45 protein-coding genes and 2 pseudogenes (2 of these 47 only partly in view) are annotated in these 57671 nt (G+C 41.5%); 18 read left to right on the forward strand and 29 right to left on the reverse strand.

Annotated features, from left to right (window positions below):
* The 13 genes and pseudogenes from yegQ to purM form a co-directional block, all read right to left on the reverse strand.
* Positions 1-1098 carry the 5' portion of a tRNA 5-hydroxyuridine modification protein YegQ gene (yegQ, locus tag FVA69_RS09655; protein ID WP_109912427.1) on the reverse strand. 288 nt of this gene lie to the left of the window's left edge, so the window shows 1098 of its 1386 coding nt (coding positions 1-1098); the start codon lies at positions 1096-1098; its stop codon lies beyond the left edge, outside the window.
* Positions 1099-1226: 128 nt separating this feature from the next.
* Positions 1227-1922, reverse strand: a complete 696-nt coding sequence (baeR, locus tag FVA69_RS09660; RefSeq protein WP_004911408.1) for a two-component system response regulator BaeR — start codon at positions 1920-1922, stop codon at positions 1227-1229.
* On the reverse strand, positions 1919-3307 hold the full coding sequence (gene baeS, locus FVA69_RS09665) for a two-component system sensor histidine kinase BaeS (protein WP_164528758.1): 1389 nt from the start codon (positions 3305-3307) through the stop codon (positions 1919-1921). The genes baeR and baeS overlap by 4 nt, the downstream gene beginning before the upstream one ends.
* Positions 3297-6398 (reverse strand): multidrug efflux RND transporter permease subunit MdtC, encoded by a 3102-nt coding sequence (gene mdtC / locus FVA69_RS09670; RefSeq protein ID WP_004911404.1) that lies wholly within the window; start codon positions 6396-6398, stop codon positions 3297-3299. The genes baeS and mdtC overlap by 11 nt, the downstream gene beginning before the upstream one ends.
* Positions 6398-9520: an MdtB/MuxB family multidrug efflux RND transporter permease subunit gene (locus tag FVA69_RS09675; protein WP_117162292.1), complete on the reverse strand. Its 3123-nt coding sequence runs from the start codon at positions 9518-9520 to the stop codon at positions 6398-6400. Before FVA69_RS09675 ends, mdtC begins: the two co-directional genes overlap by 1 nt.
* On the reverse strand, positions 9520-10764 hold the full coding sequence (locus FVA69_RS09680; protein WP_164528759.1) for an MdtA/MuxA family multidrug efflux RND transporter periplasmic adaptor subunit: 1245 nt from the start codon (positions 10762-10764) through the stop codon (positions 9520-9522). The genes FVA69_RS09675 and FVA69_RS09680 overlap by 1 nt, the downstream gene beginning before the upstream one ends.
* A 246-nt stretch (positions 10765-11010) precedes the next feature.
* Complete coding sequence (locus FVA69_RS09685; protein WP_004911396.1) at positions 11011-12363, reverse strand: MFS transporter; 1353 nt, start codon at positions 12361-12363, stop codon at positions 11011-11013.
* 584 nt (positions 12364-12947) lie between these two features.
* A pseudogene (mgtE, locus tag FVA69_RS09690) lies at positions 12948-14219 on the reverse strand (magnesium transporter); the annotation flags it as partial.
* A gap of 375 nt (positions 14220-14594) precedes the next feature.
* Positions 14595-16124, reverse strand: coding sequence for an exopolyphosphatase (locus FVA69_RS09695; RefSeq protein WP_109912433.1), 1530 nt, complete (start codon positions 16122-16124; stop codon positions 14595-14597).
* A 4-nt stretch (positions 16125-16128) separates the two neighbouring features.
* Positions 16129-18198 (reverse strand): polyphosphate kinase 1, encoded by a 2070-nt coding sequence (gene ppk1 / locus FVA69_RS09700; RefSeq protein WP_123381894.1) that lies wholly within the window; start codon positions 18196-18198, stop codon positions 16129-16131.
* 54 nt (positions 18199-18252) lie between these two features.
* A complete protein-coding gene (gene speG / locus FVA69_RS09705) occupies positions 18253-18840 on the reverse strand; it encodes a spermidine N1-acetyltransferase (protein ID WP_004911388.1) in 588 nt (195 codons plus the stop codon).
* A gap of 233 nt (positions 18841-19073) precedes the next feature.
* On the reverse strand, positions 19074-19712 hold the full coding sequence (gene purN / locus FVA69_RS09710) for a phosphoribosylglycinamide formyltransferase (RefSeq protein ID WP_004911384.1): 639 nt from the start codon (positions 19710-19712) through the stop codon (positions 19074-19076).
* Positions 19712-20752 carry a phosphoribosylformylglycinamidine cyclo-ligase gene (purM, locus tag FVA69_RS09715; RefSeq protein ID WP_004911381.1) on the reverse strand — a complete coding sequence of 347 codons (1041 nt, stop codon included), beginning with the start codon at positions 20750-20752 and terminating at the stop codon, positions 19712-19714. Before purM ends, purN begins: the two co-directional genes overlap by 1 nt.
* A 355-nt stretch (positions 20753-21107) precedes the next feature.
* On the opposite strand from purM, the gene upp reads away from it, so the two are divergent.
* The 3 genes from upp (at position 21108) to hda (ending at position 23957) form a co-directional block, all read left to right on the forward strand.
* Positions 21108-21734: a uracil phosphoribosyltransferase gene (gene upp, locus FVA69_RS09720; protein WP_004253541.1), complete on the forward strand. Its 627-nt coding sequence runs from the start codon at positions 21108-21110 to the stop codon at positions 21732-21734.
* A gap of 98 nt (positions 21735-21832) precedes the next feature.
* Complete coding sequence (uraA, locus tag FVA69_RS09725) at positions 21833-23128, forward strand: uracil permease (RefSeq protein WP_004253542.1); 1296 nt, start codon at positions 21833-21835, stop codon at positions 23126-23128.
* Positions 23129-23255: 127 nt separating this feature from the next.
* The gene (gene hda / locus FVA69_RS09730) at positions 23256-23957 is read left to right on the forward strand and encodes a DnaA inactivator Hda (protein WP_036957653.1); all 702 of its coding nucleotides are present in this window, start codon (positions 23256-23258) and stop codon (positions 23955-23957) included.
* A gap of 43 nt (positions 23958-24000) precedes the next feature.
* Here the strand turns inward: hda and arsC are convergent, their stop codons facing one another.
* The gene (gene arsC / locus FVA69_RS09735; protein ID WP_109912437.1) at positions 24001-24357 is read right to left on the reverse strand and encodes an arsenate reductase (glutaredoxin); all 357 of its coding nucleotides are present in this window, start codon (positions 24355-24357) and stop codon (positions 24001-24003) included.
* 12 nt (positions 24358-24369) lie between these two features.
* Positions 24370-25833 (reverse strand): beta-barrel assembly-enhancing protease, encoded by a 1464-nt coding sequence (locus tag FVA69_RS09740; protein ID WP_004911374.1) that lies wholly within the window; start codon positions 25831-25833, stop codon positions 24370-24372.
* 195 nt (positions 25834-26028) lie between these two features.
* On the opposite strand from FVA69_RS09740, the gene FVA69_RS09745 reads away from it, so the two are divergent.
* Entirely contained in the window at positions 26029-27093 is a 1065-nt protein-coding gene (locus tag FVA69_RS09745) for an AI-2E family transporter (RefSeq protein ID WP_004911372.1), read from the forward strand.
* Positions 27094-27140: 47 nt separating this feature from the next.
* Here the strand turns inward: FVA69_RS09745 and bcp are convergent, their stop codons facing one another.
* Entirely contained in the window at positions 27141-27611 is a 471-nt protein-coding gene (gene bcp, locus FVA69_RS09750) for a thioredoxin-dependent thiol peroxidase (RefSeq protein WP_004911370.1), read from the reverse strand.
* Between the two features lie 14 nt (positions 27612-27625).
* Positions 27626-28183, reverse strand: a complete 558-nt coding sequence (locus FVA69_RS09755) for a glycine cleavage system transcriptional repressor (RefSeq protein ID WP_004253549.1) — start codon at positions 28181-28183, stop codon at positions 27626-27628.
* Positions 28184-28470: 287 nt separating this feature from the next.
* Here FVA69_RS09755 and dapA point away from each other — a divergent pair, with 287 nt between their 5' ends.
* The 3 genes from dapA (at position 28471) to purC (ending at position 31687) form a co-directional block, all read left to right on the forward strand.
* Positions 28471-29379: a 4-hydroxy-tetrahydrodipicolinate synthase gene (gene dapA / locus FVA69_RS09760; RefSeq protein ID WP_004911368.1), complete on the forward strand. Its 909-nt coding sequence runs from the start codon at positions 28471-28473 to the stop codon at positions 29377-29379.
* A 16-nt stretch (positions 29380-29395) separates the two neighbouring features.
* The gene (gene bamC, locus FVA69_RS09765; protein WP_004911365.1) at positions 29396-30448 is read left to right on the forward strand and encodes an outer membrane protein assembly factor BamC; all 1053 of its coding nucleotides are present in this window, start codon (positions 29396-29398) and stop codon (positions 30446-30448) included.
* A 525-nt stretch (positions 30449-30973) separates the two neighbouring features.
* A complete protein-coding gene (gene purC / locus FVA69_RS09770) occupies positions 30974-31687 on the forward strand; it encodes a phosphoribosylaminoimidazolesuccinocarboxamide synthase (RefSeq protein WP_004911363.1) in 714 nt (237 codons plus the stop codon).
* A gap of 232 nt (positions 31688-31919) precedes the next feature.
* Here purC and FVA69_RS09775 read toward each other — a convergent pair.
* The 5 genes and pseudogenes from FVA69_RS09775 to FVA69_RS09795 all read right to left on the reverse strand — a co-directional run.
* Positions 31920-32561, reverse strand: a pseudogene (locus tag FVA69_RS09775) (energy-coupling factor ABC transporter ATP-binding protein); the annotation flags it as partial.
* Positions 32548-33411 carry an energy-coupling factor ABC transporter ATP-binding protein gene (locus FVA69_RS09780; protein WP_164528760.1) on the reverse strand — a complete coding sequence of 288 codons (864 nt, stop codon included), beginning with the start codon at positions 33409-33411 and terminating at the stop codon, positions 32548-32550. The gene FVA69_RS09780 and the pseudogene FVA69_RS09775, both read right to left, overlap by 14 nt.
* On the reverse strand, positions 33402-34106 hold the full coding sequence (locus FVA69_RS09785) for an energy-coupling factor transporter transmembrane component T (protein ID WP_164528761.1): 705 nt from the start codon (positions 34104-34106) through the stop codon (positions 33402-33404). Before FVA69_RS09785 ends, FVA69_RS09780 begins: the two co-directional genes overlap by 10 nt.
* On the reverse strand, positions 34107-34688 hold the full coding sequence (locus FVA69_RS09790; RefSeq protein WP_004911353.1) for a hypothetical protein: 582 nt from the start codon (positions 34686-34688) through the stop codon (positions 34107-34109). It abuts the gene before it with no gap.
* Positions 34689-34724: 36 nt separating this feature from the next.
* A complete protein-coding gene (locus FVA69_RS09795) occupies positions 34725-35150 on the reverse strand; it encodes a PPC domain-containing DNA-binding protein (protein ID WP_109912441.1) in 426 nt (141 codons plus the stop codon).
* A 582-nt stretch (positions 35151-35732) separates the two neighbouring features.
* On the opposite strand from FVA69_RS09795, the gene FVA69_RS09800 reads away from it, so the two are divergent.
* Both FVA69_RS09800 and FVA69_RS09805 read left to right on the forward strand, forming a co-directional pair.
* Positions 35733-36185 carry a DUF441 domain-containing protein gene (locus FVA69_RS09800; RefSeq protein WP_004911348.1) on the forward strand — a complete coding sequence of 151 codons (453 nt, stop codon included), beginning with the start codon at positions 35733-35735 and terminating at the stop codon, positions 36183-36185.
* A 7-nt stretch (positions 36186-36192) separates the two neighbouring features.
* Entirely contained in the window at positions 36193-38214 is a 2022-nt protein-coding gene (locus tag FVA69_RS09805) for a tRNA(Met) cytidine acetyltransferase TmcA (RefSeq protein ID WP_164528762.1), read from the forward strand.
* Here the strand turns inward: FVA69_RS09805 and FVA69_RS09810 are convergent.
* A complete protein-coding gene (locus FVA69_RS09810; protein ID WP_109912443.1) occupies positions 38195-38386 on the reverse strand; it encodes a YpfN family protein in 192 nt (63 codons plus the stop codon). The genes FVA69_RS09805 and FVA69_RS09810 overlap by 20 nt on opposite strands.
* 147 nt (positions 38387-38533) lie before the next feature.
* Positions 38534-38785 (reverse strand): hypothetical protein, encoded by a 252-nt coding sequence (locus FVA69_RS09815; protein ID WP_004911337.1) that lies wholly within the window; start codon positions 38783-38785, stop codon positions 38534-38536.
* 244 nt (positions 38786-39029) lie between these two features.
* Between FVA69_RS09815 and FVA69_RS09820 the strand changes: the two genes are divergently transcribed.
* Complete coding sequence (locus tag FVA69_RS09820) at positions 39030-39422, forward strand: DUF454 family protein (protein ID WP_004911334.1); 393 nt, start codon at positions 39030-39032, stop codon at positions 39420-39422.
* A 60-nt stretch (positions 39423-39482) separates the two neighbouring features.
* Here FVA69_RS09820 and FVA69_RS09825 read toward each other — a convergent pair whose 3' ends face one another.
* From FVA69_RS09825 to FVA69_RS09840, 4 genes are all read right to left on the reverse strand, one after another.
* Complete coding sequence (locus FVA69_RS09825) at positions 39483-40151, reverse strand: M15 family metallopeptidase (RefSeq protein WP_123381900.1); 669 nt, start codon at positions 40149-40151, stop codon at positions 39483-39485.
* Positions 40148-41278, reverse strand: coding sequence for a succinyl-diaminopimelate desuccinylase (gene dapE / locus FVA69_RS09830; protein ID WP_123381901.1), 1131 nt, complete (start codon positions 41276-41278; stop codon positions 40148-40150). The genes FVA69_RS09825 and dapE overlap by 4 nt, the downstream gene beginning before the upstream one ends.
* Positions 41279-41291: 13 nt before the next feature.
* Positions 41292-41663 (reverse strand): ArsC family reductase, encoded by a 372-nt coding sequence (locus FVA69_RS09835; protein ID WP_164528763.1) that lies wholly within the window; start codon positions 41661-41663, stop codon positions 41292-41294.
* A gap of 146 nt (positions 41664-41809) precedes the next feature.
* Positions 41810-42430, reverse strand: a complete 621-nt coding sequence (locus FVA69_RS09840; RefSeq protein WP_004911325.1) for a LuxR C-terminal-related transcriptional regulator — start codon at positions 42428-42430, stop codon at positions 41810-41812.
* 544 nt (positions 42431-42974) lie between these two features.
* Between FVA69_RS09840 and maeB the strand changes: the two genes are divergently transcribed.
* From maeB to FVA69_RS09865, 5 genes are all read left to right on the forward strand, one after another.
* Positions 42975-45254 carry an NADP-dependent oxaloacetate-decarboxylating malate dehydrogenase gene (gene maeB, locus FVA69_RS09845; protein WP_109912445.1) on the forward strand — a complete coding sequence of 760 codons (2280 nt, stop codon included), beginning with the start codon at positions 42975-42977 and terminating at the stop codon, positions 45252-45254.
* A 118-nt stretch (positions 45255-45372) separates the two neighbouring features.
* Positions 45373-46242, forward strand: coding sequence for a ChaN family lipoprotein (locus FVA69_RS09850; protein ID WP_004911323.1), 870 nt, complete (start codon positions 45373-45375; stop codon positions 46240-46242).
* 142 nt (positions 46243-46384) lie between these two features.
* Entirely contained in the window at positions 46385-47188 is an 804-nt protein-coding gene (locus FVA69_RS09855) for a cell envelope integrity protein TolA (RefSeq protein WP_109912446.1), read from the forward strand.
* A gap of 12 nt (positions 47189-47200) precedes the next feature.
* Positions 47201-49333, forward strand: coding sequence for a S9 family peptidase (locus tag FVA69_RS09860; protein WP_110731975.1), 2133 nt, complete (start codon positions 47201-47203; stop codon positions 49331-49333).
* Between the two features lie 140 nt (positions 49334-49473).
* Complete coding sequence (locus tag FVA69_RS09865) at positions 49474-51732, forward strand: TonB-dependent receptor domain-containing protein (RefSeq protein WP_109912448.1); 2259 nt, start codon at positions 49474-49476, stop codon at positions 51730-51732.
* A gap of 62 nt (positions 51733-51794) precedes the next feature.
* Here the strand turns inward: FVA69_RS09865 and xseA are convergent, their stop codons facing one another.
* On the reverse strand, positions 51795-53162 hold the full coding sequence (gene xseA / locus FVA69_RS09870) for an exodeoxyribonuclease VII large subunit (RefSeq protein ID WP_123381902.1): 1368 nt from the start codon (positions 53160-53162) through the stop codon (positions 51795-51797).
* 171 nt (positions 53163-53333) lie between these two features.
* On the opposite strand from xseA, the gene guaB reads away from it, so the two are divergent.
* From guaB to FVA69_RS09890, 3 genes are all read left to right on the forward strand, one after another.
* Positions 53334-54800, forward strand: coding sequence for an IMP dehydrogenase (guaB, locus tag FVA69_RS09880; RefSeq protein WP_004253607.1), 1467 nt, complete (start codon positions 53334-53336; stop codon positions 54798-54800).
* 85 nt (positions 54801-54885) lie between these two features.
* Positions 54886-56463 carry a glutamine-hydrolyzing GMP synthase gene (gene guaA / locus FVA69_RS09885; protein WP_109912450.1) on the forward strand — a complete coding sequence of 526 codons (1578 nt, stop codon included), beginning with the start codon at positions 54886-54888 and terminating at the stop codon, positions 56461-56463.
* 218 nt (positions 56464-56681) lie between these two features.
* Positions 56682-57671: the 5' portion of a tyrosine-type recombinase/integrase gene (locus FVA69_RS09890; protein ID WP_164528764.1), read on the forward strand. The gene runs 216 nt beyond the window's last position; the window shows 990 of its 1206 coding nt (coding positions 1-990); its start codon is at positions 56682-56684; its stop codon lies off the right edge, out of view.

A 57671-nucleotide genomic window follows, 5' to 3' on the forward strand; every position in this document is an offset into this window, starting at 1 on the left:
AAATTCACCCACAAATTGCTGAGTTTCAGAAACAGAGTAGCCATATTCATAGGTTTGATAGGCATCGTGGGTGTGGCGACGTAAGAAGCCTTCAGTATAACCACGGTGCGCTAATCCTTCTAAAGTGGAGAGTAACGTTGGGTCAAAGGGTTTTCCAGCGACAGCATCGTCAATTGCACGTCTATAGACTTGTGCTGTTCGAGCGCAGTAATAAAACGATTTTGTACGGCCTTCAATTTTTAATGAGTGAACACCCATTTTTGTTAAATTTTCTACGTGCTCGATTGCGCGTAAATCCTTTGAGTTCATGATATAAGTGCCATGTTCATCTTCAAAGGCGGTCATATACTCGCCAGGTCGTTTGGCTTCTTCTATCATAAAGACTTTATCTGTTGGCGCACCCGCACCTAAGGTTGGCGTCACATTTTGTACTGGGATGGGCTCATGAATATGGACAATGTTACCCACATCGTCTTCTTTACCTTCTTGTACGTTGTATTCCCAGCGGCAAGCATTGGTGCAAGTCCCTTGATTAGGGTCGCGCTTATTAATATAACCGGAAAGTAAACAACGGCCGGAGTAGGCCATACAAAGGGCACCATGGACAAAAACTTCAAGCTCAATTTCCGGTACCTGTTGGCGAATTTCAGCAATTTCGTCGAGGGATAATTCGCGCGATAAGATCACGCGTGTTAAGCCCATTTGTTTCCAGAACTTCACCGATGCCCAGTTAACCGCATTGGCCTGCACAGATAAATGAATATCCATCTCAGGAAACGCTTCACGAACCATCATAATAAGGCCAGGATCAGACATAATCAGTGCATCTGGGCCCATTTCAATGACGGGGGTTAAATCACGAATAAAGGTTTTTAATTTCGCATTATGAGGGGCAATATTCACGACCACATAAAACTTTTTACCCAGCTCATGGGCTTCTTGAATGCCTTTGGCTAAGTTTTCGTGATTAAATTCGTTATTTCGTACGCGTAAGCTGTAACGAGGCTGGCCTGCATAAACGGCGTCTGCGCCATACGCAAAAGCGTAGCGCATATTTTTTAACGAACCGGCGGGGGATAAAAGCTCTGGTGTAAACATGGTTATTCTCTATCTGATGTCAAGTCAGCACTCACTCATACGAGAGAGTGTTTTTAAGGGATGGGGATTTTACTCCTATTTGCTAAAAAAACCAAATATCCCACAAGAATAGTATGTCTATTGGTTACTTAACATTCATCCCAACGGTAGCCAAGGCCATAGATTGACCGAATAAAAGTTTTTTCGTTATCGAGGGACTCTAATTTACGGCGTAAATTTTTGACGTGGCTATCAATTGTACGGTCTGTTACCACGCGGTGGTCGTCATACAAGATATCCAGTAACTGGTCGCGAGAAAATACCATACCTGCATTATCAGACATAAATTTAAGCAACCGAAACTCAGCAGGTGTGAGTTCAAGTAACTGTGAGCCATAGCGTACTTGGAAGGCATTTTCATCGATAATAAGTTTGGTTTGATTATTGCTAGTCATTATGTTTGGTTGGCAACGACGTAAAATCGTTTTGACTCGAGCCACAACTTCTCGTGGGCTAAATGGTTTACAAATATAGTCGTCAGCGCCGATTTCTAACCCTAATAAGCGATCAATCTCTTCAGTTTTTGCCGTCACCATAATAATGGGAACATCACTGAATTTTCGCAGTTCACGACACACTGAAATACCGTCCAGACCCGGTAACATTAAATCTAATAAAATGAGCGCAGGTTGGTGTTGTTTCACATACTCAATGACTTCGTCGCCACGTGCAATTAACGCAGGTTGGTAGTTTGCAGCTTGTAAGTAATCAAACAGCAGTTGGCCTAGTTTGGGTTCATCCTCCACAACCAAAATAGGGGTATTGCTCTGTTCAGCCATGATCATAACCCTTTATCTTTTAATTGAATCGGCAAATTGATGGTAATTTTGACACCTCCTAATGATGACGGTGCTGCAGAAATTGTACCATGATGAGCCTCAACAATATTATAGCAAATGGCCAGTCCTAAACCGGAACCACCACTGGCGCGATTACGTGAGCCTTCAGCGCGATAAAAACGCTCAAATAAATGTTGGCATTGCTCAGCTGTAAGCCCCGGGGCGCTATCTTGCCAAATTATACAGAGCTGGTCTTGGTCTTGTGTGATTTGGATGGCAATTTTACCTTGTGGATCCGTATAGCGTAAGCTGTTTTCCATTAAATTATAGAACAACTGGGTGATGCGATCTGGGTCTGCAAACACGTAGCCTTCTGCAATAAATTTCCGTTCAACTGAAAGTTGTTGGTCTTCTAACCGCCAGCGGGTTTGGCCTATTGCCATTTCAATTAAAGGGATAATATCGGTAAGTTGCATACGGTAGACCAATGAACCTCTATCCGATAATGAGAGCTGGTGGAGGTCATTAACTAGCTTAATTAAAGTTTGGGTTTCATTGAGTAGAGAATTGATTGTTTCGGGAGTGGCTTGCCGGACGCCATCTTGCACTGCTTCTAATTCGCCTCGCAGAACTGATAATGGTGTGCGGAGTTCATGGGAAATATCCGCCATATAGTCACGACGCATTTGTTCGTTTTTTTCGAGAGTCGAGGCCAGATGGTTAAAATCTTTAGCCAGTTGCCCTAGTTCATCGCGGCCAGATTCAGGAACTCGTGTGGCAAAGTCACCATTGGCGAGCCGGTTAGTGCCCTCGAGTAACCGCTTAATCGGTTTTAAAAAGCTACGAGCAAGGAACAATGTGGCAATCAGAGCCACAAACAAAGATAGCCCAGCGATGATCCAACTGGTATACATTTGCTTGGTATCAAAACGGCGGTCAAGGGCGCTGCTAATTCCTGTTTCATAACTGGCAACGAGCCAGCCGACGGTATCGCCATTGCTAGTAACAATAGGTTCACGAAGAACTTTACTCGGCAAGGGCGTGTCTTGCCCGAAAATGAGTCGGTCTTGTGTATCATAAACCCAAAAAAAGGTTCGCCAGCGTTGGCGCATCGGGCCACGATGTTGTTGATGTTCTACAGAACGCAAAATGCGAAAGAAAATGCGATCATTACCAATCAAAAACCGCCAATTGCCCATTTCTTCATATTGTTCGGCAAGGGCAGAAGAAACCAGCTCAACGCGTTGTTGATCATTTTCTTTAATATAATCAATAAAGCCGTGCTGGAAACTCATGCGTACGCCTTGGTGCATAATCAGCACTAACAACAAGCATGTCGCAAAAATAGCCAGAAAAAGCCGAGTACTCACGCTATTCAACCTAAGCTTCATGGGTATCCTCCGCAATTTGCTGCGTTACTGATTTCTTGCGCTGCCAACGTTGTCTCAAGCTATCAAAACTTAAATACACAACAGGGGTGGTAAATAACGTTAGCAATTGGCTCATTATTAAGCCACCGACAATGGTGATCCCGAGAGGTTGACGGAGTTCTGCGCCATCACCACTACCCAACATTAACGGTAATGCACCAAAAATAGCTGCGAGTGTTGTCATCAAAATAGGGCGAAAACGTAATAAACTGGCACGAAAGATGGCTTCTCGGGCGGTTAAACCCGCCGTTCTCTGGGCTTGAATGGCAAAATCCACCATAATAATCGCGTTCTTCTTGACGATCCCAATTAATAGCATGATGCCAATTAAGGCGATTAAACTAAATGGCGTATCAAATAATTCAAGAGCTAATAATGCCCCGACACCTGCAGAGGGTAGGGTTGATAAAATAGTCAGTGGGTGAATATAACTTTCATATAATATACCCAGAACCAAATAAACGGTCACAATGGCGGCTAAAATTAAAAACAATTGTGACTGTAAGGTTTCTTGGAATATTTGTGCCGTTCCTGCAAAAGTGCCTCTTACCGTCGATGGTACGCCAAGTGCAGTCATGGTTTTTTCAATTTCGACAATGGCATCATTTAAGGTATAGCCGTCCGCAACATTAAACGCGATAGTGGATGAAGCAGATAGCCCTTGGTGATTCACACTTAGCGGTGCATTTGCGGGTTGCCAACGTGCAAAATAAGACAGTGGGATAGCGTCTCCATCTTTGTTGATGACAAACATTTTGTCGAGAGCACTGACATCTTGCGTATATTCAGGAGCAACTTCCATCACGACTTTATATTGGTTCATCGCCTCATAAATAGTGGAAACTTGGCGTTGGCCAAATGCGTTGTTAAGCAGACTGTTAGCTTCACGGACATCGATACCTAGCTGGGCCATTAAGTCCCTATCGTAGGTGATCGCCATTTCCGCGCCTTTGTCTTCCTTATCCGAGTTCACATCTGTTAGCTGTGGCAATTCACCGAGTGCTTTACGAATAGCGGGTTCCCAGTCACGCAATGCTGAAAGTTCATCTGCAAGCAGGGTAAACTGGTAACTGGCATTGGCCTGTCGACCTCCCACACGAATATCTTGTACTGGCATCATAAACAGGTTAGCCCCAGGCTCATTGGCTAATTTCATGCGTAACCGATTAATAACTTCAGCTGAACTTTCAGTACGTTCACCCAGTGGTTTTAATGAGATATACATAAAACCGCTGTTTACTCGGCTACCGCCAGTAAAACCGGTGACATTATCCGTCGCTGGGTCGGCTTTAACTTGCTGCATAAAACGGGTCATTTTTTCTTTCATTGACTGAAATGAAATGCTTTGGTCTGCGCGCACAAAGCCCAGCACTCGGCCAGTATCTTGTTCAGGAAAGAAAGTCTTCGGAACGGTGATATATAGGTAAACATTTAAGCCGATTGTGGCAAATAGCACCGCGAGAACACTCCGGCGATGTCCGAGCACCCAATTTAAAGCGACACCATAGCTTTCTTGCAAACGCAGTAACACACGTCCAAACCCACGATGTTTGGCTTTGACGTTGCGAGGACGTTTCTTCAGTAAATAAGCACACATCATGGGGGTGAGCGTTAGCGAAATCACCAATGAAATACCGATAGCGGTTGCAAGGGTAATAGCAAATTCGCGAAATAAGCGCCCGACTAGCCCATCCATTAGCAATAGGGGAATAAAAACAGCCACCAAAGAAATGCTCATGGAAACGACAGTAAAGCCGACTTCATGCACGCCTTTAACCGCGGCAATAAACGGTTTTGTGCCATTTTCGATATGACGTGAGATATTTTCTAATACCACAATCGCATCATCGACCACAAAGCCAGTCGCAACCGTTAGTGCCATCAATGACAAGTTATTTAAACTAAAGCCACATAAATACATGGCCGTAAAAGTTCCAATCAATGAGACGGGGACGGCAACAGCAGGGATCAAAGTAGCGCGACCTGAACGTAAGAATAGCAACACAACGAGGATCACCAAGGCAACGGCAATCAGTAGGGCGCGCTCGACTTCCGCTAAAGACGCGCGGATGGTCGGTGTCCTATCTTGTGCTACTTTTAACTCAATGGCGGCGGGGATCATATCATTGAATTCGGGTAATTCATCACGAATACGGTTAACCGTTTCAATGATATTGGCACCCGCTTCACGACGAATGACAATCAAAATAGCCGGTTTACCGTCTGCCATACCTGCCGCACGCACGTTTTCAATGGAATCTTTAACATTGGCGACATCGCTGAGTTTAACGGCATTACCTTGGCTATAATGAACAATAATGGGTCGATAATCTGCGGCTTTTTTTAGTTCATCATTGGTCTGTACCTGATAACGTTTTTCGTCATCATTGATATAGCCTTGCGGTTGGCGAACGTTAGCACTGCTGATGGCTGAGCGCACGGCATCAAGGGAAACCCCTTGGTTAAATAGGGCGGTTGGGTTGAGTTCAACGCGTACGGCAGGGAGCGAGCCTCCCCCCACAGAAACTTCACTAACCCCTTCAATTTGGGCAATTCGTTGGGCTAAACGCGTCGAAGCAATATCATAAATTTCGCCAGTATTTAGGGTGTCTGAGGTCATGGTCAAAATCATAATTGGCGCATCAGACGGGTTTGACTTGTAATAACGTGGACGGCTTGGCATACCGCTGGGTAGCAGGTTCTGTGCGGCATTAATTGCGGCTTGAACTTCGCGTGCAGCGTTATTAATGTCTTTGTCGAGATTGAACTCTAGTGTAATGGTGGTTCGCCCAAGCGCACTGCTTGAGGTCATTTCACTGATCCCAGCAATACTGCCTAAAGAGCGTTCAAGTGGCGTCGCAACGGAGGACGCCATAGTTTCGGGTGATGCCCCTGGAAGTGACGCTGTCACGTTAATCACAGGGTAATCCACTTGTGGCAACGGAGAAACGGGTAAAAACAGAAAGCTCAGGGCACCACACAAAGTAATCGCAACGCTGATAAGCGTCGTTGCTACCGGTCGGCTAATAAACAGAGCAAAAAAGCGCTTCATTATGACACCTGTGCCTTCTTCGCTTGGCGACGGTCTTTAAAGTAATGAGAAAGACGGTCGAACAATAAGTAAATAACCGGTGTGGTAAATAAAGTGAGGATTTGGCTCATAATTAAGCCACCAACCATACAAATCCCTAATGGTTGACGTAATTCTGCACCTACACCAGTACTCAGCATCAATGGTAAGGCACCCAGCAAGGCCGCCATGGTGGTCATTAGAATTGGGCGAAACCGCAGCAAGCAAGCTTGATAGATGGCATCATAAGGGGACATTCCCTGTTCACGCTCCGCGGCAAGGGCAAAGTCAATCATCATAATGGCATTCTTTTTCACAATGCCAATTAGTAAGATGATGCCGATGACCGCGATGACATCAAGGTCTTTCCCTGCCATCATTAAAGCAAGTAATGCACCAACCCCGGCTGTCGGTAGGGTAGATAAAATCGTAATCGGGTGGATAAAACTCTCATATAAAATGCCCAATACGATATACATCGCCACAATGGCAGCTGCAATTAACCAAATAGTACTGCTCAGTGCCGCTTCAAAGGCTAAAGTCGCTCCTTGGAATTGCGTTGTAATAGATTTTGGCATCGCAATTTGAGATTCGGCCAATTTCACTGCATTGACAGCTGACTCTAGAGAAGCGCCATCCGCTACATTAAACGAAAAAGTCACCGCGGGAAATTGGTCTAGGTGATTAATGGCTAATGGCCCATTACCTTCTTGAATGTTCACTAAAGTACTCAGTGGTACAATGGCACCATCAGTCCCTTTTAGACGGATATCATTCAGCGCATCCATACCATCACGGGTTTGTGTGTCATGTTCTAATATCACACGATATTGATTTGACTGCGTATAGATAGTCGAAATCATTCGCTGCCCAAACGCATTATATAAGGCGTTATCAATAGCCGACATCGTGATACCAAAACGGCTTGCCGTATCACGATTAACATTCACATAGGCAACTAACCCTTTATTTTGCCAATCACTACTGACATCGGTGAGTTCAGGTTGTTGTTCTAGGGCATCTAACAAGCGTGGAACCCAAGTGGTTAATTCTTCTAATGAACCAGCCTGTAAAGTAAATTGATACTGTGTGCGCGCTACTTGCGTATCGATGGTGAGATCTTGCATGGGTTGCAGATAGAGATTCACTCCAGCAATGTTATCAACGGATTGCTGGAGACGATCAATAATCGCCATCACTCTGTCTTCACGCTCATCAAGAGACTTTAATGTAATTTGGAGACGCGCATTGTTTAATGTCGGGTTGCTGCCATCAACACCCACATAGGTGGTGACATTGTCGACTGCAGGATCTGCTAATAATTTTGACGCGACTTCTTGCTGCTTTTGCGCCATGGCTGCAAATGAAATAGATTGGCGGCTTTCAATTGAGCCCTGAATAATTCCACTGTCTTGCAAAGGGAAAAAACCTTTTGGGATCCACAGATACAGTAAAACAGTCAGCACCATGGTACCTAGCGCCACAGAAAGGGTTAACCATTGGTGATTAAGAATACGTTTTAACCAAATTGCGTATCCAGCAACCATACGGTCAAAGAAGCGCTCACACGCTAGTTCAAAACGGTTATGTTTATGCTGCGACTCCGGTTTTAATAAACGCGCACACATCATTGGCGTTAGCGTCAATGAGACGACAGCAGAGATCAAAATAGCCACGGCTAGGGTAATGGCAAACTCGCGGAATAACCGGCCGACAATATCCCCCATAAATAACAGTGGGATTAATACTGCAACCAAGGAAAAGGTGAGGGAAATAATGGTAAATCCGATTTCACCAGCCCCTTTGAGTGCGGCGACCAGCGGTTTATCGCCTTGCTCTAAGTAGCGAGAAATATTTTCAATCACCACTATCGCATCATCGACCACAAAACCGGTGGCGATGGTTAAAGCCATTAGGGTGAGGTTATTGACAGAAAAACCACAGAAATACATCACTGCAAAGGTGCCAACAAGTGACAACGGTACGGCAATACCCGGTATTAAGGTGGCAATTCCATTGCGTAAAAACAAGTAAATCACCATCACTACGAGGGCGATGGCTAGCATTAATTCAAATTGGACATCATTAACGGATGCACGAATGGTACTGGTTCTATCGGTTAAAATTTCGACATTAACCGATTTAGGTAAGCTTTCAATCAATTCGGGCAATAGCGTACGAATGGTATCTGTGGTTTCAATCACGTTAGCGCCGGGCTGTCGCTGAACATTGATCACAATCGCTTGCTCATTATTCGCCCATGCACCTAAATAGGCATTTTCAGCACCTTGTGCAATGGTTGCAATATCACCTAAACGTACCGGCGCACCATTTTGGAAGGCCACAATAAGTTGACGATAGTCGTCAAGTGACTTCATTTGGTCGTTAGCAGACAGCGTTACCGCGCGCGTAGGGCCATCGAAACTCCCTTTTGCGGAGTTGACGTTCGCATTATTAATGGCAAGGCGAATTGTTTCGCTATCTAGCCCTTTAGCAGCCATGGCTTGTGGGTTGATATTCACACGAACAGCAGGACGTTGGCCGCCGGCTAACGTCACTAAGCCCACTCCATTTACTTGGGATATCTTCTGGGCAATTCGCGTTTCAATAATATCCTGTACTTGCGTTAACGGCATTGCATCAGAGGTGACCGCTAAGGTGAGTACAGGTGGATCAGCAGGGTTTACCTTATTATAAATTGGAGGATAGGGTAAATCCGAAGGTAGTAAGCTACTGGCAGAATTAATCGCTGCTTGAACTTCTTGTTCAGCAACTTCTAGAGGCAAGGTTAATTGGAACATCAGCGTGATAACGGATGCCCCTCCTGAACTTTGCGATGACATCTGTTTAAGCCCTGACATTTGGCCGAACTGGGTTTCCAGTGGTGCTGTCACTGCCGAGGTCATCACATCAGGGCTGGCGCCTGGGTAAAGGGTAACAACTTGAATCGTTGGGTAATCGACTTCAGGCAGGGCAGAAACAGGTAAGAAGCGATAACCGATGATCCCTGCGAGTAATATAGCCACCATGAATAATGTGGTTGCTACAGGGCGCAAAATAAATAAACGAGAAGGCCCACCGCCTTTTAACATTTCAGGCCGCATTACGCTTTCTCCGCGCTATTAGGTTTACCTTTGCGGGGCTCTTTTTTAGTGATGCCTTCAGGGGTAACAACTTCGACCGTTGTGCCATCGGTGAGTTTATCAACACCATCCGTGATGACTTTGGTATTTGCCGCGAGCCCACTTTCAATAACCACTTGTTGGCTATCTTGCATACCCACGGTTACATTGTGTTTACTGACTTTATTATCATCACTCAGTATCCAAACATAATGGCCTTCATTGCCCATTTGCAGTGCAGCGGTTGGGATCACCACGGCATTTTGCAGCGTTTCAACTTGCATTTTTACGTTAACAAATTGATTAGGAAAAAGTTTTTCTTCTTCATTGGTAAAGCGCGCTTTTATTTTCAGCGTGCCGGTCGCAGCATCAATTTGGTTATCAGTACTGAGTAGCTCACCACTTGCGATTAGCGCGATATTGTTTCTGTCCCAAGCTTCAATCAATACTTTCTCACCAGAGGATTGTGCCTGCTGGATCGCGGGAATATCGCCCTCAGGTAACGCAAAAAGGACATCTGCAGGTTGAGTTTGCGTGATGACGACAAGAGGAGTTGAGGTTCCGGAAGAGATAAAGTTTCCAACATCTACTTGTTTTAACCCCACGCGTCCTGAGATAGGCGCAGTAATTTTACTGTAGGTTAATTGCAGTTTGGCATTATCAACAGCCGCTTGGTCGACTTTAATACTGCCTTGCGCCTGTAATACCGCCGCTTTTTGGTTATCTAACTCTTGTTGCGAAATCACTTTAGTACCAGCAAGCTTTTGATAACGAGCTAAATCTAATTGTGCATTTGCTAATGTTGCTTTGTCTTTTGCCAATTGCCCCTCTGCTTGTGATAGCTGAACTTCAAATGGGCGAGGGTCAATCTGTGCCAATAAATCTCCCTTATTGACGTATTGCCCTTCGGTAAAATACAGCTGCATTAACTGGCCTTCAACACGGCTGGTTACAGTGACAACATTCGCGGCTTGGACTGTGCCTAAACCCGATAAAAAGCGCGGAACGACTTTTTGTTCTGCGACGGCAAATTGTACAGGGGCTAAAACACGTGGTGGGCGGCCCATTGCACTTCGCTGTGAGTTTGGTTTTGCTACGGCGTCAGTAGATTGTGTATCTGATTGTTTTTCTTGATGATAAAAATACCAAGAAGCGCCAGCTGCCGCAATAATGGCAATAAAAATGGCAGAGCGAATAAAAGGTTTACGTTGTTTTTGTTTATTCATTTTGGGTAATTCGCTTAACTCAAAAAAGTGGATGAGATCCGTCAGGCTGTATACTAAAAAACTAACAAAAAAGAGTCAGTTAGACATATTAGTAGTTTAACGTGATAGGTACAAAGAAAAATGGAGGAAATATGAATAAGTGTCAATTTCTGTACTTGTATGCTGCGGTGTGTGTAAAGGAGGGCGTGGGGGAAATTAATTTTTCTCAATAAGAATTGCACCCTAATAAATAGGGTGCAAGAAATGTTATAAGCTAGAAGCGTTTAGAACCGCAGATTTTTCGTTTGAGGATTCAGAATTGACTGTCCAACCCTTCCAAGATAGAGGAATAAAGGCTACAGCAACCGCTAATAATGAGACGCCAGCAACATAATAGGCAGGTGCCATGTGAGACTGCTGCAACCAAGCACCAGTTAATATTGGTGTTAAACCACCAAAAATTGCATAAGCCACATTGTAAGCGAATGACAGACCAGAATAGCGAATTTCAGGTGGAAATGCGCGTGTACTGATAATTGGTGTCGTTGCAATCGCGCCAACAAAGAAGCCCATCAAGCCATAGTTAAAAATCAACGTACTCGCCGCAATATCACTGGATAATGACGAATAGAAGTAAATTGCCGTTACGGCCAATCCACCCCAGGATAAAGTCATTGAGGTACGTGTTCCTGTTTTATCGCCTAACCAACCCCAGAAGATACAGCCTAATGTTAAGGTTAATGTTGCGGCACAGTTGGCTTGCAATGCAATATTTCGGTCAATGTTATAGATCCCTTTTAACACCACATCTGGCGTCATCAAAATAGTGACAACGATAGCGGTTGATAATGACCACGTCAGTGCCGCCGTGATCATACAGGCTTGCTTATGAGATTTAATCACAGTTTTGACGGGTAATTCTTGTGACAAAGCCTTTTTAGCGGCCAGTTCTTTGAATATCGGAGTTTCTTGTAAAAAACGGCGTAAATACACAGAAATAAACCCAAAAATACCACCAAGAATAAATGGAATACGCCATGCGAAATCATGAATTTCAGTTGTGGTATAAGAGCGTTCAATAATAATAGCGACGATAGAGCCTAATAAAATACCGCCAGTGATCCCAGAAGTCAGTGTACCAACACCTAAGCCATAGCGTTGCTTTGGTGTATGCTCTGCAATAAATACCCATGCTCCTGGCATTTCACCACCAATCGCGGCACCTTGCATAATACGCATTAACAGCAGCAGTAATGGGGCTGCAGCACCAATGGTTTCAAAAGTCGGTAAAAAACCAATGACAAATGTTGGGAATGCCATTAAGAAAATACTTAAGGTAAACATTTTCTTGCGGCCAATTTTATCTCCAAAGTGAGCCATAATAATGCCACCAAGAGGACGAGCAAGATAACCTGCTGCAAATAGGCCCAGTGTTGCCATTAGCGCGAGAAATTCGTTATCCCCTGGAAAAAATAGTTGGGAAATAATTTTTGCGTAAAAAACAAAGATAACGAAATCGTAAAACTCAAGGGTACCCCCTAAAGAGGATAAGCCTAATGTTTTATAGTCTTCTTTGCCCAAAGGCCTCGCAGAGGGCTGGCTGGCTGTTTGCGGTGTCATTATAGTTTCCTTCTAACTACCTGAAATACTAAATTGCATAAATTCAAAATAATAAGCATTGGCTCATAATAATGAGCTAATCATTTTTATTGGTGCAGATAAGAGGTATAAAACGTTGGATGGGTATAACTTAGTTTAATACACAGTATCTTTTTTGCATGTGTATATTTATAGCAGGAAATTCTATATTCTGTAAACCTCAACCCTAAAAACAAGAATAACATTCCAATTAGTTTTGTTTGTCTGGATTATTGATTTGGTGCGATGATAAATAACCTTATATGATGTTAATAATATGAATTTTGCAGAATATCGTATATTTAAATTAGTCAGTTACAGTGTTAATTATATTTAATTTAATAAATTCTTACTGAAATATAGTAAACAAATATTACCTAATTATTTTTTGTTATAATTAACTTTATTCATCTCGATGAACTAAATAACTATAAAAGCATTTAATTAATAGATAAATAACAAGCCTACTTGCGAAACTTTGGGTTTTTAACGGGATTTTGTTAGTACAGGGAGTGTTTTGTAAACTGCACGCGCCCGCCAAGAAACAGGACGCGTGCAAAGTAAATTTAAACGAGGAATAGTGTGGCTAAGCCAAGGAAAATAAAGAACCCGCCAGTGTCTGTGATAGCGGTGATCATCACGCTAGAGCCGATAGCAGGGTCTTTGCCCATTTTCAGCATAATGAGCGGAATAAGCACCCCCATAATCGCTGCCATCAGTAGGTTCAAAATCATCGCTAATGTCATGACAGCGCCCATAGCGATATCGCCATATAGGAAATAGGTAACGACACCCATAATTCCGCCCCAAACAACGCCATTAATAAAGGCGACGCCAAGCTCTCTTAACATTAAGAAAGAGAAACTATTATTTTGTATCTGGTGCAGGGCAATGGCGCGAACAATCATGGTGATGGTTTGGTTTCCCGTATTTCCCCCAATTCCTGCCACAATTGGCATTAATGTGGCTAACGCGACTAATTGGGAAATGGTATCTTCAAAGACGCCAATAACACGAGAAGCGACAAAAGCGGTACATAGGTTAATGGCTAACCATGTCCAACGGGTTTTAACGGCTTGGCCAACCGGGGCGAAAACGTCTTCTTCAGGGCTTAACCCCCCCATACGACGAATACTGTTATCGTTTTCTTCACTGATGTTATCAACGATATCTTCAACCGTCAGGCGGCCCATCAGTAGGCCGCTATTATCAACAACAGCAGCAGAAATTAAGTCATAACGTTCGAACGCACTAGCGGCATCTTCGCCTTTTTCATCGGGCAAGAAGGTCACAGTGTCAGTTTTCATGACATCGGCTACTATTTTTTCAGGGGATTGCGTCAAAATAGTGGTTAGTGGTAATTCACCTTGCAGATAATTATTGTTATCGACAACAAAAATTTTATCGGTGGCTTCTGGGATCTTGCCTCGTTGGCGTAAATAACGTTGAACCGTTTTTAGTGTCACATTTGGGCGTACGGTGACGAATTCAAAATCCATCATTTGCCCGACGCTATCTTTCGCATATTGTAAAACTTCGCGAATGCGGCTACGTAGGCTAGGCTCTAAATAGGTGAGGAGCCGGCGCATGGTGTCACGAGGTAAATGCTCAGCAATATAAGCTTGTTCGTCAACATGCAAATTAGCAACGGCGCGAAGCAGTTCTCTGTCAGACATATCCTTAATTAGGCTATCCCAAACAGATACGGAGGCCTCAACTAAGACTTCACCACGTTCGTTATTATCAACAAGACGCCATAACGCGAGACGCTCATCATAAGGGAGCATTTCTAAGATATCGGCGATATCCGCAGTGTGTAAATCAAGTAACAATTCTTTTACAAGACTAATTTTTTCACTAATTGCTTTGTCATCAATACTGACGTGTTGATCATTTTCAACAAGCGCATGGACGAACTCTTCGTCATCTAAAAATAGCGTCAGGATTTGCTGGCGAATATGTGCCAGTTTTTGAGAGTGCGGGTTGACTGTTGGCACCGCATCGATTGAAAAAGCAGGTTGTGACATTTTAATCCTTAAAGCAATAGCAGCGCAAAAGCGCTTTTTATGAATTCGTCTGCGAGCGGACGAAATTTATTATCATTATTGTCGCCTATTTAAATAATATATCAAATAGTTGAGTCAAATAAGCGGTGATTTCAAAGTCATCAGTGATGAAGAATAAGCATAAATCACTACAATAATGGCCGCAAATCACTCATTTTCTGCACAAATAGTTAACGACCAACCGGGGACATCTTCCCAATAGCCACTTTCTTTTTCTAAATCCAATATCATCAATGTATTTTGCACGAGATATTCAGATGGTAAATAGAGAGTCCAGTGCCCATCATCCGTTTCTATCCGTAACGAAGAGGGGATTGTGGTAGATTGGCGTTGATTATTTAACAAAATGGCTAGCCGCAAAATTTGAATAAGCGGCATAAATTGTTTTCTTTTAAATAAATTAAATTTAGGGATATCGTCATACTTAATAGCCCTACGATGATTACGTACTAATGTTGCCAGTAATAGTTGCTGTTCTTGGTTGAAGCCCGGTAAGTTGGTATTTTGCAAAATATAAGCAGAATGGCGGTGCATACCACTATGATTAATACTTAACCCAACCTCATGGAGCATAACTGCCCATATTAAAATGGATTCCAGTTGTGGGTTAAGTTGCTTAGGGTTTTGTTGTCCCCACTGGAAATAGAGTTCTTCCATGGTTTTTAATACGCGTTTAGCTTGCTCTCTATCGATATTATAATGCTCAGCAAGGCTTAAAGCAGTACGCTGGCGGATATCTTGGTGGCGGAAACGGCCTTCCATTTCATATAAAACACCTTCACGCAATGCACCGTCAGATAAACGTAACTCTTTAATTTCTAATGAATCAAATACGGCAAGTAAAATCGCTAAGCCAGGAACAAATACGTGTTTACGTTCATTCGATAGGCCTAATATATTCAGGGTGCTAAATGACTTATATTTCAACGCCATTTGCTTGATTTCGATAAGACGTTCCCGCGTAATAATACCGTCTTTATAGCCTAATTCTTGTATCACACTATGGGCAGCTTTGATGGTGCCCGAGGCGCCCATCGCAACGTCCCAAGTTTGTTTCTTAAATAAAATCGCGGTGCTTTCTAATTTTAAGCAAGCCCCTAGGTAGGCTCGATTGAAATATTCAGGGGTAATTTCTTCATTTGGAAAGTAAGTACGGGCAAAGCTAACACAGCCCATACGGCGGCTTTCAATCAAAAGCGGCTCAAATTTTTCACCAATAACTAACTCTGTCGAACCACCACCGATATCGAGTACTAATTTACGGCCTTTTTCGGGTTGAGTGTGCTCAACGCCCATAAAAATTAACCGTGCCTCTTCTTGACCTGAAATGATTTCAATAGGGTAAGGCATGATTTCTTTAGCGCGCTGCAAAAACAGTTTTACATTCGTTGCTACACGTAATGAATGAGTGCCAACAATGCATACGTTTTCAGGGGGAAAGCCTTGTAACCGTTCGGCAAACAACGCGAGGCAGGCAAGCCCACGTTCCATGGCTTCTTCACTTAATTCATTGGTATCACTTAGACCATCAGCTAGGTGAACACGTTTTTTTAACCGTGTAAGAACTTGCAATGCACCATTAACGATGCGAGCAATGACCATGTGAAAACTGTTTGAGCCTAAATCTATAGCCGCAATTTCTTGTGGTCTCGGTGTTGAGGCGTTGGTTATTGGCATATTTTTAAGCTCTTGTATCCGGTGTTTCGATTGATTTTAAATAATCATACACAGCAAGCTGGGCCTGAATTTTACGTTTATTTCCGCGGGGAACATAATGATTACTTAAATCTTTGTCAACATAACGTGCTTTAACAGTATCGCTAAATTGCAACTCTAAAATATCCAATACCCGTTGTTTTAAATGCGGGTCGACTAAGCTAACGGCGACTTCAATGCGGTAATCAATGTTGCGGGTCATCCAGTCAGCAGAAGAAATAAAGACTTTTTCGTCCCCCGCATTGGTGAAAACATAAACACGGTCATGTTCAAGAAAGCGGTCAACAATACTGGTTACCTGAATATTTTCACTGTAGCCGACTTGGCCGGCGACTAAAGAGCACATCCCTCTGACTAATAAACGAATTTTGACACCTGCATTGGAGGCATCGTACAGTTTGTCAGTCAATTCTTTGTCGACTAAGTTATTTATTTTTAATGTGATACCACTGGGCCGTTCAGCGAGCGCATTTTCGATTTCTTGGTCAATTAAGGCCATCAAACGAATACGTGTATTTTGTGGTGATACCATTAAATTATCGAAAGTCACTGGGCGGTAAGGGTTTTCAATAAAATTAAATACCCGACGAACTTCGTTGGTGATCAGTTCATTTGCAGTGAGTAGGGAGTAATCCGTATAAAGCCGAGCGGTTTTTTCGTTAAAATTGCCCGTACCGATATGGGCATAACGCACGATTTGGCCTTCTTCCATGCGTGAGATAATAAATAATTTTGCATGGATTTTAAGCCCGGGCGCGGAGAAAATAACATGCACGCCCGCTTCAGTTAATCGTTTTGCCCAATGAATATTAGCGGCCTCATCAAATCGTGCTTGTAACTCAACGACCACTGTGACTTTTTTTCCATTATGAGCGGCATGAATGACAGAATCGATAATGCGTGAGTCTTTCGCGACACGGTAAATATTAATTTTAATCGATAATACATTCGGGTCAAAAGACGCTTGGCGCAATAATTCTAAAGTATGTTCAAAGGTATAGTAGGGATAATATAACAGTACATCGCGTTCGCGAATGGCATCGAAACCGTTACGGAAGTTATCAAACCAGCGGTGACGCAGCCTTGGTAATGGCTTGTTTAATAGGTTTTTATTTCCTTCATTAGGGAAATTAATAAAGTCTTTAAAATTGTGGTAGCGGCCACCGGCAATCACGGAGTCATCGCTGGATAGCCCCAGTTTTTCACGTAAAAGAGCAACCATTTCGTCAGGCATATCACGCTGATAGACAAAACGGACGGGTTCTGCGGTTAAACGTTGTTTTAATGTAGATGACATTATTTCGAGCAAGCTCGATTCCATCTCTGTTGCGATGTCGTACTCTGCATCACGCGTCATTTTCATCGAATAGGCATTGAGCTTATCGTAATCAAAAAAACCTTTGAAAATTTCATCGAGCGTATAGCGAAGGATATTATCAATTAGGATCATTGACTTGCGACGCTTTGGCATTTCTGGAGGCAGGTTAACAAACCGCGGGACTTTATCGGATGGAATTTCCAATAGTGCATATTGAATCTGATTGCCATTGATGATTTCAACTGCAAGATAAGTGTAGTCATCTTTTAGAAATTCAACGAGATTGGTATCAGGATTAATTAATATTGGCGTAATATGCTGCCGCAGATTCTGGCGGAAATACTGACGTAACCATATCTGTTGGCGAGGCGAAATTTGACGTTCGTTAATCAAGAATATTTGATTGCGCGCCATTTCCAATAATAAGTCATTATAGAGAATGTCGAATTCTTGTTCTTGTTTGGCAACTCTTGACTGAATTCTCTTTAACAAGTGGCGAGCACCGCTTGCCGAGCCGCGTTCTTCATTAATTAAAATACGGCGTTTAACGTCGGCGAAGCGGACTTTATAAAACTCGTCTAGATTATTGGAATAAATTCCCAAAAAACGCATTCGCTCAATAAGAGGGTTACGCTTGTCGGCTGCTTCTTGTAAAACACGCTCGTTAAAAGACAGCCAGCTTAACTCTTTTTCATGATAGAGACGTTCTTGGGACATTCTAACTCCGTATTAGACTCTTGTTACTTTATGGCTATGATACCAGTCAGTTAGCTAAATGTGTTGTTTAATTGCTTTATCTTGGGTAATAACACTTTCTGGATTAGCAGATTGTTGCTTCATCGTAAAATATTGTTGCTGAAAAATACACATACGGATAGCGGTGTGATAGCGACCATTGACAAAGAATTCGTCGATCAGTTCGCCTTCAGTATGGAAGCCTAGTTTATTATAAATATGGATAGCTTTAACATTTTCTTTATCAACAATAAGATAAAGTTTATATAAGTTTAGTACGGAAAACGCGTAGTCCATTGCTAATTTCGCAGCGCGACTCGCATAGCCATGGCCTTGATGGCTCGGTGCAATGATAATTTGAAACTCAGAGCGTCGGTGAACATAATCAATTTCTACCAATTCGACTAAGCCAACTTTCTCACTGTCATTTTCAACGATAAAACGGCGTTCAGACTGGTCATGAATATGTTTATCGTAAAGATCGCTTAATTCAACGAAAGCTTCATAAGGTTCTTCAAACCAATAACGCATAACACTGGCATTGTTATCAAGCTGGTGAATAAATGCTAAATCTTCACGTTCAAGTGGGCGCAACCTAAACGGATGAACTTGCCCGGTCGTCATAAAAATACCTCTATTTAGTTAGGAAAATGGTTTTGTTCTTCGACTATAAGGATAACATTTATTTGCGATAAAATAATGACACAGCACAGAGAGATTATCACCTTGTTGAAAAATAATTCATTTTACCCAACGCTAATGTTTTTATGTAATAGCTTGCGATCGTGTTTTTATGTGAATGCGAAGAAAAAGGGTGGATACCCACCCTTGAAATGACGTTTTGCTCATCACGAATATTATTCGTTAGCGTAACCTTGTTGCGGTAAAATTCGGTTATCTAACACAGCTTTACCTTTTTGCATTGTTAATCGGCCACTAATGAACCACTCAACAACTAATGGGTAAATCGTATGTTCTTGGGCTTTTACCCGCTCGATAATATCGTCTTCGTTATCCTGTTCAAAGATAGGCACTTTAGCTTGCAAAATAACTGGCCCGCCATCCAGTTCTTCGGTAACGAAATGAACGGATGTGCCATGTTCTTTATCCCCATTTTCTAGCGCTTTACGATGCGTGTGTAAACCGGGGTATTTCGGTAACAAAGAAGGATGGATATTGAGTAATTTACCCGCAAAGTGGTTGACGAATTGGGCTGATAAGATACGCATAAAACCCGCTAATACGACTAAATCAGGCTGATATTGGTCGACTTGTGCGAGTAATGCAGCATCATATGCTTGGCGGTCAGTATACTGTTTGGCATCTAAAAAACAGGCTGGTATTCCAGCCTGTTGTGCCCGAACAAGCCCATAAGCATTGGCTTGGTTGCTAATGACAGCAACAATGTGAGCGCCAATTGCCCCAGTGCGGCAGCTATCAATTAATGATTGCAAATTACTACCGCTGCCAGAAATGAGGACAACAATTTTTTTCATTAGCGGATCACAACCTGCTCTTCACCCGCTGGTAATGCGCCAATTGTACCGATTTGCCATGCGTTTTCGCCAAGCTTGTTCAACAGAGCAAGTGCATTTTCAACTTCCTGTTGTGGTAGAGCAATAATAATCCCCACACCACAGTTGAAGGTACGGTACATTTCATGAGTGCTCACATCACCAGCTTGCTGCAGCCAGTTAAAGACAGCAGGCCATTGCCAGCTGCTACCGTCAATAATTGCTTGTGTGTTGTCAGGCAGTACGCGAGGAATATTTTCCCAGAAACCACCACCAGTAATGTGGGCAATTGCATGGATATCGCTGTTTGCGATCAGCTCTAATACATTTTTAACGTAAATGCGTGTTGGTTCTAATAAGTGGTCAGCTAAAGGTTTCCCATCTAATTGAGTTTCTTCTGGGTTGGTTTGGCTGACTTCGAGGATCTTGCGAACCAGCGAGTAACCATTTGAATGCGGGCCGCTAGAGGCTAAAGCAATTAAGGCGTCACCAGCACTCACTTTGCTACCATCGATGATTTCTGAGCGTTCAACAACACCCACACAGAAACCAGCCACATCGTAGTCTTCACCATGGTACATTCCCGGCATTTCCGCGGTTTCACCACCCACTAACGCACAACCTGACTGTTTACAACCTTCTGCGATACCCGTAATCACACTCGCAGCGGTATCGACATCTAGTTTACCGGTCGCGTAATAATCAAGGAAGAACAGGGGCTCTGCGCCTTGAACAATCAAGTCATTGACACACATAGCCACAAGGTCAATCCCAATGGAGTCATGACGTTTTAAATCCATTGCTAAGCGTAATTTGGTACCGACACCGTCAGTGCCTGAAACTAAAACAGGCTCACGGTATTTCTGCGGTAGGGAACATAATGCACCGAATCCCCCAAGACCTCCCATGACTTCTGGGCGGCGGGTTTCTTTTACGACACCTTTAATACGTTCAACCAAGGCGTTACCCGCATCAATATCAACACCGGCATCTTTATAGCTGAGAGAGGTTTTATCAGTCACTACGGCCCCCAAGGCAATTACATTTTTGAGAAAAATAACATCATTGACATTATTCTAACAGGCTAGGCAAACGTTTGCGATAGCTTTGTGTTGGAAATTTTTGGGTACGCATAATCGAAGAATGGTAGAACGTTATAGAAGTTGTATAGCAAAATAAGAAATGTATTTATTTAAATCAAATTTGCGGTTTTACCAATTTCAACTTAACTGAGATGAGGTATAATTTTTAAAAAAATGGCGTTAATCGTTGTTGTTTTGACCAAAATCAAGCGTTATCTAGTGGCAACCAAAGCTAAAAGAGGTATAATCCGGCGATTTTTTTGTCCGCCGCCGTCTTAAATAGTAGGAGAAACCCATGAAGATCGTTGAGGTAAAACACCCTCTCGTTAAACATAAACTCGGCCTGATGCGAGATCATGATATAAGCACAAAGCGCTTTCGTGAACTGGCCTCAGAGGTTGGTAGCCTACTGACTTATGAAGCAACTGCTGACCTTGAAACTGAAAAAGTGACTATCGATGGTTGGTGTGGTCCTGTAGAAATAGAACAAATTAAAGGTAAGAAAATCACTGTAGTACCAATTCTTCGTGCGGGTATTGGTATGATGAACGGTGTATTAGATAGCATTCCAAGTGCACGTATCAGTGTGGTAGGTGTTTATCGTGATGAAGAAACACTGCAGCCTGTCCCTTATTTCCAAAAACTCGCCTCTAACATTGAAGAACGTATGGCATTAGTGGTCGACCCAATGTTAGCGACGGGTGGCTCAATGATTGCTACCATTGATTTATTAAAAAATGCGGGTTGTACCTCGATTAAAATCTTAGTTCTTGTTGCAGCGCCTGAAGGTTTAAAAGCGTTGGAAGCTGCGCATCCAGATGTTGAATTATATACCGCTTCAATTGATGAGTATTTAAATGAAGAGGGATATATCGTTCCGGGTCTCGGTGATGCGGGCGACAAGATATTTGGTACTAAATAATGATAAGCCGACTGAGAAGTCGGCTTTTTTTTGATTAATTGTAGAGACTCACTGCTTATTCAGTGATTAGCCATTTCGCTAAAAGAGGATAAAGCCACATGACACGTCGCACCATCAGTGTTGAAGAAAGACCACCATTATTACAAACTATACCACTGAGCCTTCAACACCTATTTGCTATGTTTGGCGCAACCGTTATCGTACCGATTCTGTTTGGTGTAAACCCCGCTACAATTTTGCTGTTTAATGGGATCGGAACGCTGCTGTATCTGTTTATTTGTAAAGGGCAAATTCCTGCTTATTTAGGCTCAAGTTTTGCATTTATTTCCCCAGTGCTGATTTTATTACCATTAGGTTATGAGCTGGCACTTGGCGGCTTCATTATCTGTGGCGTGCTGTTCTGTATTGTTGCACTGATTGTTAAAGTTGCAGGAAGAGGGTGGATAAACGTCATGTTCCCCCCAGCAGCAATGGGGGCAATCGTAGCCGTAATTGGTTTAGAATTAGCTCAAACGGCTGCAGGTATGGCTGGGCTATTACCTAAAGATGGCGCAGTGGTTGATTCGAACACGTTAATTATTTCCCTGACCACGTTGTCAGTCACTATTCTCTGCGCGGTCGTTTTCCGTGGGTTTTTATCTATTATTCCAATTTTGATTGGCTTTTTAGCGGGTTATGCATTGTCCTATTTTATGGGCATTGTGGACTTTACCCCGGTTATTGAAGCGCCGTGGTTTGCTATTCCTACATTTTATACTCCACGCTTCGAATGGTTTGCTATTTTAACCATTTTGCCCGCTGCATTAGTGGTTATCGCTGAGCACGTAGGGCACTTGGTCGTCACTGCGAATATTGTTGAACGTGACTTAATGAAATCACCAGGTTTACATCGTTCAATGTTTGCTAATGGGTTTTCTACGGTGATTTCCGGTTTCTTTGGCTCGACACCAAATACGACTTATGGTGAAAACATTGGGGTCATGGCTATTACCAAGGTATACAGCACTTGGGTAATTGGCGGAGCCGCAATTATTGCTATTTTATTATCTTGTGTTGGTAAATTAGCGGCTGCTATCCAATTAGTACCAGTTCCTGTGATGGGCGGGGTTTCACTCTTATTGTACGGGGTAATTGGTGCATCAGGTATTCGAGTGTTGATTGATTCAAAAGTCGATTATAACAAGCCACAAAATTTGATTTTAACCTCAGTGATTTTAATTATTGGTGTGAGCGGAGCCGTTATCCATATTGGTCAAGCTGAACTCAAAGGTATGGCGCTAGCAACGATAGTTGGGATCTTTATGGCATTATTATTCCGTTTTATAACGTTTGTTAGGCCTGAAAAGCAGTTTGTGACATCTGAAGTCCAAGAGCTTGATAGCAATAAAAAATAAGCCACACAATTTTCCATATTGCCGTTCAATTGTTTGAACGGCATTTGGTCACCGTTCTTATTCATCTATCCGTGTTTTTTATGGTAAACTGCTAGATGAAAATTGATTTGTACAGCCAGAGGCGCTTCTGAACACACCATCACAGCTTTCATTACCACTATATCTGCCAGATGATGAAACCTTTGCGAGCTTTTATGCAGGGGAAAATGGGGCGTTGCTGTCTGCTATTCAGTCTGCTATTAATCAACCCCATGGCAGTTATATCTATTATTGGTCGCGTGAAGGCGGCGGGAAAAGCCATTTACTGCACGCAGCTTGTGCAGAGCTGTCTGAACAAGGCATTGCAGTCGGTTATGTTCCTTTGGATAAACGTGCGTATTTTGTTCCTGAAGTACTAGACGGTATGGAACATTTATCACTCGTTTGTATTGATAATATTCAGTGCATCGCGGGTGATGAAGAGTGGGAAATGGCGATTTTCAATTTGTATAACCGTATTTTGGAAATTGGTCGCACCTGTCTATTAATTACTGGGGACAGGCCTCCTCGGCAAATCGAACTGAAATTACCCGATTTAGCCTCTCGCCTTGATTGGGGGCAAATTTATAAACTGCACCCACTGAGTGACGAAGATAAGATTTGGGCACTGCAATTACGCGCTCGTATTCGTGGTTTTGAATTACCGGAAGATGTTTGTCGTTTCGTATTAAAACGTCTAGATAGAAAAATGGGAACGTTGTTTGATATCTTAAACAAACTTGACCACGCATCAATTGTCGCTCAGCGAAAATTAACGATTCCTTTCGTAAAAGATATTTTAAAACTCTAGTTGATTAAATGAGTTGGCAGCCATATAGCTGCCAAAATAGAGTTTATAAGATTTCACAAACCTGCTCAGGCGGACGACCTAAACGTGCTTTATCACCATTAACAACGATAGGGCGTTCAATCAATTTAGGATTTTCATGCATTGCTTTAATGAGTTGATCCTGAGTTAAGCTGTCATCGTTTAAATTCAATTCCTTATACAACTCTTCTTTGGTGCGCATTAATTGACGAGCATCTTTAAAGCCTAACATTTTAAGGAGTTTTTTGATTTCAGCGACCGTTGGGGGCGTTTTTAAATACTCGACCACCGTGGGGGAGATACCCTTATCAGTTAAAAGGGCTAAGGTTTCACGGCTTTTAGAACAGCGTGGGTTGTGGTAAATCTTAATCGAATCCGTCATTATTATAACTCCTTACGGTTTTGCATTTTTGTCACGTAATTGTAGTTTTCTAAGCGCATCAATGCGAGCGTCATAACGCTGCTGTTCGTAACTGCCTAAACGGCTTTGACGGCTAGCATCGCTGAGATAATTAATTGCAGTGTCATAGTTACCCCGTAACGCCATCCCTTCTGCGTAAGCAGCAAGTTCTTCGGTACGCTTACCTTGTTTTGCGGACGCTTCTGCCAGTAAATCCCAACCAATCGGGTCATCAGGGTAATCAAACGTATATTTATTCAGTAAGGTTGTTGCTTCTTTATATTGATGATTATTAATTAATGCGTTAGCTAGGTTGACAATAAATACGGTATTTTTCGGTGATTTTCTCAAAGCATTCTGTAAACGAGAGACCGCTCTAGAGACTTGATGTTGTTCAATGTCGACATCAGTCATGCTATCGATAAACCAAGGGTTATCGGGTTGTTTCGCTAATAGCTCTGTCAGGATTTTTCCTGCTTCTGCGTACTTTTTGTCTTGAGAAAGTAGTAGCGCTTTACCGTATTGCGCTGCAATTTGTTCTTGTGCAGAACCTTTACCATAGTTTTCAATGATTTGGTCTAAAGCATGTTTTTGCTCGGTACTATACATAGCCAAAATACGAACTCGGGCTAACATAAAGTCCAGTGATGATGGCACACTCACTTTAGGGTATTGGTTCGATCGGTTTCTGGCATCAGCTAAACGGCTATCCGGCAAGGGGTGCGTTAATAGAATTTCAGGGGGCTTTGACATATAGCGAGTTTGGTCTGACATTGTTTGCATAAAATCAGCCATCGCATGCGGGTCAAAGCCAGAGCGCCTTAATGTCTGTAAACCAATACGGTCAGCTTCTTGTTCATTGGCTTGGGTAAAGCTGATCATACCTTGCTGAACCCCAGCCATTGTGCCTGTTAAAGCGGCAAAACCGGCTTGAGGATTCGCCATCACTAACAGCAAAGAACCAATCGTCCCTGCAATCGCGAGAGGAGTGGTGCTTTTTTGGTCTTCCATCATTCGCGCAAGGTGCCTTTGCGTAACGTGAGATATTTCGTGCGCCATGACGGATGCTAGCTGACTTTCATTTTGGCTGTATCGGAACAATGCTGAGTGTAGCACTACATTGCCCCCAAAATAGGCGTATGCGTTAATATTGGGGTTGTTGACTAAATAGAACTTAAACGGTGTTTTAACTGAGTCGGCATTTTTCACTAACCGCATGCCAAGTTTGTTAACATATTGGGTTAACAATGGGTCATAAATAAGAGGGGTGCTGGCACGTATTTGGCGTGTAATAGCATCTCCCATAATAATTTCTTGGTTGATGCTAAGTGTGCCTCCTGCTGTGGTTCCTATATCGGGTAAGGTATCTTCAATTGCACTATAAGCAGGTAATACTGCACCGTTCATTAGCGCAGCGATCATGAAAGCCAATAATGGATATTTTAAATTTTTCTTCATGAAACGTGAGTATCCCATACAACATTTTAATTTAGGGTAAGTACCGACTTTATTTCGGGTGTGCTTTAAGTAAGGCACTTAAAAATACGAAAAGTTTAAAACACATGATAGCAAAAGCTATCGTAAAATCTGTTCTTCGGTATAATTTTCGTTACTTTAGGAACTGTCCTTTGTGTTATTCCCTAGGAGCAATAAATGCTGGAATTGTTTTTACAGTGGTATCGTCGGCGTTTTGCTGACCCACAAGCCATAGCCCTTTTTACATTACTCGTATCAGGGTTTGTGATCATCTTCTTTTTCAGCAGTATACTGGCTCCATTGCTGGCGGCAATTGCTTTAGCTTATTTGCTTGAATGGCCAACCAATTTATTACAACGCATAGGGTTATCCCGTTCAGTTGCTGTCGGTATTATTTTGACCTTATTCGCCGGAATAAGTGCCATGGTTATTTTAATTATTGCACCAACCGCATGGCAGCAAGGGATTAATTTGATGGCCGATCTGCCAAATATGGTTAACCGTTTCAATGAATTTGCACAAAAACTGCCAGAGCAATATCCAGCACTAGTGGATGTCGGCATTATCGATATGATGGCAGATAACCTGCGTAGCCGTATGTCGGGTATTGCAGACTCTGTGGTTAAAGCGTCAGTTGCTTCATTAATAGGTATTTTTACTTTAGCAGTTTACTTAGTTCTAGTGCCGTTGATGACATTCTTTCTTTTAAAAGATAAAGAGCGTATTAGCAAAAGCTTCCTCAAGCTGTTACCGAAAAATCGTTTGTTAGTGGGTAAAGTTTGGGTCGAAATGAATGAACAAATCACCAATTATTTGCGAGGAAAAGTTACTGAAATGGTGATTGTTGGGGTGGCAACATATTTATGTTTTGCTTACTTTGACTTGCGCTATTCCGTATTGCTGTCGGTTCTTGTCGGGGTAGCGGTATTAATCCCTTACATTGGTGCGGTCGCAGCCACGATCCCCGTGGTTATTGTTGCGCTCTTTCAGTACGGTATTGGTAGTGAATTTTGGTACTTAATGTTGTTTTATTTAGTTATTCAAGGTTTGGATAGCAACGTTGTGGTGCCTTTATTGTTTTCTGAAGCCGTGAATTTACATCCACTAGTGATTATTTTATCTGTTGTGGTGTTTGGTGGGTTATGGGGCTTTTGGGGCGTGTTTTTTGCAATACCTTTAGCAACACTGATTAAAGCGGTTATTCATGTCTGGCCGGAAGAGCCAACGGAGTCAACGAACTAGGTTAGTAATAGTGCTGTATGGGGGCATACAGCACTAAGAAGTAACGATTAAGCGTGTGTATTGATGTAATCAAGCACGATTTCGTGGTGGTTACTGGTTTTAAAATTGTCAAAGACGTGCTCTATTTTCCCAGTAGGGTCAATAAGGAAGCTAATGCGATGAATCCCATCATAGGTTTTCCCCATGAATTGTTTTTCACCCCAAACCCCAAATTGCTCACATACTTGGTGGTCTTCATCTGATAACAAAGTGAAGTTCAACATCTCTTTTTCAGCGAAACGAGATAGTTTCTCTGGTTTGTCTGTGCTAATACCTAATACTTCGACACCTTTCGCTTTAAGTGTATCCATTTCATCACGTAGACCACACGCTTGAACAGTACAGCCAGGAGTCATCGCTTTAGGATAAAAGTAAACTAATACGCGCTGACCCTGATAATCAGAAAGATTGATGAGCTCACCATCTTGGTCAGGAAGGCTAAATTGAGGCGCCTTATCACCGGCTTTCAATGGGTTCATTAAATATATCTCCGTTAACTTTGCATGTTGGGGTTGTTAACAATACTTATGTTGCCTTTAGCATTTAGCATTGTACATAGTTGTTGAAATTTATTTTTTATAATTATGCCATTATCGTCCAACGGATCGTGTGCAGTAATCTGAATTTCCAGTTGAGCGGGCATATCATTATTGGCTGGTTGTGTTTTAGAAACAAGCTCTGCGATATTACACTGCGAAGTTGTGAATAAATTTGTGAATTGCTCGACAATACGAGGTGCATCGTCGACAACAACATTCACTGTTACTGTCGATGGGTAATAGGTTGTTTGCACACTCTGAGTTCTTTTCATTACGATAAGCAAGTCGAGCTCGGCGCCTTTAGGTGGTAATGTCGCTTCTAAAAGGGTGATAGCATTCCAACTGCCGGAGAGCATCATAATGAAGGTGAATTCCTTGCCAAACATCGCTAAGCGACTATCTTCAATATTACAATCACACTCGCTGACGAGACGTGTAATAGTATTCACAATGCCCGGACGATCTGTTCCCAGCGCAGTAATGACAAGAAATTGCTGTTCAGTCTTAGGCAAAGTCTATTCCTTAGTATTTTAATTATGTCAGTTAAACATTTAATTAGAATATAGCAGTAAAATTCTAGCGCTAACAACTGACTGGCTATGAGGGTAAGGAAACCATAAAAAAGGCAATCTGCCAAGGGGGTAAATAGACTCTTGCGAGAAATATCAGTGAATTATTACTTCTATTTAAGTTAATGTCCTCGGCATTAACAAAATTCATTAAATTCTTGCTATTGGGTGGTTTTCTTCTTTGAAATGAAAAAGTAACATGGTAGTTCAATTATTAAGGGGGTATCGCTATGGCTAATGGAAACGCAAATTATAAAGATTTTTTAACGGGAAGCATTGTTGCAGTTATTACACCAATGGATTCGGCAGGGCGTTTAGATAAAGCGAGCCTGAAAAAGTTGGTGGATTATCATGTTGAAAGTGGAACAACTGCGATTGTTTCTGTTGGTACAACTGGCGAATCAGCAACCTTAACGCACAAAGAACATGTGGATGTCGTGAAAGCGACGCTTGAATTAGCAGATGGTCGTATTCCTATTATTGCAGGAGCCGGTGCAAATGCTACCGCTGAAGCTATTTCTTTGACAAATGAGTTTGAAAACAGCGGTGTGGTTGCTTGCCTGACGGTAACACCTTATTATAATAGGCCTTCTCAAGAAGGGCTATATCAACACTTTAAGGCAATTTCAGAAAACACCAGCTTGCCACAGATTCTTTATAATGTACCATCACGCACTGGCTGTGATATGTTGCCTGAAACTGTGGGGCGTTTAGCAAAACTGGCGAATATTGTTGCAATTAAAGAGGCAACAGGGAACTTAGCTAGGGTTCATCAAATCAAAGAACTGGTTGATGATGATTTTGTACTGTTAACAGGTGATGACGCAACGGCGCTTGATTTCATGCAACTAGGTGGTAAAGGCGTTATTTCGGTCACATCTAACGTTGCGGCCGCACAGATGGTAAAAATGTGTGACTTAGCGCTTGCAGGCAAATATACTGAGGCGCGTGAATTAAATAAAAAACTGATGGGGCTTCATCTTCAGTTATTTGTTGAACCAAATCCAATTCCAGCGAAGTGGGGCTGTCATCGCTTAGGTCTGATTGCAGATGGGACATTACGGTTGCCAATGACACCGTTAACCACCTCGGGCCAGCAAAAAGTTGAGGAAGCCTTGAAACTCGCTGGATTACTGTAAAATTTAGGGAATTTTAATGGCAACATTATTGCAAAAATCGAAGGTTATGAAGGTTGCTGGCCTGTCACTTGTTGTGTTACTGGCAGCCTGCTCCAGCGATCAGCGCTATAAACGTCAGGTCAGTGGTGATGAGGAATATCTCAATGCTGCGCCATTGAAAGTGTTGAATGTGCCACAGGGGCTTACATTACCAGAACAAAATGGTGAGTATGATATCCCTAAAGCCACATCAACAGGGGCAATAGGAAAAGCGTTAGACATTCGTCCACCAGTACTGACAATTTCGCAATTAGCGGGTTCTCGTACAGAGGATAGCGCTCAAGCAAGTCGTTTGTTGCTAGAAAATACACCTGAAAATAGTGCACTTTGGTCACAAGTTACGATGATCTTAGAGCAAAGAGGGATTCCAGTTTCATCTAAAGACGATGGCTCTCGCTCAATTGAAACCGATTGGGTGAAATGGGATCGCGCAGATGAAAACGTACCGATTGAGAGTCGCCATAAAGTTACAGTGCAGCCAGAAAACGGTATGATGGCATTAACGGTAACTAGCTTAGGCTTACGTCAAGGGGGAGAGACAATTACGGATGTTGTCGAAACTCAACGTTATAACAAGCTGTTATTGAATGAATTAACCGATAACTTATATACGTTACGTGATACTTCAAACAAAAATAGTATCCAAAATGCCTACGGTATCATTGATGTTCAAACCGGTAGTGATGATACTGGCTTACCTTTAGTTGTGGTTCGTGCGCCATTTGATGCAGTATGGGAACGTTTACCTCACACCTTAGAAAGTGTTGGTATGAAAGTGGGTGACCGTACGCGCTCAAGTGGTTCTGTGATGGTAACTTACAAAGGTTTAAGCAGCTCAGAATGGCAGGCTTTGGGTATTGATGACCCAACTGTGCCAGAAGCAGATTATAAAGTGCAGGTTGGTGACTTAAATAACCGTAGTACACTGCAATTTATCACCACCAAAGGTGTGCCTTTAACACAAAAACAAAATGATGAAATGGTTGCAGCGCTGAAAGCAGCATTTAGTAAAGCACCTGCCAAAAAGTAATCATTCAACATTTTGAGATGACTAATTAAACCGTAGCTTAAATACAAGCTGCGGTTTTTTTATTTAAATTGGATGGGTTTGTATTGGGGTAAAGATATTAAGCTTCATACGCATAGGCTGGTGGTTATCAACTCTGTATTTTGTTTATTTCATGCTACTCGTAATCTATATACTTAGTTAGTTATTAAATAGCATTTCATCAATTTGAATTTTCCTTCTCTGGTAGGCTAATTTTATCTTTCATGTTTTCACCTAAAACAAATGGACAAAAAATCAGTGTTTATGGTTAAGTAATCGTTTGCGTCTGCTCGGGAATTTTATTATCATGATTAACAGTGAATTATAAAATATTGAATATCAGCTAGTTAGCGTTTCACATGGTGAATTTCAGTAACTGACTGAAACAGAGCAGAAAATTAACAATGAATAGGCCATTTAATTGGTTTTTGTTCTTCTGTTACTTATCTGAATCTGCTGTGCAGGTTGATTTTTGTTTAGTTTAATCACATCCCTGGAGTGTGTAAGATGCAAAAGAAAGCTGAGTTGTATCGTGGTAAGGCAAAAACAGTCTATACCACAGAGGATCCTGATCTACTGGTTCTGGAGTTCCGTAATGATACATCAGCACTCGATGGTGAGCGTATCGAGCAGTTTGACCGTAAAGGTATGGTAAATAACAAATTTAACCATTTCATTATGAGCAAATTAGAAGCAGCCGGTATTCCAACACAAATGGAAGCATTATTGTCTGACACAGAAGCCCTGGTGAAAAAGTTAGATATGGTGCCTGTTGAGTGTGTGATCCGTAACCGTGCCGCAGGTTCACTAGTAAAACGCTTAGGTGTTGAAGAAGGCATGGTGTTAAATCCGCCACTATTTGACTTATTTTTAAAGGACGATGCCAAACACGACCCAATGGTGAATGAATCGTACTGTGAAACCTTTGGTTGGGTGAGCAAAGAAAACTTGGCAAAAATGCGTGAGCTAAGCTACAAAGCCAATGAGGTACTCAGTAAAATTTTTGCGGATGCAGGGTTAATCTTAGTCGATTTTAAACTGGAGTTTGGCTTGTATAAAGGCCAAGTGGTATTAGGCGATGAGTTTTCACCAGACGGCAGCCGTTTATGGGATAAAGAAACGCTCAATAAAATGGATAAAGACCGTTTTCGTCAGAGCCTTGGTGGCTTAATCGAAGCTTACGAAGAAGTCGCACGCCGTATTGGCGTACAGCTAGATTAATCAATTTCCTATAATTTGAATGAGATTTTAGCCTGCATTGCAGGCTATTTTTTTAGTCGCTAATCGAGGGTGATTGTTGGCTAATAAAATGTGTAATCCATGATGAGAGAGCGGTATCAGTAGTCTTTATTTGTAGTTGTTGACTAAGTGACGTCAACGTAGGCGCGGGCAATGGGCTTTCGACTTGTAACTCTGGATGGCTTAATATTTCCGTTGGCTGACCGTCAGCGATGAGTTCGCCATTTGATAAATGCAATACGCGTTGAAAATGGCGGGCAACAAAATCAAGGTCGTGGCTAATAGAAACGACGGTTACCCCTTTTTCACGTTGCAAGGTTAGCCAATGTTCAAATTTGCGCAGCCAAAAAGCGTCGAAGTCACGGCTAGGTTCATCAAGCAGCAATAACTTAGGTGAAACGGCCTCTAAACAGGCAACAGCAACCATCCTGCGTTGGCCTGCATGTAAATCTAAAGGGTGTTTATCTGCTACATCGACTAAGTGACAAATTTCAAGTGCTTGCTGTACTCGCGCGTGAATATCACGTTTATGATATCTTTGGCGTTTTAAACCAAAAGCAATCTCATCACGCACACAACTATGAAAAATTTGTTTCTCAGCTTCTTGGAATAAAATACCGATATGGTTGGCTCTTTGTGGTGAGGAAAGAAGGTTAAGCGGCTGGCTATCAAGCTGAATATCACCTTGTGTAGGGCGCAATAACCCTGCGAGCAGGCGTAATAATGTTGATTTACCTGCGCCATTATCCCCAACTAAAGCGACCCATTCACCAGGGTGAATAGATAGAGATAAAGATTGTATATTATCAATAGTAGAGCTTGGCCAACGATAGCTCAGGTTTTTAAGCTGTAACATGCCGCTCCTTAAACATCTGTAGCAATTGCGCTTCATTGTGGGGAATTGTGTCTCGCCAATGCCCTAATTTGACCAGTTCACCTATAGCACGCCAAGCCTCTGGCATATTGATTGTTTCAATAGCATCAAGAAAAACATCATCCAAACAGCCTATAGCAACCACTTTCCTAGATTCTAAAAAGGCTTTGCCAGTACTCAACAAAAGGAATGAATCACAGAAACTGATGGCAGGTAATAAATTGCGTTCAAAAAAAATAATGCTGCAGTTTGTGTGTTCTGTATAGTGTTGCAATTGCACTAAAATACGTTGTGTTGCACTGGGTGTTAGCCGACTAAAGGCTTCATCGAGCAAGAGGAGTTTAGGTTGCATCGCTAATGCACTTGCTAACACGACGCGTTGTGCTTCACCACCCGATAATGTCGCAGGATGGCGCGTACGTAGAGCTTCACAAAACGTGAGCGCAATCGCGTGTTCAACTCGTTGACTAATTTCACTGGGTGACAAGCCAAGGTTTTCAGGCCCAAACGCAATTTCTTGTTCAACGGTAAACGCGCAACCCGAGAGTTGTAATTGGGGGGATTGCTGAACAAGTTGGCGTGATACTGATACCTGAACCACAGAGCTGTCAGCTAAGGGAACTTGTAATACTTCAGCGGTTCCTTCTATTTTCCCTTGAATAAGGTCACTATGCCAACCTGCAAGTATTTGCGCTAGTGTGCTTTTCCCGCTGCCATTACCGCCAAATACACATAGCCATTGGCCTGCATTAAGCTGGAGATCTATCGGTCCTAATAAGGACAGCTCCGCGCTTTGTGGAATGAAGCGCATTTGTTGTAGATTCACCACCATAGAGAGAGACCACCTTCAATAAAAATTAACAAAACTAGCCCATACCTAAGTAGGGCTTGGAATGAACTATCCGTAGGTGGGTTCAATGTCGTGCGTTTAGCGCAATAGCGAAAACCACGCATATCTAATGCGGCTCCACGAATACTCAGATCACTAAGAGTATTACTGGCAAGTGGAAATAATAGGGCCGGTAATGATGTAACACGTTGCCAAAAGCGCCCGTCAAGAGGGACGCCTCTTGCCAATTGTGCCTCACGGATGGTGTTTAATTGCTGACGAAATTGTTCTGCAAGCAATAACGGACCCGCGAGTAGGTATGCAAAACTAGCAGGTAAACGGCTAGCAAACAACGCACGAATAAAGCGTTCAGTCGGTACATATTGCAACCAAAGCTGAGAAGCGCTAATAATCGTTAATAACTTAAACCACAATGCTAGTGCAAATTCAGGACGGCTATTTTTTAAGGCATCCCCGGTTAATTGTTGAGCTAGCCAACCCCCGTGAATTAACCAAAGCCCTGCCGCCATGGGGAGCATAATCCATGCAACAATGCGCCAACGATGACGTGCAGGTCGCCAAAATAATAAAGCAGCGAAAGTACTGCAACCTAGCACAATTAATAGCCAGTTCAGAGGTAAGAAAAGCGAACTTACACTGAGCCAAAACCAAATTGTCAGCGAGGTGAATGGATGCATTTAACTGACCTTCGCCATATTTGGATAATTACGTTGGACACGTTCTGGTAATTGTCGAACGAGTAGCCAAGCAATAATGGCAGATGCAACTTTGTCCGCAATATTGGCGCCTAATACCGTAATTGCCACTGATTCTAATAAGTTATCGCCAACAGCATGGAAATACGCGACAAAAAAGTCTGCTCCGCTACCGGTTGTTCCTGCAAATAAGTATGTACGTATAGGAACAGCAACTATCATTAATGCAAAAGTAATCACTACACCGGATAAAACCACTCTTGGTAAGGTGCGAAAACCACCTGCGCGAGCTAATAACCCAGCGCTGAGTCCAATCATCATCGCAACAGGTGCAAATGCAGCGGCAATTGGCCCACTGAGTAAACCCCATAATAAATTAGTTAATAAACCACTTAATAACGCAACCCAAGGGCCTGCTAATAACGCACAAATTAACGTTCCTATAGAATCCAGAAAAATAGGCAGTTTTAGCATTGAACTTAATTGGCCAATAACCATATTAATGGCAATAGAAAAAACAATTAAAGTCAGTGTACGACTAGAAATAATCGACGTTTTACCCATGACAAAGTCATTCCTTACAGTAATGGAATAATAAAATTAGCGAGAAGTGATGATAAGTTCTTCATAACCTGATAACGGGCAAGGTTCACGAATGAAATTTACCTTTTCCAGTTCCCCAATAATCAGCTCTAATGTTGTTCTGACCGTACAACCCGGCATCATATGACCACCGAGGACTTGCCCTTGCTCATCAGAGACAGCTAAATGCAGGTGTTCGCCTTTGGCATCTAAAGTGCCAATTAATGAAACAATTTCAAATTTACCTGTTGTTTGAAAGGTCTCTTCTTGGCCTGCAAAACGTAGTGCAACGTCAGTCAAGCTGCCGACACTGCTAGCAATGAACGCAGCTTGTAGGCCATGTTGCTCAATTTTATGTCTTAATGTTAAAAGTGCGTCTTCGCCAGGGATTAAACGAATAGCAATAAAACGCGCGTTTGAATAGGGCGATAAAGATTGGTTCATATTCTTAATCCTAATAATTGTGCTTATGCAGAGCGTCGCACAACCATTTAAATCATTAAAATTATAAATAATGCTAAGTTATGATTTTTCTGTATTAATTATCTGTGATTATTATACGCAATTGAGATGGATTGTCTGGTTGTAAAGGTATTCAGGGCTATCTTCAGCAAAAGGCACTACAAGTTGGTTTTTATCATGATAAATATAAGAAAAACGCAGAAATAAAAAAATAAACAGTGATGAATACTCCGAATATTTAGCTTAAGTTTTACTGGTGGTGGGGGTTATCTGTATTGCCATGCTAATTTTTGTACAATTAAGCTTGTTACCGTGAAATATGCTGAGAATACATCTTTTAAAAAGTATTAAATAGATAATAAAGAACAGCTAAAATGTCGCATTTTAGTTAATTAATTGTGTGGAGATAGTGAGATTTTTTATTAATTAAAAATATCGTCGCCGTAAAAATAAAAAGAGTTGGCGTTAATATTTGCTTCTTTGATGATGAGCCAATAACATGTTTTTAAATCAGCCTAGTTGCTGCTAATAAATTATAATTGTGCGTTTTACAGGGACAAATCTATGAGTCATGTTGATCCAACATTAATCATTTTACTGGTCTTAGCCGGGTTAGGTATCATTAGTCATAATATGACAGTCACCCTTGCGATGCTATTTTTATTGGTGGTCAGAATAACACCATTAAATAATTATTTTCCATGGATTGAAAAATATGGCTTAACCATTGGGATACTTATCTTAACAATCGGTGTTATGGCTCCAATTGCGAGTGGTAAAATAACGGCTAATGAGGTATTAAGCTCATTTTTGAATTGGAAATCGATTTTGGCAATTGTTATTGGGATCGCAGTTTCTTGGTTGGGTAGTAGGGGCGTCACATTAATGTCCCATCAACCGTCTACGGTTGCAGGCTTACTGGTTGGAACCGTCATTGGCGTTGCTTTATTCCGTGGTGTACCGGTAGGGCCCTTAATCGCTGCTGGGATTTTGTCACTATTAATTGGTAAATCATAGTATTACGATGGTGAAATTACTTACTGTCATTATAGAACAACTACATATAGTTGGTATGCGTCGTCTTATGGTTCTTTCTGGCGACGATGCATGGGTAGAACAACAACTCAAACAACTTCAAGTTGCTATTGATGGCGATTGGTTAACGATTTCATCAAACTTACCGCAAGGGGTTTCCCCTGAAAATGCGCATCTATTATTGGGCCGTGAATTTTTACATGGCATTTTTGATGTACGTAAAGGGTTTCATAGTGAAGCACTAGCCATGCTTGCTGGCACATTAAAAGCAGGGAGCTTGTTAGTTTTATGTACGGCGCCTCAAAAAGAGTGGGCGACAAATACCGATCTAGACAGCTTGCGCTGGAATGAACAATTGGGGCTCATTTCGACACCGAATTTTGTACATCACTTGCAGCGAACTTTTCAAACATCTCCCGATATTTTATTTTATAAACAAGGGAATGAGCCTGATTTTTCATTACTAAAAAACAAACCATTATGGCAAGCACCGACAGGCCAGCCAACAGAACAGCAGCAGCAAATAATTAGCCGATTATTAAGCGCGGAACATGGAATTTGGGGTTTGATAGCGCCGAGGGGGCGCGGTAAATCGGCAATAGCAGGGATGTTAATACAGCATTTTGCAGGAGAGTGTTGGTGTTGTGCTCCTGCAAAAGTGGCGACGGAAGTCTTAAGCCGGCATGCAGGTAAAAAGATTAATTTTTGGTCTCCAGATAGCTTACTCGCATACTGCCGTAGCAATGAAAATATAACCGCAGATTGGCTGATCATAGATGAAGCTTCTGCAATCCCTAATTATATTTTACGAGAACTAGTGGGGTATTTCCCTCGGGTTTTATTAACCACGACAGTCGATGGCTATGAAGGAACAGGGCGTGGATTTACGCTAAAATTCTGTGCAAGTTTAGCCCATTTCACTTTACTGCAACTTGATAACCCAATGCGCTATGCGGCTAATGACCCCTTAGAATTATGGGTCAATGAGGCTTTATTGCTGCAAGAACCCGTCACTCAAACGGTTTTTGCTGGAAATATTGAATATAAAGCGTTAACCCAGGCATCATTAGCGGAAAATAATGAGCAATTAAAAGCGTTTTATGGCTTATTGATGAGTGCACATTATCGAACGTCACCATTAGATTTACGACGTCTATTGGATGCCCAACAGCAACATTTTATGGTGGCAAAAACCGAGTCTCATAATTGTGCTTATATAGGTGCATTATGGATGGTAGATGAAGGACAGTTGACCGAATCATTGAGCTGGCAAATATGGGCTGGGCTTCGTCGACCAAGAGGAAATTTAGTTGTCCAATCTTTAGCAGCTCATAGTTATTTCCCTATTGCGGCACAATGGCTATCTCGCCGAGTGATGCGTATTGCCGTTGATGCGAACCACCGTAGGCGCCAAATTGGTTTAACGCTTTTAGAAAAACAGAAAGCAATTGCTACAGAGCAAGGGTTAGATTTTTTGTCTGTTAGTTTTGGATTAACACCAGACTTAGTCGCATTTTGGCAAAAAGCGGGCTTTCGGTTAATGCGAATAGGTTCGCACAAAGAAGCGAGTAGTGGCTGTTTCACGGCAATGGCGATATTATCGCTATCAGATCGAGCAAGGCGACTTTGCCAGCAAGGGGAAATGCAATTAAAACGCGATATTTATTGGCGAAATGATCTGTCTGAGTTTGCTTTAGAAACCAGTGAGCAGCAGCAATTAACCCCTGATGATTGGATAGAACTGATCGGTTTTAGTGAGTTTAAACGGCCTATTTCTGCGAGCCAAAGTGCGATTATGCGTTTATTAAGGGAAGAAACAGCCGGGCTTGCGCTGCTCAGACGGCACTTGCTGTCAGGCGAGCCTATCGCACAGATTTGTGCGGATATTGGTATGACAGGGCAAAAGCAATGGTTACAACGAGTAAGAGAAGAGGTTGGTATACAGGTAAAACAATACCAACCAGCGCTTTTAGCTGAAATAAAGCAAAAGGTTATTTCTTCTTGTCTTTAGGCCAATCGTCTTCATCATCCCAAAGGTGGTTATTATCTTGATGTGGGGGAATTTCTGGCTTGTCATCTAAAAACTTTTTGGGGTCCAATTTCATCATTTCTTTGACTGAATTCCAGATAATACCTACCAATAAGAGTAAAATTATCCACCAGTAGTCGGCTAACCATTGCATACATTACCTCTATGAAACTGGGTAAAAGCTAAATGTTGATTTTAAATTATTTAAAATTTATACCATTAGAGTACCATTTACACTTTATATGAAACTGTGTGTTTTTTCAGAGATAGCTACAGAAAATATACCTACAGAGCTTATTGTTTATTTAAATACCATGGCAAATGCACCAACAATGCCAAGCAAAATATCAGAGCCTGTAAGTGCGTAGATATTTTTAACCTCTTCACCGCGAATATTAGCAAAGCGTTCAAGTGCTTTTTCTGTTGAAACGGCTTCAATCTCTTCAAATTGCTTTTCATATCCGGCAGCAATTAGCTTTTGGGTCTCTTGCTCATTTGGTGTAACGATAGCAATTACCTTTCCGGCCTTCATAAAAAAAGAGTAATGATTCATGGGGCTTCCTAATAGTCTTAAGTTTAGGCTCCTGTCATTTTCTCAGGCTTTGCAAGTCAATGACTGGGGCTATTAGCGCTCTTTTCGTCGTAGAACAAGAGAATAATAATCGCATCAACAGGCAAAAGCGACTTTTCATTAAGCTTGTTTACCATTAGAGTATACCATTGATATTATTATGAGTTACCACAGATTTTATGCGGTTTTTACCATTTAATTTATTTATTCGGGAGGAGGGGTGATTTTGAAAAAATTGTTCCTCATTGTTATTGGATGGTTAGCCGTTGCGCTGGCTTTTGCTGGCGTCGTTCTTCCTGTTTTGCCTACCACACCTTTCTTATTATTGGCGGCATGGTGCTTTTCTCGTTCATCTCCACGTTTTCATCATTGGTTATTATATCGCTCTTGGTTTGGGGGGTATATTCGTCACTGGCAAAAGCATAAAGGGTTACCGAAAGGGGCAAAACCAAAAGCAATTATATTGATAGTTCTCACTTTTTCACTATCAATCTGGGTTGTTAGTTATTTATGGTTAAAAATTGGTTTATTGGCACTGTTGTGTTGGCTGCTTATTTTTATGTATCGGCTTCCAGTTGTTGATGAACAAATTTCCAAACAAAATAAAGAAGCCCCATAAATGATGTCGCATCATCTATGGGGCATTGGCGCTATAGAAATTGCTTTGTTAGCTTAGAAATTATTCAGGAGCTCTAATATAGCGTTCGAATACATAATCTAAGTTAGTGCTTAACCAATTTTTCCCACGAATATCTTCTTGCTCAAGAACTTGCGTAATGACTTTTGGCGTTAACAGCTGTTCAGCTTCATGGGATAACGGCCAGTAACTAATATGCCAAGGTTCATAGGCAACCCCTGCATTTTTTGCCGTGAAGGGACGGTAAAAATCAAATGTCGCCATGTTATCCGTGAGCCAGTGGTTTAATTCAGCAAAATAGCCGCCAGTTTCATATTCCCAAGGCTCTAATTGCAAAGTTTGCCCTGCTGGGATCCGTAATGGGTCATAAACATCTATTTCGGTTCCCCAATGATGACGGCTTGCTCCGGGTAATGCAGACCAATGTAAAATAGCTTCACACAGCTCACCTTCTGAAAGCGTTGTAATATCTAAAGGTTGGCTTTGTGCATCAAGAACAGGGCGGAGACCAGTGAATTTTTCATTCCAAATTAACTGTTGACGTGAAAAATCGCGAAATGCACTTGCAGATTGTAACTTGAAGCCCGCTTTTACTGCAGCTTGTTGCATGGCTAAAAATGCCTTAGTGGCATTAAATTGTAGACGATGAGTGCCGCCAAGTGTCACTAAATGGTCCGTTGAACGGCCTGTTAACATTGCGATGGTGATCATAATAACAATAGCTCCATGACTCGCTCATAAATTAAGGCCAGTTGTTGCAAGTCTTTGACACTAACGCATTCATCAACTTTATGTATAGTGGCATTCAATGGGCCAAGCTCAATTACTTGAGTGCCCATTTGAGCGATAAAACGACCATCAGATGTACCACCACTGGTAGATAGCTCTGCGTTAAGACCCGTTAGTTCATGGATTGCCTGCAAGGTTGCAGTGACAAGTTCTTGTTTTTCAGTCAAAAATGGCTGACCAGATAATGACCATTCTATTTTATATACGAGGCCATGACGGTCTAACATACTTGTGACCCTGTCACGTATTTGTGTGTCGGTTAATTCTGTGCTGAAACGAAAATTAAATTGAACAAATAACTCACCGGGGATTACATTACTTGCCCCAGTACCCGCATGAATATTGGCAATTTGCATGGTGGTAGCAGGGAAGAATTCGTTGCCGTTATCCCAGATAGTTGAAGTGAGCTCTTGCAAAAAAGCGGTTGCTCGGTGCACCGGGTTGTCTGCTAGATGTGGATAGGCTACATGCCCCTGTGTTCCTAAAATAGTCAAATTTGCTGTAATAGAGCCTCTACGTCCATTTTTTATGATGTCACCTAAATGAGATTGGCTTGATGGCTCACCGACTAAACAATAATCAACACGCTCATTACGAGCCATTAATGTTTCAACAACTTTAACCGTGCCATCTAATGCATCAGCTTCTTCATCTGATGTGATTAAAAAGGCCAAGCGCCCTTGATGGTGAGGGTGTTTTTCGACAAAGCGCTCTGCTGCGACAACCATTGCTGCGACAGAACCTTTCATATCAGCTGCACCACGGCCATACAGATGTTGATTAATAATTGTTGGGTTAAACGGAGGAGTCTGCCAATTTTCGCTATTGCCTGCTGGTACAACATCGGTATGACCTGCAAATGCGAGGGTTGGTCCTTGAGTGCCTCGATGAGCCCAAAAATTTAATGTGCTACCAAAATGCATTGGTTCAATGGTAAAACCAAGTTGGTTTAAGCGCTTGGTAAGGATCGCTTGGCAGCCTTGGTCATCGGGGCTGATAGAAGGGCGTGCAATTAGTTCTTTGGCAAGCTGAATAACGGGACAATCCATTAAATCCACCTGATTATCGAATGAAGTTTTGGTAGTCATTAGCGTTAAACCCAACTAAGTATCGGTTATCTGGAGAAACAAGTACGGGTCTTTTGATCATGGCAGGCTCTGCAATTAGCACTTTTTTAGCACTATCTGCGTCAATAACTGCATTTTTTTCATCATCAGTCAATTTTCGCCAAGTTGTTCCTCGTTTATTGACTAACACTTCCCAATCAATATGTTCCATAAAGATAGAAAGCAGTTCATCGCTAATACCATCAACACGATAATCATGAAATTGATAGTTAACTCCATTGTCTTCTAAGTAACGGCGTGCTTTTTTAATGGTGTCACAGTTTTTAATTCCGTACATAATATAAGGAGAGTTAGGTGTATTGGGCATATGATTTTCCTCAAAAAACTAGCGATAATCCTTACATAATGCGGCAAAACTCACTTGGGATCTAGCCCAAATGTGAGAAATCTATAATAACCTTATAATTACATTAAATGTAATTTAGCCTCGATAATTAATATATTAAAAATAGATTATCTTGAACGCATATAAATTAAGCTAGCCTCAAGGCGAGATCGAACGCGTAATTTTTTAAGAATATTTCGAATGTGAACTTTAACGGTTTCCTCTGAAATAAAAAGTAAGTTAGATATTTCACGATTTTTTAAACCCACAGCCATTTCATGCAAAATTTCAGACTCTCGTTTTGTCAATGCGGATAGTGGGTCACTATAATGATGACGTGAAATAAGATGTTGATAAATTTTTTCACTAAAAACCAATTGCCCTTTAGAGGCTTTCTTCATACTGTAGAATAGCATATCAAGTTCACTGTTTTTTAATAAATAACCTTGTGCTCCTGCGTCAATAGCACCATATATATCTGTTTTAATTGTCGATGCAGATAACACTAATAAGTAGCTATCATTGCAGTGTTTACGAAGTAATCGTATAGTTTCAAATGTTTTAATACCTTGAATATTGGTATCTATAATAATTAAATTAGGTTTTAACTGCTTTGCCATGCTTAAAGCTTCATAACAACAAGCGCACTCTGCTGTGATAATAAAGTGTGTGTCGGTATTTATGAGCTGCCGCAATCCCAAGCGTATAATAGGGTGATCGTCAATAATCATTACTGTATATTTAGACATAGAGGGTTCCTTTTTTATGTCTCAAATGCCAACGTCTACTCAGGTATTTCCTATAAAATAGACAATTTAATTTCGGTACGTTTATTATATTTAATTGGAGTTTTAATAATTATATAATCAGCAGTATGGAGAAGTGAGATTGATATTAATCGTTTGCTTAATATTTTATAGTTCCATACTAATAATATTGTGCTTGTTGATAATACATTAAAATAGAAAAAATAATATCGAATAGTTAAATTAAAGTTAAACAGATGAACATATTTAAGGTGGGATTTCATTGTGTTATTATGCAATTAATTATTTATATATATTAACCTAATAAAATTAATAATAAATTATTTTTAGTCGTGCTTTTTAAAATTAAAGCAGGGTTGCGCTATGAACAATATAACCAAGGTGACTATGTTTTACTCGGACAGTGACCTAACTCTATTGTAATTGAAAGATTTTTCTGGAAATTGCCGGTATGATCATGATTTGCTAGTGAGATGTGTTTATACTGTTATCGCTCTTACCTTACTTATTTTGAAAGGACTTGACGATGGATGACAAATTAAAACAAAGTGCTCTTGATTTTCATGAGTTTCCACATCCTGGGAAAATTACGGTTACCCCAACTAAACCACTAACAACCCAGAGAGATCTCGCATTAGCATACTCACCAGGTGTTGCAGTTCCATGTCTTGAAATTGCAGATGACCCACTTAAAGCTTATCGTTACACTGCTAAAGGTAACCTTGTCGGGGTTGTCTCTAATGGTACTGCCGTCCTTGGGTTAGGTAATATTGGTGCCTTGGCTGGTAAACCAGTCATGGAAGGAAAAGGTGTACTATTTAAAAAGTTTTCTGGTGTTGATGTCTTTGATATTGAAGTTGATGAAACAGATCCAGACAAATTAGTTGATATCATTGCGTCTCTTGAGCCGACTTTTGGTGGTATTAACTTAGAAGATATCAAAGCACCAGAATGCTTTTATATTGAACAAAAGCTCCGTGAGCGCATGAAAATCCCTGTGTTCCATGATGACCAACACGGAACCGCTATCATTTGTACAGCTGCTGTTATCAATGGATTACGAATTGTAAAAAAAGAAATTGGTGATGTCCGCCTTGTGGTTTCTGGCGCTGGCGCAGCATCAATCGCTTGTATGAATTTATTAGTCGCGTTGGGACTGAAACGTGAACATATCACCGTCTGTGATTCTAAGGGGGTGATTTATAAGGGGCGTGATGAACGCATGGATGTCACCAAAGCTGCGTATGCCATTGAAGATAACGGCCAACGTACTTTGGCGGATGCTATTCCTAATGCGGATATTTTCTTAGGTTGTTCAGGTCCACGTCTTTTAACGCCGGAAATGGTGAAAACCATGGCGCAAGATCCACTGATCCTAGCGCTAGCAAATCCTGAGCCTGAAATTTTGCCACCATTGGCGAAAGAAGTTCGTCCTGATGCCATCATCTGTACTGGCCGCTCTGATTACCCAAATCAGGTTAATAACGTGTTGTGTTTCCCATTCATTTTCCGTGGTGCGTTAGATGTCGGTGCAACAACGATTAATGAAGAAATGAAACTGGCTTGTGTGTATGCCATTGCAGACCTTGCATTGGCAGAGCAAAGTGAAGAAGTGGCTTCAGCCTATGGTAACCAAGATTTATTCTTTGGCCCTGAATACATTATTCCGAAGCCATTTGACCCACGTTTGATTGTTAAAATTGCACCTGCTGTGGCAAAAGCAGCAATGGACTCAGGGGTAGCAACGCGTCCAATTGAAGACTTCGATGTCTATATCGAAAAATTAAATCAGTTTGTTTATAAGACAAATTTATTCATGAAACCTATCTTCTCTCAAGCTAAGACTGCCAAAAAACGTATTGTTTTAGCTGAAGGGGAAGAAGAGCGTGTATTACATGCCACACAAGAGCTGGTTTCTTTAGGTTTGGCTTTCCCAATCTTAGTTGGGCGTCCAAGTGTGATTGAAATGCGTATTCAAAAACTTGGCCTACACATTGAGTTAGGTAAAGATTTTGAAGTGGTCAATAACGAAAACGACCCGCGTTATAAAGAATACTGGCAAGAATACTACCAAATCATGAAACGTCGTGGTGTTTCACAAGAAATGGCACGTCGTGCAGTGATTAATAACCCAACCTTAATTGGTGGGATCATGGTGTTACGCGGTGAAGCTGACGGGATGATTTGTGGTACCGTGGGCAGCTATGGTGAACATTATGAAGTTGTTAAAGATTTATTTGGTTTCCGCGAAGGTGTTCATGCTGCCGGTGCAATGAATGCATTGTTATTACCAACGGGTAATACGTTTATCGCAGACACTTATGTTAATGAAGACCCTTCTCCGGAAGAGCTAACAGAAATCACGTTAATGGCAGCGGATACGGTAAGACGCTTCGGTATTGAGCCAAAAGTGGCTCTGTTATCGCGTTCTAGCTTTGGTTCTTCAGACTGCGCATCAGCACAAAAAATGCGTGATACGCTCTCGATGATCAAAGCACGTGACCCTCATCTTGAAATTGATGGTGAAATGCATGCGGATGCCGCATTAGTTGAATCGATCCGTAAAGATGTGATGCCTGATAGCCCATTAAAAGGTTCAGCAAATTTATTAATTATGCCAAATATGGAAGCTGCACGTATTAGTTATAACTTACTGCGCGTGACAAGCTCTGATGGCGTGACGGTCGGCCCGGTATTGATGGGGGTTGCGAAGCCGGTACATATCTTGACACCAATTGCGTCGGTACGCCGTATCGTGAATATGGTGGCATTAGCAGTGGTTGAAGCGCAAACCAATCCACTCTAACGGTTAATATTAATTAATACGTATTAAAGGCTTCTATGATTTTATAGGAGCCTTTTTATTGAAAATGATTATCATTATCTGTATCTTATTAGCTTGACAACATAAGATGGAAAGCATAATGATTTCAATAAGATTGACCTCTCAAATAGCCACTTTAATGGTTGGGTTATTTTTCCTTATCGGTTGTACACAAAAAATTGAACCGACAATCGTACAATTAGATAGCCAACTAACAGTAAGCAACCAAATTATTGACTTAGCAACAGGTAAGTCTTTAACACCTCAGCAATTAATCGAGCAGCTTGCTCAATCTCCACGCGTCATTGTCGGAGAAAAGCATGATAACCATTATCACCACCAAATTGAGCAATGGCTTGCACAAGAAATGCCAAAAATACGGCCTCAAGGTGCGGTTCTACTCGAAATGTTGACACCGTCGCAGCAAAATAGTGTGAACCGTGTACAGGCGCAGATGCAAAATAACCCTTATATTCGTGACGAAAAGCTACAGTCCGCCTTAAATTGGAATAGTGGTTGGCCTTGGGAGCAATATGGGGCTTTAATCCGTCATTTGCTGAGCTCGCCTTATCCGCTACTGTCGGCAAACCTAGATAAAAAAGAGGTACTTGCCGCCTACGCTAACCCGTCATCAGTAACGGGGCAATATTCAGCTCAACCCATTGTTCAAGAACTTATCAGTAAAACGATTGAAAGTTCTCATGGTGGGGAACTGACAGCGGAACAAGTGGCTAAAATGACCTTTATACAGCAGTTGCGTGACCGCCGTATGGCAGAGTCGTTATTAAATGCACCTACACCCGCGCTTCTATTCGCAGGTGGCTATCATGCAACAAGAGCAATTGGTGTGCCTTTACATGTGCAAGACCTAGCGCCCGAAGAACCCGTAAAAGTATTAATTATTTCAGAAAGAGGTGAAGAAATAGACCATTTACATGCTGATTTTGTGTGGTACACGCCTAAAGGATGACTAAGTAATAGCAAGCTAATGATTTCAAAAAAGTTAATTTTGTGAAGTAATCTTTATTTCCAGTAAGAAATGATTTCCATTTTTATTTGTTATTAATTATCATTTGCATTTATACATAAATACGTCAGTGCATAAGATAAAAATGATTATAACAACATTTGAAAATGAGTATTTAAAGCGAACAACGAAGATAAGTGGGGGCTTCGCATTGGCAATTGCTCTTCATATTGGGGTTGTTGGGTTGTATATATGGGTAACTCACAATCAACAATGGGATGAGTTATTGCCTCCGCCATCAGTGGTGATGGAGATTTCGATTGAATCGCAAGCCGAACAATTGACAGAAGCTAACATTGGCCAACTACAAGAGTTATCGGTGGCGAGCCAGGCTCATGAAGCCCCATCGGAAGAGAAAATTATCCCATCATTAGCCATCAATGAGCAGGCTGAAGTGCAAGTCGCTAAAGCGGTGAGTACAAAACGAACTGCTGAAGTCAAAAAACAAAAGCATGAAAAGCAGGCGGTTGAACAAAAACAAGCGACTGATTCAAAAGCCAATGATGCCCCTGTCACCAGTGATGCTGCAGCGCCATTACAAACTCAAAAAATTGCCGCAGAATTTAATAGCCAGTCACAATCGGTAGATAACGCGAAAAGGCTATGGGAAGCACAAGTATTGGGGAAACTAAATAAATACAAGCGGTTTCCTGAAGACGCCGTAAGGCGGGGGCGAGTCGGTCAATCAACAGTAACATTTACGGTTGACCCACAAGGTTTTTTGCTTGGTAGCGACCTAGTAAGTTCATCAGGAACACGATCTTTGGATAGAGAAGCATTGCAGGTGCTATCGAGAGCAGCACCTTTACCTGAACCCCCAGCTGAAATTTTAATCAATGGGCGGGTAACTGTCAGGATACCTATTGATTTTACTCTTAATGAAAAATAGATTGGATAAATTATGCGTAATAAACTCACTGAGTTTTGTTTTATTACATTACTTGGTTTATATGCAGCAACCAGTGCTGCGGAGGATAGAATGTCAGCACCAATAGCCAAAAAACAACCTTATACTATCACCACTCACGGAGATGCCCGTGTAGATAACTATTATTGGTTAAGAGATGATCAACGCGAGTCTCCAGAAATCATTGAATATTTAACGCAAGAGAATAATTATACGCAGCAGCAACTTGCAAAAGGTGAATCGTTAAAAAAAGAAATTTACGATGAATTGTTTTCACGTATGAAGCAGGACGATGAGTCAGTTCCCTATGATTATAATGGTTATACCTACCGTTCACGAGTTGTCGCGGGGAAAAATTATTCTATCTTTGAAAGACGCCCTGTAAATAGCCAAGATGAATGGGTTGTATTAGTTGATGGTAATGAACGAGCCGAAGGCACTGAATATTATCGTATGGGAGCGTTAGCGATTTCGCCGGATAATACCACGCTAGCGATTGCTGAAGATCGCCAAGGACGTAATGAATTTGCAGTATCATTTCGCAAAATTGATGAGAGCAAGTGGCAGGAAAATGTATTAACCAATACTTCAGGTAATATTGTCTGGGCTAATGACAACCAAACGCTATTCTATGTGAATAAGGACAAGCAAACATTGCTACCTTATCAAGTGGTTAAACATCTATATGGTACACAGCAAACTCAAGATAAACTGGTGTATGAAGAAAAGGATGATACTTTTTACGTTAGTTTAGCGAAATCGACTTCAAAAGATTTTATTTTAATGGGGATCACGAGTACTGAAACCTCTGAGTACCGTTTAATTGATGCCAATCAGCCACAAAATGACGTTAAAATTTTAAAACCACGTCAAACGGGGGTTGAGTACTATCCTGACCATTTCAATGGTAAATTCTATATTCGTTCTAATCACCAGCATCCATTATTTGGTTTATATATTGCAGACAATATTTCAGCACCATGGGTAAGCTTTATTGCACCGCGTGATGGGGTTGATCTTGAAGGTTTTGCTTTATTTAATAATTGGTTAGTTGTGGAAGAACGCCAAAATGGTTTAGTGAATATTCGCCAAATCAGTTGGTTAACTAATAAAGAAAACCAAGTGAGCTTTGATGACCCAACATACATGGCGTGGATCGGAAATAACCCTGAGCCAGATACGGATAAACTACGCTACGGTTACTCATCAATGACCACACCGTCTTCAGTATATGAAATTAATATGCTGACTCAAGAAAAGCAGCTGTTAAAACAAGAAGAAGTTAAAGATTTTAATAAGCAAAACTACCAAAGTGAGCGTATTTGGGTTACTGCACAAGATGGGGTAAAAGTCCCGGTTTCTTTAGTTTACCGTAAAGATCTATTCAAACATGGCCAAAATCCATTGTTAGTCTATGGTTATGGCGCTTATGGGTATGGCATTGATCCTTCATTTAGTTCATCTCGTTTGTCTTTATTGGATCGTGGCTTTGTTTACGCGATTGCACATATTCGTGGTGGTGGTGATTTAGGTAAAAATTGGTACATACAAGGTAAAACAATCCACAAGATGAATACCTTTACTGACTTTATTGATGCAACCAAAGGGTTATTATCAGAAGGTTATGGTAAAGCAGGACATGTGTATGCCATGGGGGGCAGTGCGGGTGGCTTATTAATGGGAGCGGTTGTGAATATGGCGCCTGATTTATACGAGGGGGTTGTTTCCGCTGTTCCATTTGTTGATGTGGTAACCACAATGTTAGACCCATCAATCCCTCTGACCACCGGGGAATACGATGAGTGGGGTAACCCTGAAAATGAAGAAGATTACTGGAGAATTAAAGCGTATAGCCCTTATGACAATATCAAAGCACAACATTACCCACATATTTTAGTGACGACAGGGTTACATGACTCTCAAGTTCAATATTGGGAACCTGCAAAATGGGTAGCTAAATTACGAGATATTAAACAAGGCAATTCATTATTATTATTAGAAACTAATATGAATGCGGGGCATGGTGGTAAATCAGGGCGTTTTAATGCACTAGATGATATCGCCCAAGAATATAGTTTTATTCTCATGCTTGAAAATAAAGATAAATATTTTCCATATTTAAAATAATAATTAACCTATAAAATTTAGGTGATTTCAGGCCAGCAACAATATTAATGACATTGTTGCTGGGCCTCTTCACAGGCTTTATTTGGTCTGTGCTAGCAGTGTGAGCGTATGACACACAGTACGTTTACAGGAATGGTTTAATGAATAATAAAACAATAATTATGGTTGCTAGCATTATTGCCACTAGCTCCCAAGGGATTGCTTTGGCTGAAAATACGCAGCAGCAGAATAAGCAGAAAGAAGGTGTGGTTAATTTTAGCCAATTAAAAGTCTCAGGTGCGCAGAAACAAACGCCATTAGTCAAAGCATTGGAAAAACCGGGTGCTTACAGCGCGGTGGGTACGGAAAATAAATTGCAGTCGATGGATAAAATTATTCGTACCATGCCCGGAACCTATACTCAAATGGATGCCAGCCAAGGTACCGTTAATGTCAATATTCGCGGGTTGAGTGGTTTTGGTCGCGTGAATATGATGGTGGATGGTGTCACGCAAAGTTATTATGGAATTTCCCCAAGTCAATATACACATGGACAACAGCCAAATAATGATTTTGGCGCTTTAATTGACCCAAATTTTATTGTTGAAGTTGAAGTAGAGAAAGGGCAATTAAATGGAGGCAATAGTGTTAACGCTTTAGCAGGGAGTGCAAATTTTCGTACTATCGGTATTGATGATGTGATTTTTAAAGATAATGTATATGGGCTGCGTAGTAAAGCTAGCTGGGGAGATAATGGTCTCGGTTATAATGGCATGGTAGCGGTCGCAGGAAAGACATTATTGCAAGATGATGGCTATTTTGGCGGTTTAATTGCGGTTAGCGGCCATAATATTCCTGGCAGTTATAAAAATGGTGATGGGTTTGATAGTGATGAATTTGCCACCGACTCCACTTTCAAACAAAAGCCACAATCGCAATTAGCTAAATTGAAATATAAACCTAATGACAGCCATGAATTAGAATTCAGTGGTCGTTTCTTACAAAATAAGCTCACACGAAGAAAGATTAATAGTGAAGATTATTATATTAAATATAAATATACGCCGCTAAATGAATTAATTGATGTTGAGGTTTTAGCGAGTCATGGAAAAAATGACCAACAATTTGAAGGTGACTCATTAGGTTGGGCATTAAGGCAAGGTAAATCCAAAAATATTGGCGATGGTCTTAATCTTTCTAATACAAGCCGGTTTTCCTATGGTGATATTGATTTTGAATGGAAAATAGGTTCTAAGTTATCTAAAACGAAGTATGAGCGAGAGGTTAGTTCTGTTATTGACCAAGATACGTTGAACTATAATCCTTTCTCGCCAAGTGGGTCGTTAGATCTTGCGAGCGCATATACACAATTGGAAGCCAAGTATGGGATCTATACAGCAATTTTTGATTTGAATTATATGAATTATCACTTAAAAGGTTTTAAACCTGCATGTGGTGATCAAGATTTTTGTTTTCCACAGGAAGCTGCAACTTTAAATTTACGGGGTAATGGTTTTAACCCCGGAGTTTTATTATCAGCAGAAATTATTCCTGAATTCCAGCCATTTGTCAGTTATGCGCATTCAATGAGAGCGCCGAATACGCAAGAAGTTTTTTATTCTCAAGAAGGTGGTAATTCAATGAACCCATTCTTAAAAGAAGAGAAATCACAGACATGGCAAGTTGGTTTTAATAGCTTTAAACCGGATTTAATTTTTGAAGGTGACCAATTTAATATGAAGGCATTATGGTTCCATACAAAAATTAAAGACTATATTACGAGTAAGCCTTATTTACTTTGTCGCCCAAGATCAAATGCTGAACTGGCTTGGTGTTTAATGAATGATGATGTATGGGACAAAGAATTCCCAGAATTTATGCGTAAAAGCTATATGTATGTCAATGAGCCTCATGATGTTAATCTTCGTGGCTATGAATTACAGGCTAATTATGATGCAGGTATAGTTTATTCAACATTATCCTATACCAAAGAAACTGGGGATCAACCTAACTCCATAGCTAAGGTTGCTGATTTTAGTGCGGGAGATTTCACTGAGCTTCCTGATTATTATGTGACCTTGGATTCAGGTGTGCGTTTATTGGATGAAAAATTAACCGTAGGTACAACTATTACATGGACCGGCCCTTCAAAACGAATTGGTGTAGAGTCTATCGTTGATAACGATGGAAATGCACTAAAAGATAAGTATGAAAAACAACCTACAATCATTGATTTATATACAGACTATGAAGTTAATAAAAACTTTAAATTGATGATGACGGTTAATAATATCACGAATAAAAATTATTCGGATGCATTAAATCGTGCAAATTCTACCGCTATTATGGAAGAACGCGGTAAAAATAATGCAACAGCAAGAGGGCGTACTTATATGATTGGTGGACAGGTGCGTTTCTAATCAACGTATAAATTTAACACCACTTATCCCGTTATTTTTATCGAGATAAGTGGTTAAAATAATTATTTCGATATTCTTTTTACTTTAACCTTCTCAATATGAGTAACTTGGCTTTCAACCCAGCCATCATTAAGGCGAGTTTTCAGTGGTTGGCCAACTTTCACTTGGCTGGTTTTTTTCAGTACGGTGCCTTTAGCGGTTTCACTGATACTAAACCCGCGAGCTAAGGTGGCTAATGGGCTAACTGCTTCCATTTTTGAACAAGCGACAGCGAAACGTTGGCGGTAACTGTTAACCAAACTCGTGACCATATTCTGCAAATGATACTGTGTCTGCTGCAACTGACGTTGCTGTTTTTGCAATTGAGGGCGCAAATCATTTTGCAGTAAACGACGGTCGAGCCTTTCGAACTTAGATGTTGAATTTTGTAGTTGTCGAGTCATCGACTGCGCAAGTTTTTGTTGCAATAAATTAAGTTGATTATGTTGCCGTGCCAAACGTAATTGTGGGTGTTGTTGCTGTAAACGGTGATGCAAACGAGCAAACCTTTGTTGTTGACCTGCTACATAATAATCCATTGCCATTTCAAGGTGTTGCTGCGCAGATTTTAGCTGACGGAGCATTTCTAACTGGTTACGGCTAACAAGCTCGGCCGCTGCAGATGGGGTGGGTGCTCTTACGTCCGCCACATAGTCGGCAATCGTCACATCGGTCTCATGACCAACAGCGCTAATTATAGGCAGTTGACTAGCAAAAATGGCTCTAGCAACGATTTCTTCATTAAATGCCCATAAATCTTCAAGTGAACCGCCCCCGCGACCGACGATCAACACATCACATTCTTGACGCAAATTTGCTAGCTCAATCATCCGAGCAATTTGTGCTGGTGCCATCTCACCTTGAACGGCCGTTGGGTAGATAATGATAGGCAGGGAAGGGTCGCGACGACGTAAAATATTTAAAATATCATGTAGGGCTGCACCCGTTGCCGAGGTAATGATACCGACGGATTTAGCTGGGCTAGGTAGTGGTTTTTTATGAATAATATCAAACAAACCTTGGGCACTTAGTGTTTGTTTTAATAGCTCAAAACGTTGTTGCAGTAAGCCTTCACCGGCTGGTTGCATGCTCTCAAGGATTAATTGATAGTCACCTCTAGGTTCATATAAGGTCACTGTCGCTCGAACTAAAACTTGCTGGCCATTTTGTGGGCGGAAAGTGACTCGTGCATTTTGCCCACGGAACATGGCCGCTCGCACCTGCGCTCGGTCATCTTTTAAGGTTAAGTACCAATGACCTGAACTGGGTTGTGAAAAATTGGAAATTTCAGCTGTTAACCAAATACGCCCCATTTGGCTATCGAGAAGTTCCCGAACCGATTGGTTAAGCTTACTAACAGAGTAAATTGCGCTATTTTGTGAAGTCGACATGTGAGCCAGATCAAATTTTAAAACAATGACTTAATCGATAGATACTAACGCAGCTATAGGAGTTATCAAGTTTTTTTTCAAAAAAGTGCTGGAAGCAACCGTTTTCGGTGTGTATAATGCCGCGGCAATATTTTATACCTTTCCATAACGCTGCCTGGTGGGATATTGCCTATGTTACGCATTAAAAAAGAAGCACTAACTTTCGACGACGTTTTACTCGTTCCTGCACACTCAACGGTATTACCGAATACCGCAGACTTATCAACTCAACTGACTGCAAACATCCGCCTGAACATTCCTATGCTTTCTGCAGCCATGGATACTGTCACAGAATCTGACCTTGCTATTGCTTTAGCACAAGAAGGTGGCATTGGTTTCATCCATAAAAATATGACTATTGAGCGCCAAGCGGAAGAAGTTCGCCGCGTAAAAAAACATGAAAGTGGTGTCGTAACGGACCCTGTTACAGTAACTCCGGATACCACTATTCGTGAAGTGCAAGAAATGGCTGAGCGCAATGGTTTTGCTGGTTATCCAGTCGTGGCAAACGATAACTCATTAGTTGGTATTATTACAGGCCGTGATGTTCGTTTCGTGACAGATTTAGACCAACCTGTTACTGCGGTGATGACGCCAAAAGAACGTTTAGTCACCGTGAAAGAAGGCGAAGCACGCGAAATCGTTTTGCAAAAAATGCACGAAAAGCGCGTAGAAAAAGCCTTAGTGATCGATGATAACTTTCATTTGTTAGGGATGATCACGGTTAAAGACTTCCAAAAAGCAGAACGTAAGCCAAACGCGTGTAAAGACGAGCAAGGCCGTTTACGTGTTGGTGCTGCGGTTGGTGCAGGCGCAGGGAATGAAGAACGTGTTGACGCGCTGGTGGCTGCTGGCGTTGATGTTTTATTAATTGACTCATCACATGGTCATTCAGAAGGCGTACTACAACGTATCCGCGAAACTCGCCAAAAATACCCTGACTTACAAATTATTGGTGGTAACGTTGCAACAGCGGAAGGGGCGAAAGCCTTAGCGGATGCAGGTGTTAGCGCGGTTAAAGTGGGAATTGGTCCGGGTTCAATCTGTACTACGCGTATCGTCACTGGCGTGGGTGTACCACAAATCACGGCTATTGCTGAAGCGGCGGAAGCACTTGAAGGTACGGGTATTCCTGTTATTGCGGATGGTGGGATTCGTTTCTCAGGTGACATCTCTAAAGCTATCGCGGCAGGCGCTGCGTGTGTGATGGTCGGCTCAATGTTCGCAGGAACTGAAGAGTCTCCAGGAGAAACTATTTTATTCCAAGGCCGTACTTACAAAGCATACCGTGGTATGGGCTCACTTGGTGCAATGTCTAAAGGCTCGTCAGACCGTTACTTCCAATCAGATAATGCGGCAGACAAATTAGTGCCAGAAGGTATTGAAGGCCGCGTAGCGTATAAAGGCCGATTAAAAGAAATCATTCATCAACAAATGGGTGGCTTACGCTCCTGTATGGGGCTGACAGGTTGTGGTACTATTGATGCATTGAGAACAAAAGCAGAATTTGTTCGTATCAGTGGAGCCGGTATCCAAGAAAGCCACGTCCATGATGTTACTATCACGAAAGAATCTCCAAACTATCGTTTGGGGCAATAATCGATAAAATTTCTCAGGGTGGCGCATTCGTTCGATTGCGTCACCGATTCTTATTTTTGACTTGAATTTTTGGAATTCTCCTCAAATGACAACAAATATCCATAAACATCGCATTCTTATTCTTGATTTCGGCTCGCAATATACACAGCTGATCGCCCGTCGTATCCGTGAAATTGGCGTTTACTGTGAACTCTGGGCGTGGGACGTTACAGAAGAACAAATTCGAGAATTTAATCCAAACGGTATCATTCTTTCTGGTGGGCCAGAAAGTACGACTGAATCAGATAGTCCACGTGCTCCTGATTACGTATTTAATGCAGGTGTTCCTGTATTAGGTATTTGTTATGGCATGCAAACCATGTCAATGCAACTGGGTGGCGCAGTTGAGGTCTCTGGTGAACGTGAGTTCGGTTATGCCAATGTTGAAATCACTGAGCAATGTGAATTATTCCGTGATATTCATGACTCTCTGAACGAAGCTGGCAAGCCAGTACTTGATGTCTGGATGAGCCATGGTGATAAAGTTACCGCTATTCCTGCGGATTTTAAAACTATTGCCAGCACGCCAAGCTGCCCATATGCCATCATGGCAAATGAAGAGAAAAAATTCTATGGTGTTCAATTCCACCCAGAAGTGACTCACACTCACCAAGGCCTAAATATTTTAACGCGCTTTGTGAAAGATATTTGCCAATGTGAGGCACTGTGGACGCCAGCTGCAATTATTGAAGACACGGTAGCCCGTTTAAAAGAGCAAATTGGTGATGACCATGTACTGCTCGCGCTATCGGGTGGTGTTGACTCATCGGTTACTGCGTTGCTATTAAACCGCGCAATTGGTAAACGTTTAACCTGTGTATTTGTTGATAACGGTTTATTACGTTTAAACGAAGCAGACCAAGTGATGGAAATGTTTGCAGGTAAATTTGACCTGAACATTATCCATGCTAAAGCAGAAGATCGCTTCTTAAATGCGTTAGCTGGGATCAGCGATCCAGAAGCTAAACGTAAGAAAATTGGTCATGTATTTATCGAAGTATTTGATGAAGAGTCATCTAAGCTGCCTAATATCAAATGGTTGGCTCAAGGGACTATTTATCCAGACGTTATTGAGTCAGCGGCATCAGCAACTGGCAAAGCGCATGTTATTAAGTCTCACCATAACGTCGGTGGTCTGCCGGATGACATGAAACTTGGTTTAGTTGAGCCATTAAAAGAATTGTTTAAAGATGAAGTCCGTAAAATTGGTCTCGAGTTAGGTCTCCCGTACGACATGCTGTATCGTCACCCATTCCCTGGCCCAGGTTTAGGGGTTCGCGTATTAGGTGAAGTGAAGAAAGAGTACTGTGACTTATTACGTCGCGCAGATGCTATCTTTATTGAAGAACTGCACAAAGCTGATTTATATCATAAAGTTAGCCAAGCGTTTACCGTATTTTTACCTGTCCGCTCTGTTGGTGTCATGGGTGATGGCCGTAAATACGACTGGGTGGTTTCATTACGTGCAGTAGAAACTATCGACTTTATGACCGCGCATTGGGCGCACTTACCATATGATTTCCTAGGCCGAGTTTCAAACCGTATTATTAATGAGGTCGATGGCATTTCCCGTGTTGTTTATGATATCAGCGGTAAACCGCCTGCAACAATTGAGTGGGAATAATATAGCAATTGTTGATAACAGTTTTTAGTTATCGATAAATTCAAAGGCATCAGTTAGTTACTGGTGCCTTTTTGTTTTTAACAGTTTTTAGCAGTTGACAATTGCCGATAATTTTGACGGTATATATGACGGTATCAGAAATAATAATGACTAGATTGATAACTTCATACCGTCGAATAAAACATAAAAATGACGGTATCACGCAAAGGAATACCGATGTGTTAACCGATAAAAAATTAAAGAGCTTAAAGCCAGAAGATAAGCTATATAAGGTAGCTGATCGTGACGGTTTGTATGTTGCTGTTACAAAAACTGGTTCCATATCATTTAGATATGATTACCGCTTTAATGGTCGTAGAGAAACAATAACCTTTGGACGCTACAGCGATGACGGTATTACACTTGCTGAAGCAAGAGAAATGCTAATCGATGCCAAAAAGACGCTGAACGCAGGCGTATCACCAGCTTCACAGAAGCGAGACGGTATTACAAAGCGTAAAGTAGGGTTAACCCTGAAAGACTATACCGTCAAATACCTATCAGAAACCCGTTTCGCAGACAGCACGCTAGATATGAAAACTGCCATAGTCGAAAGGGATCTATACCCAACACTGGGTAAACTACAACTAGAAGAAATCACGACGCAAAAAGTTAGGGCATTATGTGAAAAGATTAAAGAACGTGGCGGTAACTCTACAGCTTTGCAGATACGTGAAATTGTTGGCTCTGTGTTCGACTACGTTATTGATCGTGGTTATGAGATAGAAAACCCCGTTAGTAGTATCAAAGCTTCTTCAATCGCTACTTTTGAGGCACGCGATAGGGCAATGACAGCTAAAGAAGTTGGTATATTCTTTAATGAATTAGAAAATTATAGCTGTTATCCAACGCTTAAATTAGCCGTTAAGTTCGTGCTATTAACTTTAGTTAGAAAAAGTGAGTTTATAAAAGCGACTTGGGATGAAATTGATTTTGATGAGAGATGCTGGATCATACCTAAGGCAAGAATGAAAAGAAGAAGGGCGCACGTGATCTATTTATCAGAACAAGCCTACGACATGGTTGTCGGATTTAAGGCCTGTGCAATGGGTAGCAATTATTTAGTTCCTGGTCGATATGATATAAGCAAGCCGCTTTCTAATGCTGCGTTAAATAATGTAATTGACGGTGTTGTTAAGCGTATAAATGCGAAGGGGATTAATTTTGAG

The sequence above is a fragment of the Providencia sp. PROV004 genome (assembly GCF_011045615.1).
GTDB classification, from domain to species: domain Bacteria; phylum Pseudomonadota; class Gammaproteobacteria; order Enterobacterales; family Enterobacteriaceae; genus Providencia; species Providencia rettgeri.

Coding starts and splice junctions, on each gene's coding strand:
- FVA69_RS09780 (WP_164528760.1), bottom strand. CDS start 33,411: ATGGTGGTGAATCTACAACAAATGCGCTTCATTCCACAAAGCGCGGAG.
- bamC (WP_004911365.1), top strand. CDS start 29,396: ATGGCAACATTATTGCAAAAATCGAAGGTTATGAAGGTTGCTGGCCTG.
- guaA (WP_109912450.1), top strand. CDS start 54,886: ATGACAACAAATATCCATAAACATCGCATTCTTATTCTTGATTTCGGC.
- FVA69_RS09835 (WP_164528763.1), bottom strand. CDS start 41,663: ATGCCCAATACACCTAACTCTCCTTATATTATGTACGGAATTAAAAAC.
- purC (WP_004911363.1), top strand. CDS start 30,974: ATGCAAAAGAAAGCTGAGTTGTATCGTGGTAAGGCAAAAACAGTCTAT.
- FVA69_RS09860 (WP_110731975.1), top strand. CDS start 47,201: ATGCGTAATAAACTCACTGAGTTTTGTTTTATTACATTACTTGGTTTA.
- dapA (WP_004911368.1), top strand. CDS start 28,471: ATGGCTAATGGAAACGCAAATTATAAAGATTTTTTAACGGGAAGCATT.
- ppk1 (WP_123381894.1), bottom strand. CDS start 18,198: ATGTCCCAAGAACGTCTCTATCATGAAAAAGAGTTAAGCTGGCTGTCT.
- FVA69_RS09805 (WP_164528762.1), top strand. CDS start 36,193: ATGGTGAAATTACTTACTGTCATTATAGAACAACTACATATAGTTGGT.
- upp (WP_004253541.1), top strand. CDS start 21,108: ATGAAGATCGTTGAGGTAAAACACCCTCTCGTTAAACATAAACTCGGC.
- FVA69_RS09850 (WP_004911323.1), top strand. CDS start 45,373: ATGATTTCAATAAGATTGACCTCTCAAATAGCCACTTTAATGGTTGGG.
- mdtC (WP_004911404.1), bottom strand. CDS start 6,398: ATGAAGCGCTTTTTTGCTCTGTTTATTAGCCGACCGGTAGCAACGACG.
- FVA69_RS09745 (WP_004911372.1), top strand. CDS start 26,029: ATGCTGGAATTGTTTTTACAGTGGTATCGTCGGCGTTTTGCTGACCCA.
- FVA69_RS09865 (WP_109912448.1), top strand. CDS start 49,474: ATGAATAATAAAACAATAATTATGGTTGCTAGCATTATTGCCACTAGC.
- arsC (WP_109912437.1), bottom strand. CDS start 24,357: ATGACGGATTCGATTAAGATTTACCACAACCCACGCTGTTCTAAAAGC.
- purN (WP_004911384.1), bottom strand. CDS start 19,712: ATGAAAAAAATTGTTGTCCTCATTTCTGGCAGCGGTAGTAATTTGCAA.
- FVA69_RS09855 (WP_109912446.1), top strand. CDS start 46,385: ATGATTATAACAACATTTGAAAATGAGTATTTAAAGCGAACAACGAAG.
- uraA (WP_004253542.1), top strand. CDS start 21,833: ATGACACGTCGCACCATCAGTGTTGAAGAAAGACCACCATTATTACAA.
- FVA69_RS09795 (WP_109912441.1), bottom strand. CDS start 35,150: ATGAACCAATCTTTATCGCCCTATTCAAACGCGCGTTTTATTGCTATT.
- FVA69_RS09840 (WP_004911325.1), bottom strand. CDS start 42,430: ATGTCTAAATATACAGTAATGATTATTGACGATCACCCTATTATACGC.
- FVA69_RS09680 (WP_164528759.1), bottom strand. CDS start 10,764: ATGAATAAACAAAAACAACGTAAACCTTTTATTCGCTCTGCCATTTTT.
- FVA69_RS09815 (WP_004911337.1), bottom strand. CDS start 38,785: ATGAATCATTACTCTTTTTTTATGAAGGCCGGAAAGGTAATTGCTATC.
- FVA69_RS09790 (WP_004911353.1), bottom strand. CDS start 34,688: ATGGGTAAAACGTCGATTATTTCTAGTCGTACACTGACTTTAATTGTT.
- FVA69_RS09695 (WP_109912433.1), bottom strand. CDS start 16,124: ATGCCAATAACCAACGCCTCAACACCGAGACCACAAGAAATTGCGGCT.
- xseA (WP_123381902.1), bottom strand. CDS start 53,162: ATGTCGACTTCACAAAATAGCGCAATTTACTCTGTTAGTAAGCTTAAC.
- FVA69_RS09825 (WP_123381900.1), bottom strand. CDS start 40,151: ATGATCACCATCGCAATGTTAACAGGCCGTTCAACGGACCATTTAGTG.
- guaB (WP_004253607.1), top strand. CDS start 53,334: ATGTTACGCATTAAAAAAGAAGCACTAACTTTCGACGACGTTTTACTC.
- FVA69_RS09685 (WP_004911396.1), bottom strand. CDS start 12,363: ATGACACCGCAAACAGCCAGCCAGCCCTCTGCGAGGCCTTTGGGCAAA.
- bcp (WP_004911370.1), bottom strand. CDS start 27,611: ATGAACCCATTGAAAGCCGGTGATAAGGCGCCTCAATTTAGCCTTCCT.
- FVA69_RS09785 (WP_164528761.1), bottom strand. CDS start 34,106: ATGCATCCATTCACCTCGCTGACAATTTGGTTTTGGCTCAGTGTAAGT.
- FVA69_RS09810 (WP_109912443.1), bottom strand. CDS start 38,386: ATGCAATGGTTAGCCGACTACTGGTGGATAATTTTACTCTTATTGGTA.
- FVA69_RS09740 (WP_004911374.1), bottom strand. CDS start 25,833: ATGAAGAAAAATTTAAAATATCCATTATTGGCTTTCATGATCGCTGCG.
- speG (WP_004911388.1), bottom strand. CDS start 18,840: ATGACGACCGGGCAAGTTCATCCGTTTAGGTTGCGCCCACTTGAACGT.
- dapE (WP_123381901.1), bottom strand. CDS start 41,278: ATGGATTGTCCCGTTATTCAGCTTGCCAAAGAACTAATTGCACGCCCT.
- FVA69_RS09675 (WP_117162292.1), bottom strand. CDS start 9,520: ATGCGGCCTGAAATGTTAAAAGGCGGTGGGCCTTCTCGTTTATTTATT.
- baeS (WP_164528758.1), bottom strand. CDS start 3,307: ATGAAGCTTAGGTTGAATAGCGTGAGTACTCGGCTTTTTCTGGCTATT.
- FVA69_RS09800 (WP_004911348.1), top strand. CDS start 35,733: ATGAGTCATGTTGATCCAACATTAATCATTTTACTGGTCTTAGCCGGG.
- baeR (WP_004911408.1), bottom strand. CDS start 1,922: ATGATCATGGCTGAACAGAGCAATACCCCTATTTTGGTTGTGGAGGAT.
- maeB (WP_109912445.1), top strand. CDS start 42,975: ATGGATGACAAATTAAAACAAAGTGCTCTTGATTTTCATGAGTTTCCA.